Genomic DNA, 57671 nt, shown 5'->3' with positions numbered 1-57671 from the left:
AGGGAACGAGGAACAAGGAGCAAGGAGCAAAGAAAAGCAACATCTTAAAACCAGTGCTATTTGTATTGGCATTGGTAGTGGTGAATGTATTGGCACAGTTTGCTTATACCCGTATCGATTTCACCAGGGAAAAACGTTTTACGCTCACGCCAAAAACCAAAGAAATTCTTCAGCAGAACAAGCACGAGGTTGTGGTCACCATTTATTTGGATGGAGACATGCCTGCGGCATTTAAGCGCCTGCGCAATGCCACCAAAGATTTGCTGGCCGATTATAAAGCATATGCCAAAGGGGATTTCAAAGTGGTGTTTGTTGACCCGCTTTCGGGGCTTTCTGCGGCAGAGCAGGATACGGTTATCCAGCAACTGTTTGAGGTGGGGATTAAACCTACCAACATCAATATTAAAACAGATGCCGGTTTCGCTGAAAAGCTGGTTTACCCAATGGCCATGATCGAGAGCAATGGCAAGCGCATGCCCGTAAAGCTATTGCAGAATTTGGGTGGCGAGGCTTCTAATTATGATCAGAGCATTAACAATTCCATTAAAAACCTGGAGTACGTATTTACGTCTTCGTTGAAAAAGGTCATCACCGGCTATAACCCACGAGTGGGCTTTACCGAAGGAAATGGCGAGCCTGATAGCCGGTATTTGTACGATGCCATTAGCACGCTTGCCGACAGCTATGTGGTTGGCCGCGTAAACTTAGACTCGATTACCAAAGAGGGTTTGGATAGCTTGAAAATGTTGGTTGTTGCCAAGCCTTTGAATACCTTTACCGAAGCTCAAAAATATAAAATCAACTATTTTGTAATGAAAGGCGGCCACGTACTGTGGTCGATAGACCAAGTGCGGATGAGCTTGGACAGTTTGCGCAGTGGCAGGTCTTTTATGGCCGGCAATAACATGCTTAACCTAGATGACATGCTGTTTGAGTACGGTGCCAGGGTAAACTACAATATCATTGCAGACGTAAATTGTGCCGAAATTCCGGTGGCCATGTCCGGTGGCCCACGCGGCGACATCCAACTGGCTCCTTGGCTATACTATCCAATTTTACTGCCAGATACCAGCAATAGCGTGGTAAAAAACCTGGATAACGTTAAAGCCGAATTTGCCAGCACGATAGATACCATTGGCAGTAAAAATGTAAGCAAGCACATCATTTTGTCTACCTCGCCCTATAACAAGGTTTATACTTCGCCCAAATTGTTTAACCTGCAAATGGTTGAAGAGGAACCCACCCAAAAGGAGTTTAACAGTACGCCAAAAAGTGTGGGCGTGTTGCTTGAGGGAAGCTTTAAATCGGTTTTTTTAAATCGCCCGGTGCCAAACGGCATCACCGAGCGTTATGACGTACCCGCCCAAAGCAAGCCCACAAAAATGATTGTAATAGGCGATGGGGATATTTTTATGAACCAGGTTTCGGCAGATGGCTCGCCGTTTCCGCTGGGCTTTGACCGATATACGCAACAAAATTTTGGCAACAAGGCACTGCTACTGAATATTGTAGATTATTTTACCAGTGCGGATAACCTTATCGCCCTGCGCAATAAGGAAATTACCGTACGACCTTTGGATAAAACACTGTTACGTACCGAAAAAACTAAATGGCAATTGGTAAATACCGTAGTGCCAATTTTAGTGTTGATATGTTTTGCAATTTTTCAACATTATTATCGTAAACACAAGTATGCAAGGTAAAATTTCATACTTTTGAATCTATATATAACAAACTATGAGATTTATAGTATCTACGTCGACATTATTAAAACATTTACAAACGGTTAATGGTGCTTCGAGCAGCAGCACAGTATTGCCTATCCTAGAAAATTTCCTGTTTGAGATTAAAGAAGGAAATTTGACCATTTCTGCTACCGACTTGCAAACCAGTATGACTACGGCCTTGCCAGTTGAGTCAAAAGAAGAAGGAAAGGTTGCCGTACCCTCAAGAATTTTGCTCGATACTTTGAAGACTTTGCCTGACCAGCCAATTACCTTCCATGTAGATGATAATACTTTTGCCATCGAAATTAGTGCTGGTGACGGAAAATATAAATTAAGTGGTGAAAACGGAGATGATTTTCCTAAAATCCCGGTAGTAGACAATGCCTCTTCGGTAAACTTGCCTGCGTCGGTACTGAGCGAAGCCATCACCAAAACAATTTTTGCGGTAAGTAATGACGAGCTTCGTCCGGCAATGACTGGCGTGTTTTGTCAACTATCCCCTCAAAACATCACTTTTGTAGCTACTGATGCCCATAAATTGGTCCGCTACAGAAGAAACGATACCAAGGCTGATAAAGCATCGTCTTTTATCTTGCCCAAAAAAGCTTTAACCTTGTTGAAAGCTGCTTTGCCAAATAGCGATGTCAATGTTTCGGTAGATTATAACGCTACCAGTGCTTTCTTCAAGTTCGAAAATATTAATTTAATTTGTCGCTTAATTGACGAGCGTTACCCTGATTACGAGGCGGTAATTCCTGCAAACAATCCTAACAAATTGGTAATTGATAGGGCTTTGTTCTTGAATACTTTGCGTAGGGTAGTAATTTTTGCCAACAAAACCACACACCAGGTGCGTTTAAAAATCAACGGAAGTGAATTGAACATTTCTTCGGAAGATTTGGACTTTGCTAACGAAGCCCACGAACGTTTGAGCTGCCAATATGATGGCGAAGACCTGGAAATTGGTTTCAATGCTCGTTTCCTGATCGAGATGCTGAACAACCTAAGCGGTGAGGAAGTCACTTTAGAGCTTTCTACCCCAAATAGGGCAGGCTTGTTGATCCCTCAAACTAATGATGAGAGCGAAGATGTTTTGATGTTGGTAATGCCGGTAATGTTAAACAGCAGCTACTAAAAATATATCGCTTGCTTGCTAGGCAAAAGCCCCGCACTTGCGGGGCTTTTGTGGTATTGATACACCCACTCCTTTCTTTACTAAATCAAATGTCATAATCGTAAATAGGTGTTTTTTTGCAAGGCATATTGTTTATTTTAGCGGAAAAATTTAACTACATTGGAAATACTAGATTTATTAATTAAGCTACTTACCGATACTAAAGATACTTTAGTGACCATTATCCAGAATTACAGAACCTGGACCTACCTTATTTTGTTCATCATTATTTTTGCAGAGACAGGATTTGTAGTTACGCCTTTTTTGCCTGGCGACTCAATGCTGTTTGCCGTTGGAGCACTTATTGCCGGTGGCGATACAGGACTGAACATTTGGTTTATGTGCTTTATTTTAACTGGGGCGGCAATTTTGGGAAATTCCCTTAACTATCGGTTGGGGAGGTTTTTTGGCGTAAAAGTATTTAAGGAAGAGAATAAGATTTTAAAGCTCAAGTATTACCACCAATCGCACGAGTATTTCGAAAAACATGGCGCTAAGGCGATTGTATTTAGCAGGTTCCTGCCAATTTTTAGGACTGTGGCGCCGTTTGTAGCTGGTGCGGCACGAATGTCTTTCGGCAAATTTACCGCTTATAACATTATTGGCGGAGTAGCATGGATTTTCAGTTTATCATTTGCAGGTTATCTGTTGGGCAAAATTCCTTTTGTAGAGAAAAATTTCGAGGTGATTATTGTGATTATTGCCGTAGGTACCTTTGCACCGGTAATTATAGCCGGACTAAAATCGCTCTTTAAAAAGAAAGAAAAAATAGAGGATAGCGAAACAACGATCTAGCATAAAGCCCCGCAAGTGCGGGGCTTTTTTTACCTTAAACAGTGCTGGTTTGATTTTTTAAAAAACGACAAGTGTGTTTGATATACTGCTGATGGCCGATAGATTTTAATACCTATGGGGTTGGTAAGCTGAAATTATAAATGCGGAGTTTAGTATTGGGTAACTTCCAGTTTAGAATTTAATCACATACACATTTAAACTGGCCGCTATCAATTTTGATGGCAATTGTACAATGGCATAAGTTTTTTGGAGGCTTAAGGCGCTTGGAAGCACTAAACAGAAAATTGCGGATAAACGCTCAAAAGCATGGGCGTAGAATGGTTGCAGCAATTACTTTTGACATTAGCCCCGACAGCAATGGAAAGCCCGCAAGCGAACGTAGTGAGTGCGGACTTGGAATGGAAGGCGGGAATATCGGAATTGTTTTGCAGGGATTTTGCGCTTCAAACCATGAGCAATAGGGTTGTGGTAAGATGGGGGAAATCGTAATTAAAACTCCCTTCCAATAATCTTTCCTTCCTGATATTTTTTGTCTACCTTTTCGGCCTGCTGCTTATCTTCAATAGTCGCTTCAATTTTGATCATATTCCTTAAGTCGGGCTGGCCGGCATCAACCCAGGCCGAAAACCAAAAGCAACCCACTTTAATAATCGATGAACGCATTTGGCGCTCTACCATGCCTTTCATCATATCCTGATAGGCTTTAGTATAGGCTACGGAGTACTGCTTCATCACGTTTTTGCCCCTCATCGAGAAGTCATATTTTTGGTCGGCAGGAAATGAGGCATTAAGCTTTGCTTCGAAAGTGAGTACAGTATCCACCATGGTATGCGCTTTTTTGACGATTTTCCAGGCTTCCTTTAGCGGGTTTTCGATGTAACTGGCCTTGCCCACCAAAAGGTTGTAATCTTTGGCAAACAGCTCGGGAATACGGCTCTCCCAAAAGCCATGTATGCCCGTTTGGTTGGTAAGTTGTCCGTTGTGGTTTTTGGTGGTGTGCAAAGGTACATGGGCATCGGCCACATAGTGGCCCAAATCTGCCGAGTATCTTAATATTTTTAATGAATCACGCTCTTTAAAAGCCCTTACCAAATTGTTGTAGGTACGCTGTATTTGCCAAGGAACCATGCCATCGCTGGCAATTTTTTTTGCGCCATATTTGTTTACCGCATCGTTCCATTTTTCGGGGATGCTATCAATATGGTCTTCATAGTTCTCTACGTCCAAATAATGCCTGGGTGCTTCGGCAGTATCGGCATATCTTCTTTTATCGGGGTCAATGGCATGTTCGGTAATGTACTTGTGGTTATTTTTGTAAAAGCCAATCATGCCCTCGGGAAGTGTAAAAATTGCTAGCTGATTGATTCGTTTGTGCGCAAAAAAGCCCCAGGAAGAGCATAGTACAACGGTACCGAGTAACAGCAAAAAAACAGGCAGCTTTTTCATGGGGCCAACATCAAGGGGGTTATAAAATTTTTTTCCATAAAAATAGCAAAAACACTTGCTTATCGCTAAAATCTGACAAATTTTTGTCGGCTTTTAAAGTCTTTTGCTCTTGTCAAAATAGCTATATTTGTCCCAAAATATAAATCTTATGCAAGAAATAAAGAAATATGTAGAAGATAATAAGCAGCGTTTTTTAGACGAGCTTTTCGAGTTATTGCGTTTTCCTTCGGTAAGTGCTGATCCAAAATATAAAGGGGATGTGTTGAGAACCGCTGATTTCGTTGCGCAAAAATTAAAAGACGCCGGTGCTGATCAGGTAGAGATTTGTGAAACTGCTGGATATCCAATTGTATATGGAGAAAAAATAGTTGATGCCAGTTTGCCAACAGTTTTGATATATGGCCACTATGATGTGCAGCCGCCAGATCCGCTGGAGCTTTGGGAAACTCCCCCTTTTGAGCCTACCGTACGCGATGGTAAAATTTATGCCCGTGGTGCCTGCGATGATAAAGGCCAGTTTTACATGCACGTTAAGGCATTTGAACTTATGATGCAAACCAACACTTTAGCTTGTAACGTAAAGTTTATGATTGAAGGTGAGGAAGAAGTTGGTTCTGCCAATTTGGGTATCTTTGTAAATGCCAATAAGGAGCGCTTGAAAGCCGATGTGGTATTGATTTCGGATACTTCGATGATCAGTATGGAAAACCCTTCTATTGAAACGGGTTTAAGAGGTTTAGCCTACATGGAGGTAGAAGTTATAGGGCCCAACAGAGATTTACATTCAGGTGTTTATGGTGGTGCGGTAGCAAATCCAGCAACTATTCTTTGCAAAATGATTGCTTCATTGCATGATGAAAATAACCATATTACTATTCCTGAGTTTTATGACAAAGTGGTGGAGTTAACCGATGCTGAGAAGCAAGCGTTAAATTCGGCGCCATTTGATTTGGAAGAATATAAGAAGGATTTAGATATTGATGCCGAGTGGGGTGAAAAAGGCTATTCTACTTTGGAACGTACCGGTACCAGGCCAACGTTAGAAGTAAATGGTATTTGGAGTGGTTACATTGGCGAAGGTGCTAAAACGGTATTGCCAAGCAAAGCAAATGCAAAGATTTCGATGCGTTTGGTACCTAACCAAAATTCGGACGAAATTAGCGAGATTTTTGCTAAGCACTTTGAGAAGATTGCACCAAAAGGAGTAAAGGTAAAGGTTACACCGCATCATGGCGGCGAGCCTGTGGTTACGCCAACCGACAGTGTGGCTTATCGTGCTGCCGAAAAAGCCATTGAGGAAAGTTTCGGTAAAAAGCCAATTCCTACGCGTGGTGGTGGCAGTATTCCAATTGTAGCCTTGTTTGAAAACGTACTTGGCATCAAATCAGTGCTGTTTGGCTTTGGATTAGATAGTGATGCCTTACACTCGCCAAATGAAAAGTACGATATCTTCAATTATTATAAAGGAATTGAAACATTGCCTTTATTCCATAAATATTACGCAGAGCTGAATAAGTAAACTTATTTTGAACTGCAAAAATAGCGAAGCCTTTCTGCCTAAGTGCAGAAAGGCTTTTTTGTTTGTGTTTGATTTTTTTGTTTTAAATAAATTACATTTTGTTTTAATTTGTTTATTTTGGTTTTTATTAAAAACCTGAACAAGCATTCGCTAAAATTATATCATGTAACGTATGAGCACAAAATCCCTTTTCAGAAAGCAGCTTTTGATACTGGCCTTGTGGCCCTTTGCTACCTTTGCCCAAAAGAACGAAATCAACGTGTTGAAGTTTAGGGACGTTCGGGAGCTGAAGGCCTTTTTTAAGCATGGGGAAAAGAACTTTCCAATCATTAGCGGCCATCGTGGTGGAATGACCAAGGGATTTCCGGAGAACTCGATGGAAACCTTTGCCAATACCTTAAAGTATATGCCATCTTTTTTTGAAATAGATCCGCGATTGACCAAAGACAGTGTGGCCGTTTTAATGCACGATGCCACTTTGGAACGAACCACCAACGGTACAGGGAAACTGTCGGATTATACCTATGCCGAAATACAAAAGTTGAGGTTAAAAGATCCAGCGGGAAACTTGACCGATTGTAAGATACCCACGTTGAAAGAGGCTATTTTATGGAGCAAGGGCAAAACGGTAATGAATTTGGACAAAAAGGATGTGCCTCTGGAGATGACTGCCCGTATTTTAAAAGAGTGCAATAATGAGGCGGTAATGCTTACCGTTCATAATGCCAAACAGGCCAAGTTTTATTTAAATCAAAATCCAAATTGGATGCTTTCGGTGCATATCAAAACCAAAAAGGCTTTTGATGAATATGAAAAAGCAGGGATCCCCTGGGGAAGCGTTATTGCTTACATAGGTTCAGCATACACCCCTGAGAACAAGGAGCTGATGAGGCTTTTGCAGCAAAAGGGCGTAATGGTGATGATTTCGTCGGCGCCAAGCTACGATAAATTGGCTACGGCGCAAGAAAGAGCGCAGGCTTACCTCGATATCTTTAAGGGCGGTGCCGATATCTTAGAGTCGGATTTACCGGTTGAGGTAGCACAGGCCATTAAAAATATGGTGCCTGAAAATACGCCCCAGCATAAATATTTAGGTAAGGCTAAGCTGTAGTGCGGGCTACCAGGAAAATGGGTTAGGCAATAATGACCTTAACTCCTTTTTCTTCGAGCTGTTGAACCGCCAATTCGGGTACTTTATCGTCGGTAATGATATAGGATACCTGTTCAAAGGTACAAACTTTGCCCAAGCCTCTTTTGTCGAATTTGGTGCTATCGGCTAAAATGACCACGGTTTGTGCCGTTTCGATCATTTTCTGGTCTAACGAAGCTTCGGCTAAATTGGTAATGGAAAAGCCAAAGTCCAGATCAATGCCATCAACACCTAAAAAAACAAAGCCACAAGAAATTTCTTCCAGTATTTTCTCGGCAAAATTACCTGCAACCGAAGAAGAGTTTGACCTGATCATGCCACCAAGCTGAAGTACTTCAACATTATTCCTGTTGCATAATTCCAGGCCAACTTTCAGGGCGGGGGTAATTACGGTAATGTGTTCCGTTGGATTTAGGAATCTGGCCATTTCAAACACGGTTGATCCAGATCCTATCGTGATCGAGTCGGTATTTTTGATAAGTTTTAATGCTGCTTTTGCGATGCGTTGTTTTTCATCAGCGTTAATGAGTTCTTTTTCGTAAATGCTCCTTTCGCTAGCATAGGGGTTTTTAATGGAACCACCGCCCCTTGTTCTGAAAAGGAGGTTTTTATCTTCCAGCATTTTTAGGTCTTTTCTGATGGTTACACCAGAAACTTTCATCAGGTCAATGAGTTCAATAATACTCACCTTACCGTCTTCCTTTAATTTTTTGAGGATATATTCGTGCCTGTCAGTGATGTTTTTCATGCTGAAAAGAGTTTGTTGCTAATATAAATATTTTGTGGCATAAAAAAAGCGCTGCACCGGTAGGGGCGCAACGCTCGTGCTTAATCAATTGCTGAAATTATTTGCTTTTGGCATAGTCAGCGCCGTTTCTTTTTTCAATTTCGGTTTTAGCTGCTTTGAAATTATTGGTGTTCAACGTAGCAAGCTCATTGGTAGAGATGGCGTGAAACTGGGTGCTTCCATTTAATTTTAAGGAACTTTCGTTGCTCAGTTTGGTATAGATACTTTCCGTTTTCGAACTGATGTCGGCTTTGGCATCATCCTGTAGGATCACCTGTAAATGCTGTACATTAAGTGTGTTTTTGGTTTTCACTACAGCGTTGCCAGAAACATCAATTCTGGAGATATCGCCTACATAAAGGGTAATTTTTACTGGCTCCGAATTTTTCTTGGTAGATACGTGGATAGCATCGTCTGTGCTGTAAACTCTGGCTTTTGCAGTACCGTCGTTGGTATATAATTTTTTGCTTTCGTGGTCTTGTACAAGGGTAACTTCTACATTTCCGGAAATGATCAATTTCTTAGGTGTTTGTTGTTCTTCGTATTTGTAGGTAGTTGAATTTGCATTTACTGCTTCTTTGGCGTTAACAGTTGAGGTGCCGATGGCTAAAGCTAAAATCCCGATAGCAAATAGCGAAGTTGTACTTTGTTTCATAATTGATTTGTGTTTTTTTAGAATAAGACGCAAAGCATTACAAAACGTTGCAGGCAATTTAGCTACTTTCGACGAACTCCCGATTTTTTTCGACGAAACTCCGAAATCTTTCGTAGATTGTTAAGGCTTTGTTAAATTTAGTTTGTTTTTGGCGGCTTAGGAGCTTAACTTTAACCAAGCCTTACTCTTCGAGATCTAGATGGTCCAGCTTTCACATTCTTTGAGGAACAGTTCATCTGCCTCGGCACCAATCCCCGGCGTATCGGGAACATCCAGCATAAAGCCCTGATAACTTAAGCCGCCCACTACGGGGTCTACCAAATGCCCCAAAAGACAGGTATCCAAGTCAAAATATATAACATTAGGGCTGGCCAGGGCAAAGTGTAGGTTTGCCGTTAATGCCAACCTGCTCTCCAACATGCTTCCAATCATGCACTTTACACCGTTTTGTAGCGCAACTTCATGTATTTTCTGAGCTTCCAAAATACCGCCCGACTTTGCAAATTTGATGTTCAAAAAAGTAGTAGCCTGTGCGTTAATTAATTTTCTGGCATCATGGTGGTTGTAACAGCTTTCATCAGCCATGAGCGGGATAGGAGAGTTCACATTTAGTTCGGGCAAACGGTCATCGTACCAAGTACGCATGGGCTGTTCGCAAAACTCAATGTTGTATTGGGCCAGTTCAGTTAGGGCAAATAATGCATCGTCAAAGCTCCAGCCTTGGTTGGCATCCAAGCGCAAGGTTGTTCCATTACCTACCGCCTTTCTAATAGCGGCCACTCTTTCAATATCGTCATGTACTTTTTTGCCCAATTTGATTTTGATAATCCGACAGCCGTTTCTTTGATGCTCCACGGCTTTGGCAGCCATATTTTCAGCAGTATCAATTCCCAAGGTCATATCCGTTTCGATACTGCGTTTATGGCCGCCCAAAAACTGGTATAGAGGTTGTTTGGCATTTTTGGCGGCAATATCAAACAGTGCCATGTCAAATGCACTTTTAATGGTTGGATTATGTGCTGCATAGCCCAGTAAATCGTTCATTCGGGACGGAATATCCAGCGGATCTTTTCCTTTGAGGATCTGCGCAAAATCTTTGGCCATGGCCAGGCAGGTTTCTTGCGTTTCGCCAACAATCATCGGAAAGGCCGAGCACTCTCCACTGCCATATATGCCTGCATCAGTAAAAATTCTGACCAGTACATTTTGCGCAAAATGCATGGTGCCGGTAGCAATCACAAAGGGTTCCATTGGAATACTGAAACGATAGATTTCGGTGTGGGTAATTTTCATGTTTGGTTTTTGGGGTTCATTTAAGCAGCTAACTATGCTCCTTCAGTTAAGGTTTGGTGTTATGTTTTATCTATGACGAAAATCGTTATGAATAGGGTGATAAATTTACAGCAATTTTTCAAACAAGCCAATCAAAGCCCGTACCTTTATATCATGCAAGAACCTAATAGCTTAATCCATGCCTCATCTCCTTATTTGCTACAGCATGCGTACAATCCGGTTGAATGGTACCAGTGGAATGAAGCCTCCCTCAAAAAAGCCAAAGACGAAAACAAGTTGATCATTGTAAGTGTAGGGTACTCTGCCTGTCATTGGTGCCATGTAATGGAACGTGAAAGTTTTGAAAGCCATGAGGTGGCCGAGGTAATGAATAAACATTTTGTGTGCATTAAGGTTGACCGCGAGGAACGGCCAGATATTGACCAGATTTATATGTTGGCCGTACAGTTGATGAATGGCAATGGCGGTTGGCCACTAAATGCCATTTGTTTGCCCAACCAACGCCCTATTTACGGCGGCACTTATTTCCGCAAGGCGGATTGGATCAATATTTTGCTCAACTTGGCCAATTTGTGGCAAACAGAACCGGCAAAGGCTATCAAATATGCAGAGCGACTAACCGAAGGTTTGCAGCAAGCTGAGCTGATTGAAGATAGAAACGAAACGCTGAATTTTAAAGAGGAGCAATTGATAGAAATTGTGGAACCTTGGAAAAGGAATTTTGATATTTCGGAAGGTGGCTATAATAGAGCACCCAAATTTCCTTTGCCCAACAACTGGTTGTTTTTATTGCGATATGCTTTTTTGAGAGATGACCAGTCGGTGATGATGGCCGTGATGAGAACTTTGGATGCCATGGCGCTCGGCGGTATTTATGATCAGGTGGGGGGCGGTTTTGCCAGATATTCTGTAGATGGACAATGGCATGTGCCACATTTTGAGAAAATGCTTTATGACAATGCGCAATTGGTAAGTTTGTACGCCGAGGCTTACCAATGCTTAAAGTATGAGCCTTTTGCCGAAGTAGTTAAGCAAACCATTGAATGGATAGATCGGGAAATGACCGCCGAAAATGGACTGTTCTATGCGGCTTTGGATGCTGATAGTGAAGGGGTAGAAGGTAAATTTTATGTGTGGAGCAAAGCTGAATTTGATGAACTGGTAGGCGAACATCATCAATTTTTGGCCGAATACTTTAATGTAACCAACACTGGAAATTGGGAAGAAGAGCATACCAATATTTTGAGGAGAACCGTGCTGGACGAAGATTTGATGGCAAAGTATAGCCTAAGCAATGCCGATTTTGAAAAAATCATTGCCCAAGCAAAAGCTAAATTATTGAAGGTTAGAAATGCAAGGATAAAACCAGGCTTGGACGATAAATGCTTAACGGCATGGAATGCTCAAATGATTAAGGGCTTGGCCGATGCCGCACAAGCGTTCAACAATGATCAGTATTACGAGAAAGCCAAAAAAGCAGCTACTTTTATCTTAAATAATCTTATTACCGAAGATGGTGGCTTGTATCGCAATTATAAAAATGGTAAAGCAACAATACCGGCTTTCCTGGATGATTATGCCTTTTTGATCGACGCATTGATCACGCTTTACGAAACAGACTTTAACGAAGCCTGGTTAAATGAAGCCAAAGAGCTTACTGAATATGTATCGGCTAATTTTGCCGACCAAAGCAATGCGATGTTCTATTATACCTCTAACCAAGGGGAAAGTTTAATTGCCCGTAAGCACGAAGTAATGGATAACGTTATTCCTGCCTCTAACTCGGTAATGGCACAAAACCTCCAAAAATTAGGGCTTTTCTTTGATGAGGAAAGCTATTTGGAACGCGCATCTGCGATGTTAAAAGCAGTTTTGCCGCGTATTAAATCTTATGGCTCGGCCTATTCAAACTGGTGTATCCAATTGCTCAACGAGGTATACGGAGTTAATGAGATTGCTATTGCAGGACCCAATTTTAAATCCGTAAAAGCGGAGTTTAACCAGCAGTACATCCCCAATAAAATTACTTTGGCAGGAACAAAAAGTACATTGCCTTTGTTAAAACATAAGCAAAGCGAGCAAACAAAAATCTATATTTGCCGAAACAAAACCTGTCAACTGCCCGTAGGTACTGTTGATGAGGCGTTAAGCCATATTAAATAAAAAGATGAAACCGCAAGGCTTTGTCAAATCATAACACAATTAAATAGAAAGAATGAAAATCACTTCTAACACGGTAGTTTCTCTTACTTACGAGCTACATACCACTACTCCAGAGGGTAACCAAGTTTTTGTAGAAAAAGCTACTGAAGAAAATCCACTTGTATTTTTATACGGTGTGGGAATGATGTTGCCTAAATTTGAAGAACACTTAACAGGCTTATCTGTTGGTGATGAATATAGTTTTGAGCTAGAACCAACTGATGGCTACGGTGAGATTGATCCGGGAGCCCATGTTGATTTACCTGTAGGCATGTTTAAAGAAGGCGGTGCCGAATTGCCAAATGTGGGCGACGTAATTCCTTTGCAAGATAACCAAGGCAACCAGTTCCGTGCTGGTGTAACTGCAGTGGGCGAAGAAGTTGTATCGGTAGATTTAAATCACCCAATGGCGGGTAAAAACCTGATTTTTGCAGGTAAGATTTTAACCGTAAGGGAAGCAACTGCTGATGAATTGTCTCACGGGCACGCTCATGGTGTTGATGGGCACTCAGGTCACTAATCGATATTTTGTTATTTAATGTAATGAAGAATCATTTGAATTAGAGATTCCTCATTCCTCGGATGACATAAAAAAATCCCTAGGCAAAACGCCTAGGGATTTTTTTATGTAGCTATTTCCGTCATTGCGAGTTACGAAGCAATCTTAAAGCGAAATGTAACCCAAAGGAGAGATTGCTTCGTGCCTCGCAATGACGGCAGATCTTAGGACTTGATTTTTATTTGGGAAAGTTAGCTATTTCGGTCATTGCGAGTTACGAAGCAATCGTAAAGCGAAATATGACCCAAAGGAGAGATTGCTTCGTACCTCGCAATGACGGCAGATCTTAGGGCTTGATTTTTATTTGGGGAAGTTAGCTATTTCCGTCATTGCGAGGCACGAAGCAATCTTAAAGCGAAATATGACCCAAAGGAGAGATTGCTTCGTGCCTCGCAATGACAAAAACAAAAAATCCCTCAACATTTTGCTTCGGGATTTTTTTTATTCTTGTTGTCATTTCTAACGTATGTAAGAAATCTCAAATTAGACGGTTGAAAGCTCGATTTCTCTCCCGAAAGTTTGGGATCGAAATACGGTAGTGGTTTATTTCACTACCTTTCCGTTAATCAGCGAAATGGGAGAGGCATCCAGTGCATTTGCAGTGCTCAACTTCAATATACCTCTAACTTTAATGGTTTGATAGGTGAACTTGGTAGGTTCGGTTAATTGCACCTCTACCATGATAGGCACACCGTTTTTACCACAATAAAAACACTGGTTAATGGGCAAGGTAGATAACATGAATTTGGTTTGCTTCATTCCATCTTTAATAGGAACAATGTAGCCTTCCAGCTCAAAAGGTTTGCCAGCTCTTTTTTTGATGTCGTTATTAAAAATGGCGTACATCTCGCTATCATCCTTGGCCATTTTAAATTCTACATCGCCAATAACGTCCCAATTGGCCGAAATAATCTGGTCACTGGGATCGTGTTGTGCCTTGGCGCTGAAGCCAAATCCAATAAATAGTAAAAAAATAAAACCTAATTTTTTCATGTTGTGTGTTTTGTTTAATGCGTTCCTCGCAATGACGATGTTGTTTATATATTAATTCTTTGCTAAAATTTTCGATATGTTCGAGCGGTAAGCCTGTATTGCTGGAATTACAGCGGCCACTATGCCGATGGCTAAGCCTGCCACCAATAAATAAATTTCTTCCTTAATAAAAATCAGACCGTTCATTTTTGCTTGACTACTTTCTTGGTAGTTACTAATCAACTGTAAAATGCCATGTCCTAATGCTATTCCAATTATTGTGCCTATGAGGGTCAAAATTAATCCTTCTAAAATGATTAACGAAAAAAGCTTGCCTTTTGAGGCCCCCAAGGTGCGCATAATAGCCAAATCGTAGCTTCTTTCCTTCAGGGAATTGTATAAATTCACAAAAACACTGATGGCGGCAATTAGCATAATCAATATGGCAAACCATTGTAAAGTATCTACCCCAACTCCAATTAGGGAGAATAATCGGGTGCTTTCCTGAGCGGGACTGGCAGCTTGCATATTGGTGGTTTGATTTACCATTTGTGGAAACATGGCCACCGCCATTGGCGAGCGATATTGAATTAACAAAGAGGTAAACTCTCGGTCTTCATCAGGGCTGTGGTCAGCTTCTGCGGCGTGGTCATGGCCTTCTTCATGTGCTTCCCCTTCATCGCCGTGCATTTTCCAGACACTGCCAATAGCCGTTAAAATTAAATTATCGGTGACGTTTTGCTGCGGTGCCAAAATACCCACCACTTTATAGGCGTGGTCCTTGTGTTCGTCTTTCATTTCGGTTAAGCCATGGCCACCAAAAAATGTATCACCTACTTTTAGGTTTTGCTCTTTGGCCACGTTAGCGCCAATGGTGGCTTCCAAATCGGCTTTCCAGAAAGTTCCGCTTTGTGTTTTTAAGCCATAAAGGCTGATGTAATTGCTATCGGTTCCTACTATGCGTACACCATTGTAATTGTCGCCCAGGGCCAAAGGAACTGCCCGTTTTACAAAAGGGCTGTGCATGAGCTTTTTTGCCTCTTTCATGGGAATGTTGCCCGTAGGAAAGTCAATGTAATAGATGCTGCTCAAAATCAGTTGTAGCGGACTGCCTTTTGCACCCACTACAAGGTCAATGTCTTTGGAATTTTTGGCTAGTTTATCCTCAATTTGGGTAGAAGCCAGTAACAGTACCGTTAAAATTCCCGTACCAAAAGCAATGAGCAAAATATTGAGTGCCGCATTTAATGGTTTCGACCAAATGTTTCTCCAACTAATTTTAAAAGGGCTCATGATAAAGTATAGGTAAGGGTAAACGCATCTTTAACTCTTTTATCGTGTGTGGCCACAACCAAGGTTGCCTGGTTCAATGCTGATTGCTCTTTCAGTAAGGTCAATACTGCTTCGGCATTTTGGTCGTCTAAACTAGAGGTTGGTTCATCTGCAATCAGTAGGGTAGGTTTGTTGATTACCGCACGAGCAATGGTAACCCGTTGTAATTGCCCCTGGCTTAACTCTTGCGGATAGGCATTTTTCTTGGCCAACATATTCAAGGAGTCCAACACTTCTTCTGCCCGTTTCTTATTGTTGGGCAAGCCTGCAAAACTTTGGGCCAACAGTAGGTTTTCGGTGATGTTTAAGCTTTTAATGAGGTGTGGTTTTTGAAACACAATGCCGATTTGCTGTCCTCTAAATGCGTCTAGCTTTTTGGAAGAAAGGGAATAGAGATCAGTTTCGCCAATTTTTACCTTGCCATTGGAGGGCTTAAGCAAGCCCGTTAAGATATGCAGTAAAGTGGTTTTGCCACTTCCGGATTGGCCTAAAAGAAGCCATTGCTCACCATTGTTCACTTGCCAGTCTGCAAATTGCAGCTCGTGGCCAGAGGTGTATTGATGAGAAACAGATTGAATAGAAATCATAAGCTTTGTTGTATGTTACAAAAATAAGATAAGTGGCCAAATCATTTATCTACTGGTATGTAAAGTAATTGCTACTGCAAAATAGTTGCGGCTTGCAATTTACATTTTTTTTAAGGCATTGATTTTTTCTGCATTGGTATTGCCGCCTAAACCCGATGGGAGCGGGAAATACTTTTTGTTTTTATAGCGGAGGCTTAAATAAAGCCCCGTAGGTTTCGAAAACCTACAAGGTTTGTGGGTAGCATGTCCTAAAAACAAAAAGATTGAAGCGCACAGCGGGACTTCCCATGGATAGTAGCAGGCAATTGCTTTTCAAAAAAATAAAAACCAATTGGTTTTCAACTTTTTCTTTTGTTTGGTGTTAGCTATGCGGTAATACATGGCGTTTTTGTGGTTACTTGGTGTAAACTTAACACAGTATTATTTGGCTTAAAGGGTAATTATTATATATTTACAATATCTATCAACACCCTCAATAGAGCAATTTTTTTTTAGAGCAATAGCAAGTGTTTGAAATGATAACAGGCACAACGAGCAAAACAATATGGAAGAAGATTTAAACAAAGACTTTGAAATTTCGGAAATTAACCGTGACGGACAGTTAGAAGAAGAAACCGTACAGCATTTAAACAATCCCGTAACCGATTTAAAACCTATCGTAAAACAGTACCTTACCTCGGTAAAGAGTGTTAAAAAGGAAGGTAACAAGTTTTATTTTTCTGACGGCGAGGCCACGGTTGAAGTGCGTGTGGTGAGTGATGAGATGATTAGGGTGCGTTTGGCGCCCCATGGTGTTTTTTTGGCCGATTTTTCTTACGCCGTAGTGCAAGTAGATCAAAAAGTGACCACTTTTAAGTTGCAAGATACACCAGATGCTTATTTGATTGAAACCAATACCATAACCTGTAGGGTAAGCAAAGCCGATTTCCTGATTTCGTTTATAGATAACATTACAGGTGTAATAACCAGTAGTGATGCCTCGCCCATGCACTGGGAAGAGAATGTTGAGTTTGGTGGCTACTACGTTTTTGCGACTAAACAATGCCATCCGGAGGAAAATTTCTTTGGCTTGGGCGATAAATCGGGCAATTTAAACCTGCGAGGACGTAAGTTTGTGAACTGGAATACGGATGCTTATTCTTATGGCTGGGACCAGGATCCTTTGTACCGTACCATTCCTTTTTATATGGGTATCAACCAGGGCGAAACCTATGGCGTTTTTTTCGACAATACGTTTAAATCGTATTTCGACTTTGGCATGGAAGATAATGGCAAAACCAGCTTTTGGGCCGATGGGGGCGAATTGCAATACTACTACATCCACGGGCCACACATGATGGACGTGGTGAAACGTTACCAATCCCTAACGGGAACGCATCAATTGCCGCCGCAATGGGCTATTGGCTACCATCAGTGCCGTTGGAGCTATTACCCAGAAAGCAAGGTGCGTGAAATTGTAGATGGTTTTAGGTCGCAGCAAATTCCATGCGATGCCATTTATCTGGATATTGATTACATGGATGGTTACCGCTGTTTTACCTGGAACAAAAAGTACTTTCCTGACCCCAAAAAAATGATCAAGGATTTGGCCAATGTGGGCATGAAAACCGTGGTAATGATTGATCCGGGTATTAAAGTGGACGATAATTATTGGGTATTTAAGGAAGGAAAGGAGAAGAATTATTTCTGCCGCCGAAGTGATGATTACTTTATGGAAGGCCACGTATGGCCGGGCCGTTGCCAATTCCCTGATTTTACCAATCCAGAAGTAAGGGAATGGTGGGGCGGTTTGTATAAAGAATTGGTAGATATGGGCGTAGCCGGATTTTGGAACGATATGAACGAGCCAGCGGTGTTTGGTTCGGGTACTTTCCCCAATGATGTAAGGCATAACTACGATGGCTACAGAGGTTCGCACCGCAAGGCACACAACATTTACGGCATGCAAATGGTACGGTCTACCTACGAAGGATTGAAAAAATTACAGCGCAATAAACGTCCTTTTACCATCACCAGAGCAGGTTACTCGGGCATGCAGCGTTATGCATCGGTGTGGACGGGAGATAACGTGGCTACTTGGGAGCATCTTAAGATTGCCAATATCCAATGCCAACGTATGTCTATTTCCGGGGTGCCGTTTTGCGGTACAGATATTGGCGGTTTTAGTGGCGAACCTGATGGTGAACTGTTTACCCGTTGGATACAATTAGGTGTGTTTTCGCCGTTTATGCGTGCCCACTCGGCAGGCGATACCCGCGAGCGTGAGCCTTGGAGCTTTGGGGAGCCTTTTACCACCGTGAACCGTAAGTTTATCGAGCTACGCTATAAATTGATGCCATATATCTATTCGGTATTCTGGGAACATCACCGTTATGGTTTTCCAATATTGAGGCCACTGGCCATGTTGGAGCAGGAAATTGTATCCAACCATTTCCGCCAGGATGAGTTTACCTTTGGCGATAAAATCTTGGTTTGTCCGGTATTGGAGCAAGGGGCTACTTCACGCCGCATTTATTTGCCAAAGGGCAAATGGTTTAACTATTGGACTTTAGAACTATTAGAAGGTGGTAGCGAGTATGTGGTAGATACCCCGTTGGATACCATGCCATTGTTTGTAAGGGCAGGAACGGTAATGCCAGAGTACCCAGTAATGCAGTACGTAGGCGAAAAAACGATAGATGAGGTTTGGTTGAACGTTTATTATTCAGATTATGAGGTGAACTCGTTCATGTACGAAGACCATGGCGATACTTTTGCTTACGAGCAGGATATTTATTTGGAGAAGAAGTTTAGCGCTAAAGGAAACGATAATAGCTTTACCATTGAACAAACTATTGATGGGTTATACACACCAAATTATGAACTCTATGATTTTCGTGTGATAGCTTTGCCATTTAACGTAGGTAAGGTTTGGGTTGATGATAGGGAAGTAACCGATTTTGTAGTTAATGATCGTGGAATATTGAGGTTTAAATCGAATAAAAACTTCTCAAAAATTAAAATCATTAAAGGATAGTTTAAAATTGAAACCTGTGAGGTTTTTAAAACTTCACAGGTTTTGCTTCATCAAAGTTTAAATGGTTTGAGATGTACCAAAAGTTGAAGATTCTGTATTTGCATCATTTCAAATTGGTATTTGTATTAAACTTTTGCCTAAGTCTATTTTTCCTTAATTTATTTTATTTAAAAGTTTTTGATAAGGTCAATTTATACAACCTTGCTATCGCCTTTAAATTGCTGGGATATGCCACTACCGTGGTCATAGAGAAGCTCTTCTTCGGCTATCGGATTTTACATGGTTATTTGCCTGTTAGTTTCATTTAAATCTCACCTTAAATTGATAGCTTTATTATATGCCAAAAAAGAAACAAACCAACCCAGAAACAAAAAGCAAAGCGGTTCAATCTGTGGAAAATGCTTTTGAAAAATATCAATCGCCAGTATGGCAGCATAGCCTTTTAACCGATTTTGATGTTTCATTATTTCTTTTGGGCAAGCATTTTAAGTTGTACGAAAAAATGGGGGCACACCTTTGCAACGTTAACGGGGTTGATGGGGTGTATTTCGCCGTTTGGGCGCCAAATGCGCAAAAGGTGCACGTAATGGCCAATTTTAACGGCTGGAACCGTGAAAGCCATTTGCTTTTTAATCGTTGGGACGAATCGGGGATTTGGGAAGGATTTATTCCTCACCTAAAGAAAGGCGAAGTCTATAAATATTTGGTGAAGGGATTTGATGGCGCTGAAGTAGAAAAAAGCGATCCTTATGCTTTACATGCCGAACATCCACCACGTAAGGCCTCTATTGTTTGGGATACTGATTATACTTGGAAAGACAAGGCGTGGATGAACAAGCGGGAAAAAAAGAATGCCCTTGACCAGCCTATTTCGGTTTACGAAGTACATTTAGGTTCATGGCAACGTGATCCATCTAATCCGGAAAGGGTATTGAGTTATGGGGAAATTGCGGCGGCCTTAGTGCCTTATGTGTTGCAAATGGGATTTACGCATGTGGAGTTTCTGCCCGTGATGGAATATCCCTACTATCCTTCGTGGGGTTACCAGGTAACGGGTTATTACGCCGCAAGTTCCCGCCACGGATCGCCACAGGATTTGATGTTCCTGATTGAGGAACTGCACAAAAATAATATTGCCGTTATTTTGGATTGGGTACCGTCTCATTTTCCTGGAGATAGCAATGGCCTATACCATTTTGACGGTACGCATTTGTACGAGCACTCAGATATGCGCAAAGGTTTTCATCCCGACTGGAAATCGTACATCTTCAATTACGATAGAAACGAGGTTCGATCTTTTCTGATCAGTAATGCCATGTTTTGGCTGGATAAATACCACTTGGACGGTTTACGGGTTGATGCCGTAGCCTCGATGTTGTATTTTGATTTTAGTAGGGAAGAAGGAGAATACGGAACCAATGAATACGGTGGTACAGAAAACTTGGGAGCGGTAAAATTCCTTAAAGATATGAACGAAGCGGTTTATGGTAATTTTAAAGGGATACAAACCATTGCCGAAGAAAGCAGTACCTACGATGGGGTAACCCGCCCAGTATTTGCCGGAGGTTTGGGCTTTGGCATGAAATGGATGATGGGCTGGATGAACGATACCTTGAAATATTTCAAACTGAATCCGCTCAGTAGAAAACATCACCATCACCAGCTTACCTTTAGCATGACCTATGCCTTTACCGAAAATTTTATGCTGCCGCTTTCGCATGACGAAGTGGTACACGGTAAATCGCCGATGATTTATAAAATGCCAGGTGATGAATGGCAGAAGTTTGCCAATTTAAGGGCCTTGTATGCTTATATGTTTACCCATCCTGGCTCAAAATTGCTGTTTATGGGCGACGAGTTTGCCCAAACTTCGGAATGGAACTGCTTCGAGTCGTTAAATTGGGATTTGCTCCAATATGCACCGCATAAAGGGATGCAGCAATTAGTCAAAAGGTTGAATGATCTGTACCGCTCGGAAGCTGCTTTGCATCACTTTAATTTTTCTCACGAGGGCTTCGAGTGGCAGGAAGCTGATGATATTGACCAGTCTGTTTATGTTTACCAGCGAAGATCGAATAAAGCCAAAGATACTTTGGTAGTGGTGCTTAACCTTACCCCAGTTTTTAGACAGCACTACCGTATTGGTATTCCTGTGAAAGGAAAGTGGAAGGAGATCTTTAATTCTGATTTGGCGGATTTTTTTGGCAGTGGTAAATTGAATGCTGAAGTGAGAACCACCGAAAATATTGCTCACCAACACCAAAAGCAATCTATTGTTGTTGATTTGCCGCCATTGGCTGTAAGTATTTTTAAGCGTACGGTGAAGTAGGTTAGATACTTAATTGAAAATCCGAAGGATTTCAATATTATAGAAAAAAAATGGGTAAAAGTATGCGACTCCGTAGGAGTCGTACCAAAGGCGATAGGCTATTTTATAAATGTTTGACCTCTTGGAGGTCATTAAAGCGTTAAAAAAATCAAATTCATAGTGAAACGAAATTTAAGGTTTTATAAAACAGACAAAGCCGAATGGTTTGTGGAATTGCCAGAATGGGTTGGTGATGCCGAAGACCTGCAAATGATTCAAGGGGCTGATGAGTGGCTTGATCTGCTGAGTAATAGTGCAAACGAAATTAAATTAAACATAGCCAATGAACCTTTTGAACAAGCATCGTTTTTAACCCTGATCCGTTTGGGTGAAGAAAACTTAGGTGGAGGGGCCAATTATTTTTTAGCGGCGTACCAAAATGAGAAAGTAGATTTAAAGATTTGGCTTTGTGAAGTAGTTCATTTTACTTTTGGCGAATATCCTCAGCGTATTTATTTTGCAGTGGCTTAGGCGGATACTTTTGTTTTACGGGCCAAAATCCTGACGGTAAAAATGCAGGTTAGGATAACTGCTAATCCGCTAAAGGCCCACAACATCCATACGCTGAAAAATGGTTTTTCCAACTCAAATGTTTGATTTTTCCCGATATACACCAAGCTATCCCAATAATAGGGGAGCATCAATGCGCTTGAGGTTTGGGGATCGTTGATCCATGCTAATTTGGCTGTTCTAAGGGCTTCGGTTCCACTATTTCCCTTTAAAAGTGATTGGTAGAAATGCGTAGTGATATAAGCTACCGCACGATCATTAACATTCCATAAGCCTGCAATGGTAGCAGAAGTGCCAATGGCGTTAAAGCCACGCGAAAGGCTAATGATCCCTTCACCATCTGCCAAAACACCATCGGCAGTTCGGCATGCGCTTAAAACTACCAATGACGGTACTTGTTGTTTTGCCGAAAGCTCAAAGAGGTACATTTTTTCCTGTTCAAAATCGAGGGTGGGTTCTTGGTTCGGCCCCGAAAGATAGGCATGTGTTCCAATGTGAAGAATGTTGCGCTGCACAAATTGTTGCTCAAAACTTTTGGCGTTTACTTCATCGTTGTATAGGAAAACGCCTTTGATGTTTTTTTTGATTTCGGCAGCTTCTTGTTCAACGGCCAAAAGCGGGGCATTTTTACCAGCGGCATGCGTAATAAATAGCCCAGCAAAACCATGGTTATCTTTTTTAGGTTTTTTAAGCAGCAAGGTTTTTAAGGAAAAAGCATAGCTGCTCAGGTGTACTTTAATTAAGAGGGGCCATGCGGCAATGTTCTCCACATAATTTGTTCGGGTTATAAGCCCATCGAAAGACAGGTAGCCCAAAATGCCATCGGGAATAATGGTTAGGGTTTCTTGTGGTTTAACCCCTAAAGGAGCAAATATTAATTGATAAATTTTATTGGATGCCTTATAAAATGATTGTGGGGCATTGGCCATTTCGGTAGGACCCTGCTGGAAATAAGTTTGTACAAATGCTTTAACGGTTTCCCTGATTTGCGGGGCATGGTTTAGCTTCAAAACGCCCTCAATTTTTTGTTGGTTGATGTTGATGATATAAACATGCTCATCGCCAAAAAAATACTCGATAAAACGGTGCTTGGGCAACAGCGCTAAATTAATTTCTTTGGTAAAAAGCGGCTCTTCTTGTGGGTGTTTTTGAGCGATTTTCTTGTTCACTAATGCCAGTTGAAATTTCAATCCAGCAATAATTTCCTGCAATTTGGCGGTTTTTAATTCAATGAACTGTTTTTCCTGATAAATAATGGCCCGTTCCAAAGATTGTTTTTTGAGCAGTAAAGGATCTGCTTTTACATTTTTGGCCGCAGCACTTTGGCTTCGTTCCATCTGCTCCAATAAGGTGCGGCTTTTGCTTTGCTCGGCCAGTAAAAGAATTTGGTACAGGTATTTCCGGTCGTTGCTTTTTTGGAACAGGAGATAGTTGATGGCAATGCCCTGTTCGGCAATTTGTTTCAAGCTCTTTTGCAAGCGTTCCTTGGTAATGTCAGCGCCAAATTCATCCCTGATTTTATCAGCAGCCGTTAAACTCAGGTTAATACTGCGAATGGCCTGTTCCGGTTGGCCAAGCAAAAGTTGGGCCTTTGCAATCTGCATAAAAGCATCCACCACTTTATAATCGCCAAATATTTTTTGCTCGTTAATGGTATTATTTTGCATAATGCCAAGCGTAACCAACGATTTTTGACTGTAGGCAATGGCTTCTTTAGGCTGTTTGGTAGCAATAAAGGTTTTGGCGAGTTGCGTAAAGATGTTTGCTTTTTCACGCAGGCGGCCGTAAGGAAAATATTGGTTAAGAAGGGCTAAGGCTTTCAGGTAAAACTGCCTGCCTTTTGCATACTGCTTAAGCTCCAATTGTACATTTCCGGCAGTAGTATAAGTTCCCATCAACCAGTAGGCGCTTTCATCATCTATGCTGGCTTGTGCTTTAATGTTTTGTTGAACTACCAAGGCGGCTTTGGCGTAATTGCCTTCTTCATACAAAATATCGGCCAGTACATTATAGAGCATAACACGTGTTTTGGCATCGGGCTTTAAATCAAATGCACTTTGAATAGCCTGGTGTGCGTCGGCCAAACGCGACATAGAACGGTAGGAAATAGCCATATTTCCATAGATGTTAGCCATTTTGCTGGGATTTTCGTTGTAAGCCCGCTGAAAATCAATGCTCTGTTTTTGGATGTATAGGGCACGCTCATAGTCGCCCAAACGCGTATAGTTATTGCTTAGGGGCTTTAAGTTATATTCTACGATATCGTAGCTTAATATTTGGTGCTTTTGGAAGAAACTGAGTGCATTTTCGTAGGTATTGATAGAGCCCAGAATATTTCCATCGAGCAGTTCATAATAACCTAAGGTGCTAAGTAGGTTTAGCCAAGCAAAATGCTCGTCGGGAGTTTTGGTGTTTCGCCAACGTTCTTTTTGTGCCTTTAAAAGGCGGTTAACAGCGCTTTCGGGCTTTGCATTTGCTTCATCAAGTTGTTCGTAAATCCAATTGCTTAGGTCATTTTGCTGTTTAAATTGGCCTAGCTTTTTGTCCAAATCATCGCTTTGCGCAAAAAGTGTACTTGTTTGCAATAGCAAGCATACTAGGCACAAATGTTTGATGAATTGGCGCATGTAGCTAAAATAGCAAAATGCTCCTAAAAAGCGTCATTTCAATTTTTTATGTCGTGTAACTTCTTATTTTAACCATAGGCGTGCTTGGTTAACGCTGTGTGTATGTGGTTCATTTTAAGAAATCTTTGTTGGTAATTTCTGTGAAGCGCCAACGACTAAAACTTCCAGGTCACATACGTACTCATTCTGTTGTTATTGGTTTTAGGATCAAAGATGTATCTAAAACCCAAAGCAGGCCCCACTCTGACCAATCCCAATTGGATATCCGCAAAAAATGAGACTCTCAGATCAGCAAAATTTTTATTTATCTGGCCCATATCACGGTTGTAATCCAGCTCAATGGGAACGCCCTGGGCATTTTGAGTACGTAGGCGGTAACGTAGTTCGCTCGAAGTACGATGATAAAGATCAAGCGCAACTAGAGTGCCGGCGCCTGCGCCAATATACTTGCTGATGTTATATCTCATTTGCAGCGGTACCGCATTAATGGTATTTACCTTAGTGGTTTGGTAAAGTTGTTTGTTCAAAATTATGTGGTCAATGCGGTTTATTACCGTATCTTTCGTGGCTGTAGCAACGGGTACCTGATACGTACTTTCCCTAAAGGCGTTAAAATAAAGTTCAACCTGCCAATAATAACGATGGGAGGCATAGGGCGATAAGCTGGCGCCCAATACAAAGTTTTTACCGTTTAAGTAATTGCCATTGTCTGTTTCAAAGGGGAAGCCATAGCCTACAATAATTCCGGGCGAAAGCCCCATTTTAAAGCGGCCAACCGCTCTGTTGGTATAAATAGGTTCATTTTTGTCAAATACAATGGCTGCTCCGCTTTTGATGGGCAGTTTAGGTGGTTTTTCCTTGAATTTGATCTTGTATTCCACAAAGCCCTGAGTGGAGTCGGCATCTTTTACTCCTTTCTGTTTCATGCCGGGGAGGTAAATGTTGGTGAAAACAAAATGTACGCTATCTGCGCTAAAAAAGGTTTTCAGGCAACTTTGGTTGGCATAGGCCGAGTCGCATTGAATTACTTGGGGCTTGGTTTTTACTACTTTTAGGGTTGCGGGGTCAAATACTTCCGAAATGTTTACACCCACGTCAATTTTTTTGGCGGGGCCTTTACCCGTGTTCTGGAAGCGGACCTTATAGGTAAGCTCCCGGTTTTTACCCGTAAAGCGGTAATTCATTCTACTTTTGCGCAGCACCATTTTATTGGGGTCATGAGAAGCCACAATTTGGAGTTCCAAAGTAAAAAATTCAGTTTCAACTAAAGGATTATCAGGAATGAATGCGCCGGCAATACGTACCACTGCATTGGTGTCTTTGAGCATTTCGGGAGTGGTTTTAAAATGCAAGAACACAAAACGTTCTTCATTTTGCTGTAAGTTCTCAAATTTCCAGCTTTGCTGGTTTTTAAATGCTTTGGCCTGATCTTTCAGCAGTACTTTTTCGGCGGGTGATAAATTGAAATGTTTTTCAGAAGAAGCATAATACACAGGTTCCTGATTTTTATTTTTCAGAAATGCTGTATTCAAAAGCGATTTAAGGTCTGATTTCTTCTCGTTATGGTATGTTCGTGATTCGGCCAGGTCAAAGTTGTTTTGGCTAAATTCTGCGTCGTTATATAAAATGGCTAATGTACCGTTCAGGTTGTTTTGCCCGTTTTCAAGTTTGTTCCTGTAGCCCAGCACCAACATCATGTCGTCTCCAGGTTTGGGCATGCAGTTGGTTTTCATCTCGATATTTCCACCCATTTTAAACAGATTATATCCATCATTGGCGGCTAGCATTGGCTTGGCTACGGGAGGTTTGGGGCCTGGCGGCCTAATGATAGGTTTGGGGCGGGTAGGCGGGCGTTTGCCATCATCGTAATTGTTGGTAGCAAACAGGCGCACCATAATCGAGTCGTAACGTATGATATGCGACGGGTTTTCCTCGAAACTAAAACCGCCATCGCCAAATTCCCAAAAGTAGGTGTAAAATGGTGCTGGTGCACCGGCAATGGCACGCAAAGGCCTTAGCTCGCTGGTAAATTTTGTTATGCCGTTTTCGGTTTTGTAGTGGATAATTGCCGGCACGGTATCGGTGGGCATTACCTGTGCATTGATTACCGTACAACAGGAGTAGAGCAGGAAAAACGTCAATAATTTCTTCATGGATGATTAAATATAGGGAATAATTTTGATGGATGAATGCCTGTTGACCGAAGATTAAACGAAAGCCGTAAACTGTAATTGCTCCGCTATCAGCAGTGAGGTGGGGTGCCATCACTGCCAATTTGCGAAGCATGTTTAAAGTCAATTTATTTGGGTAATTTACTTTCAATAAGTGTTCAGTGCATCAATAGCCTGTTGTATGGCGGCCTCAGTGGTTTCGGCCAAGGTTAAGGTGATGTTCTGGTTGGGGGTAATGGTGGTGGTTAAATCAGCATAGTAATATTTGCCGTTTTTGATGGCAAAGGAGATGTATTTTCCTTCAACGCCTACAGGCATCATATTGGTATAACTTTTTACACCGTTAGGGCCGTCATAAGTATATAATTGTGCTACCACATTGCTTCCTTTGGCGCAAAAGAAAACAAAAGTTTCGCCCGTATATCCCATAAAGGTGGCAAAACTGCCTGGGTTGTTGGCAATAGTTACCCTGGTGGTGGTTTTTGGGTTGCTGTAGGCATAAAACACGTCGCAGTTGATCCAGCCTAGATTTCCCATTTGGAAGTTGTAAAAGCCGGCTGCGGGAAGCACTTCGCGAGGTGCGCCGCCGGCAGCTCCGTTAGGGTTTTGCGCAGGTGCTTGCCAAGCCATTTGGTTGGCATTATCTACTTTTTCAACGCCTTCCCAAATTTGTGTGGCACGGGTGTTATTGGTAGCAATGGCAATGTCTATGTTTGCACCAAGGGCTTTGTCTACATTGATGCCGTTCACGGAGGCATTGAGGTAAATAAAGCCATCGGATTCTAAAGGTGCCCCGCTAATGTGGTTGGTATTGGTGCCGCTAAAAACAACATCGCTTCGTTTCAAAAACTCTGCTGCGGTAATTACCACCGGGCCAGCTACGGTGTTTCCATTTAATTTAAAGGCATTGGCCGGGATGGTTATTTTTGTACCCCCCTTTAAGGTGAAGGTATTGGCAATGCTGGCGTTAATTTGCAAACGCTGCCCCTGTGGCCCAAATAGGGCGGTAAATTCTGCTGCGCTATAAGCCGAATTTCTTTGGGTTTTATCTTTTTTACAAGCTTGAAATAATGCCGTAACCAATAAAGCTAGGGCAATGGTAGAAAGCGTATTTTTTAAGTTTAAAGTTTTCATCGTTTCTAAAGTTTAGTGCTGCTTACTCTGTTATGGCTTTTCAGCAATCGCCGTTTGGTGGTATATCAAGCATGATGAAAAATTGTTACCCTGTGTTTTTTAAAAAAAATGAATGTTTTCATTTAACGCGAAGTAATAAAGGAAGTCGCAAAGATGGCAAAGGAATGTAGTTGGCCGTGTTGCACCTATCTGTTTAGGTGGTTGTAATTTCTCTTTATGAACCAGATAGACAGATAGAAAGTCCAACGAGTTGGTTTAATTGCACAGGTTGGAGTAAACTAAACCCAATTGAGCGGATTAGCCCGCAGGCCGAGCGTAGCGAAGTGCCGAGGACTATGAGCGAAAGTGGGACTGACGATGGTTTGGTGCAGTGGTATTGCTTTTCTGATCGGTTAAAATCCTTTTTACTTTCCCTAATAAATGATACTTTTAGCATAAATCAATGATCAATGGCCAAAAAAGTACACGATGACCAACGTTACCTTATTGCACTTTTAAATAATGAAGTGGCTTTGGTGAATGAAATTTATAAGAAGTGTGCGGGAAAGGTGAAGTCGTTCGTTTTATTTAATAACGGCAGTGCCGATGATGCCGCAGATATTTTTCAGGAGGCTTTGGTTGATATTTATAACCAGGCGAAGTACAAAGGCTTGCAGTTAACCTGCCCTTTTGAACCTTTTTTATTATTGGTGTGTAAACGTAAATGGCTTAACGAACTGAAAAAAAGAGCGATAAGCCCGGTAACAAAAAACGAAGACGATTTATTACATATTGGCGAGGATACATTTGAACAGGCCGAAGCCCTGGCCTTGCAAAAAGAACAGGCCAATTTGTTTTTAAGGGCCTTTGAGCAACTTGGCGAACGTTGTAAGGAAATTATCAGATGGAGCATGAAAGGCGAAGCACAGGAAAAGGTGGCCGAAACTTTAGGTGTTACTTATGGTTATTTGAGAAAGAAAAAATCTGAATGTATGGCAAGCTTGGTTAAATTAATCGATAGGAAAAATGACTGAGGACAAAATTTTATGGACAGCCCAATATGTGGAAGGCGATTTAAGCGATAGCGAACGCTTGGAGTTTGAAAGTCTTTTGGTGCATGACCAGGAACTTAAACAGTATCTGGCTGATTACTATGATATCCATAGTAGTTTGCAAATGGAACTGGCCAATGATGTTGGCAGAGCGGCACTGGTGGAAACTTTGAGGAGCTTAAATACGGAGCATTTTGAGGAAGCTGCATCGCCAAAGGTGCTCAAACTGAACCATCGGTTAAAATGGATTTCGGCGGTAGCCGCAGTGTTGGTGCTTGGCATGTTGGTGTGGGCGCCTTGGAATGACGATTTGTATCAACAATTTAATGGCGCTCCGCAAATGAGCGTTGCCGAGCGTGGTGCCGAGAAAACGGACCTAGATGAAGCGGCCGCCTTATTTAATGATAAAAAATATGCGGATGCCAAGGTTGTTTTGGCGAAATTGCATGTTGCCGACGCTCGAAACGCCATGATCAGTTATTACTATGCAGTTGCCCTGGTGGAAACGGGCGAAGTGGCCAGGGGCAGATTGTTATTGGAAGAATTGTTTAACGGTCAATCTGTGTATAAGTATGATGCTGTTTATGCCTTGGCCATGAGCTATCTTAAAGAAGAGAATAGGACAGCTTGTAAATTTTGGCTGGAGAAAATATCAAAAGATGCGGCGCCATATCAAAAAGCTCAGGAGCTGCTGGGGAAATTGTAGGTTTCTGTAATTTGATCTCAAGCATGAAATTACTTCGGTTTTTGAGTTATGTATGGATTATCGCTAGCTTTTGCCCCGGATACTTCGAAGATGAAAATTTTTGCTGACGTGATTTATTTTTATTTCCGTTAATCATTTCTTAATCTTATTTTGCATAAATGACCTCGGTCAGATTATTTTGCCTATAAAGATTTAAGTTTGTCCAACTAACCCAAAAATGGCTACCTAAATGACTGTTCGCTCCAAGCAGCCCGTAAAAACTAATTGGTTTGTTTTAAATCCCAAGCTTACGTCGGCGCTTTTTTTTATTTTGCTTATTGCTATCATTTCGCTGATAGCCCATCAACGTTATCTTATTGTAAAAGAAAACCGTGAAAAAGAAATCAGCGTGATGCTGGAAAGTGTTGAGCTTCGTTTGGAGCAGTTGCTGAAAAATAGCCAAAACATCACCCTGACTTTGGCGCTAGCGATCAACCAAAATGGTGATCCAAAGAACTTCGAGGAAATTGCTGCCGAAATCATTAAAGGTAATCCTTACTTGCAAGCCGTGCAATTGGTGCCCAATGGCGTAATTAAATATACTTATCCTTTAAAGGGGAATGAGCAGGCGCTAGATCTGGATTTGTTTAAGGCCAACAAGCAAAATGCGATGGCCGCTAGGAAAGCCATTGAACGTCGTAAAATGTATTACCAAGGCCCCATTAACTTGGTACAAGAAGGAAAGGGCGTAGTTGGGCGGCTACCGATATATATTGGCAAGAAATTTTGGGGCTTTTCGGCAATAGTAATCAAGCTCGAACAACTGCTCAAAGCGGCAGGTATTGATAACAGCAGCCATGAGTTTTATAAATTCCAGTTCTCGAAAATTAATCCCATTACCGGCCAAGAAGAGTTTTTTTTGCCCGGTAACAAAAACTTTAAGAACAGTACCTTTAAAACCAAAACCTTTGAAGAAGGGGATTGGAAAATTTATCTTACAGATAGCCGTGCGGTATATGCCGATTATCAATTGGGGTCTTTAATCCTGCTCGGGATCCTGTTATCTATCCTTTCTAGCTATCTTTTGCTGCGCTTGCTCAATAAACAGGGACAGCTATATGGCACGCTGGATAAACAAAATGATATGCTGATAGCTGCCGAAAACAAATATAAAACCATTTTCGACAAGGCGGCCATTGGTATTGGAAGAATAGATTCTATTACGGGCGAATTTTTGGAGGCCAACGCCTTTTTATGTGATTTGATGGGCTATACCAGTAAAGAACTTACCCACAAGAAAATAAAAACACTTATTCATGGCGATGATTTGGCCGCCGATGCGAAAGACTTTAAACGTTTGCTGAAAAACGAAATCCGGGAGTTTTCTTCGGTGCGCAGGTATGTAAATAAAAACGAAGAAGTGATTTGGGCAAATGCCATTGTTAGCCCGCTGTGGGACGAAGGGGAGCCGCCTAGCAACCATATCATTATTGTGGATGATATTACCAAGCAGGTGGCTTATGAGGAACAGCTCATCGCTTCGCAAAAGCACATCGAGGGGTTGATCAATTCCATAGAGGGGATTGTTTGGGAGGCCGCTATCCACGAAAACTTTGCCAATACCTTTGTAAGTAGCAAGGTGTATGAAATATTGGGCTATACGCAGGAAGAATGGTCTTCGGAACTGGGATTTTTCCTTAAGAAAATATACCACGAAGATATTGAGCGTGTAATGCGGTATTTGGAAAACGAATTGTTTTTGCGCAAGCATCATGAATATGAATACCGTATAGCGGCAAAAGATGGATCGATTATTTGGATACGGGATAGTTTTACCATTGTGCCCAGCTTAGAAAAGCCTGAAAAATTGCGAGGTATTATGATGGATATCACCGCCATTAAGGAGGCAGAAGAAACCCTTCATCAATCGTACGAATTGGTGAATGAGCAAAACAAGCGCCTGCTCAATTTCTCTTATATCGTATCCCATAACTTGCGCTCACATGCCAGCAATATCGACGGTATTACCGCTTTGATCAGCAATGCCGAAACCGATGAAGAACGAAATGAAATGATCAGCCTTTTGCGCAAGGTAGTAGTTAATTTGAACGATACGCTATACAACCTTAATAACATTGTAAATATCCATACCACCATTAACATGGTGAGAGAACCCCTTAACCTGTTAGAGTATGTAAATAATGCCATTCAAACGCAAGAGGCGCAAATTGTAAACAAACAGGCCGAAATTATTAACGAGGTACCGGCCGATGTGTTTGTTTATTTTAACAAAGCTTATTTGGAAAGCGTACTGCTTAATTTAATCTCCAATGCGTTGCGCTATAGTCATGCCTTGCGCCGGCCGGTCATCAAAATTACCTGTGTGCCAAATGGAAGTGGTTATATGTTTAGCATTAGTGATAACGGTGTAGGAATAGACCTTTCCAAGAACGGAGAGAAACTTTTTGGGTTGAACCAAACTTTCCATGGAAATAGCGATGCCCGTGGCTTTGGACTTTTCATTACCAAAAACCAGATAGAAGCGATGGGAGATAAGATAGAAGTGGAAAGTACTTTAGGTGAGGGCACCACCTTTAAGATTATGTTTGTTTAAAAAGAGCACCTGTAATTGAAATGCAGGTGCTCTTTAAAACGATAATGCGTTGAGATAATCTTGTGTTTGTTTTTCGATAGCCAAGGTGGCTACTTTAATGGCAGAGCCTATACGAGTAGTTTTTGGCTCTACGGCCATTTTACCAATGGTGGCTAAAGCGTCTACATACCATTTGCCCCAAACTTCTATAATGTGCTTTTCGTCTTTGGCTGATTTGCCACTGGCAATAGCTGCTTTGCTCAAATCAAATTCAGTTTTTAATCGGGCTAAAGCATCCTCCTTAATTTGGGTTACGGTAGCTGAGGCCGTATTTTCATCGGCACTAATTAAGGTGTAGGCTACCGTTAAGGCGCTAATTCCAACGTTTTTCATCGTCGTTGCCGAAACTTTGTCTATCCTGTCATTATCGGTATGGTAAAAAACATCGGTAAAGTGCCACATTAAAAGTCCGGGAATTTTATTTTGAAGAAACGGCGTATGGTCGCTACCTCCTTCAAAAGGATTAAAGTTTACGGTCCAGTTAGCGTATTTGCCTTGCTCTTTGCAGATGTCGAACACAAAGTCGTTAAAATAGTGCGGGAAAAGATCTTTTTCTTTCACATCGCCCGCGCCCCATTCAGAGTGTTTATCACTGCCGCGAGTCCAAATGGCTGATGGGTCTGGCATTTTTTCCAACAGGAAAGTTCCGCCTGTTTTTTCGGTATCTTCACCAACCATATCTAGGCTCATGCCCCACAAAATGCCTTTGGCACGGGTGCTATCTTCCACAATATATCTTCTGGTCGAAGTAATTTCATCGCCCCATAAAAAGGTTAAGCTGCGTTGAGGTTTTAACTTGCCGTTTTTAACTAATTGCGCCGTTAAGCGGGCCATTTCGGCCAAGGTTCCTACTCCCGAAGCGTTATCGTTAGCCCCCGGTTCCTGTACGTGCGCACTATAAACGAAACGTTCGTGAGGTTTTAAACTGCCTTTTACGTTAGCTACAATCGTTAATTCTTCTGCTGGGTAGGTTTTGGTAGTAATGTTAACCTTTAACTCAACTTTGCCTTTTGCACAAGCCTCTTTTAGCCTTTCTTTGGAAGCGTACGATAAAAACAACGCCCAAATGCCAGCATTAGGCTGCATACCGCTAAACTGGATAGAAGTGGTATGTTTGGTGGGCTGATTGTAGTTAGGCAATGAAAAACCAATAGCGCCCACAGCACCAGCTTTGGCTGCCAAACCAATCAGGCGTTGTGTGGAAATATCCCCAAATACAATCTTTCCTTTAAGGTCTTTATCTTGCAGATCTTCTTTGGTGGCCTTATTTACATATACCACTTCGGCGGTTACACCTCCCTCGGGAGTAGAAGGACAGTAGATAGGGATCATGTTCCTGTTGGTCTTGAAAGATTGCAGCGGAGTACTTTCTCCCACAATGCTGATATTGGCATCTACGGGTTCCCAAGCATCGCGTTTCATCGGTCTTTTTTCGATGCGGTAGGTGAGTGGTGCTTCAAATTCATTTTGATTTTGCTTCACATAGCCCGCTTTTTTAAGGATTTCCTCTACTTTGTAAATACTTTCGTCGAAACCTTTATTGCCGGGCAAGCGGAAAAATTGTTCTACAAAAGCGGTTGTGCTATAGGCATTTTTTTCATTAAAGCCAGCTCTGGTAAGTTTAAAATATTCGGCTTTTTGATTTTGGGCGCTGGCGTTGAGCGTTAGTGCCGCCAACAGTGTGATAAGTAGTTTTTGCATGCTGATTTTTATAAACGCCTAAAAGTAGTAAAAAAAATGCGAGGGATAAGGTGGCAAATCAGCTAATGAACAGGTTCTCTTAAAATGGTTCTCAATTTTTCAGGAGCCGTTTTATTAAAATCTGATAGATAGATTTCGTGGTGGTGGCCATTTTTGGAGAATCCTTTTTCGATCATAAATTTAGCCATAATGGCTAAGGTTTCGGGTTCTTTATCAAAGGGGCCGAGATGTAACATCTGTACAGATTTTCCTTCTGCCATTTGGAAAAGTTCCAATTCCTTAATGAGCGGCCACTTTTTTTTGCCGAAAGCTGCATCCTTAGCTCTGGATACTTCCTGATCGTTTACATAATCAGGCACCCTGATCAGCAGACGATATTCCCATTCACTTCGGTCAATTTTTTGTGGTGCTTCATCCATGGTTATTCCGGCGAATTTACTTTCATCAAACCACCACAGAGCTTCTAGTTTCGAAACCACGAAATCTTTATTGGCCGATTTATATCTGAATTTGAGGGTGTAGGCAGTAGCGTATAAGGCTTGTATTTTCTCAAGGAAAGCCTGTCCCGAAGGGTCGCCTTTTCCGCTTAAGGAAAGGAATTGTGCTGGCGCAATCTCTACAATTTGCGGGCTTTTTTGAGCAGTGAAATAGGTTTTGTACCTTTTGCTTAAATCTAGTTTCTCCATGTTGTAATTATTTTCCAGCAAAGTAAAGGGAGCAGACTGACAGCCTTATGGCAGTATGATTTATGAGCTGAAATTATTGAAGATTACCTGCAGCCCGTTCTTTCCTCAATAAGCTATCGATATCAACATTGGGTTGGCTTAGCAAGATAATTTGGGTGCCTTTTTCTCTAGCAAAGCGATTATTGACCTTATCCAGTATCTCCACGCTTCGGAAAAGGCGATGATCCCGCTCCAAATCTATATTTGAAGACGTTTTAATTCTGATGACGGTTTCAATATCCCTATCTAAATTTAGCCATTTGATGTAATCAGGAATGAAGGCATCTGCTTTTAGGGCTTTATGCTTGGTATAATAGTTGATGGCTCCAGCCTGTCCATAGTTATCGCATAAAATGAAAACGCTGTTTTTGTTGGGCAGTTTTTCATAAATAGAATCGACTTTTGAGGCCAGCTCCTTCCAGCCCAGCATATCTGCAAAGTCCTGCGAAATGGGATGCTTTTTGCCATCTTCCCAAGTATGTTCACTAAAGGGAAGTTTCTGCTCGGCCGCTTCCACATATTTCTCCGGGCTGAAAATAGGCAGCGAAATTTTCAGCATTGCATAAAAGAAAAATAGCATGATGGCAAACAACGCGTAGCGTAAGTAAAATTTCCACCCGCTTTGCAACAATTGCGATAAATAAATAGCGCCAAAAGCAAAAAAAATGGGATACAAGCCAATGGCATAATAGGCTTTTGCTTTTAAAGAGAGAAAAATAGCCAGCGTAAATACAAAAGCCCCAAAAAATAATCGGTAAGGTTTAAAAGCTGGAAAAGTAAAGAAGGAAATAAAAGCCGCAATTAAAACAGGGAACGAACCGATGAAATAGAAGAATTGTTCTTTCACAAAGCTCATCCGTTTTACGTGTACCAATTGCGTTTCGGCCAGTTCTTTCATGTGCGAAAAAACAGGGAAATCATTTTGATACTGCCAAATCAAATTGGGGGCAATGAGTATTAAAGCAAGTATACCCGCATAGTAAAAATGTGGGTTGGCAAACAAGCGTCGTTGACTGGTTAAAGGCAATGCCAGCAATACGCCTAATGCACAAAATGCAATGTTGTATTTATTCAAAAAGCCAAGCACAAAGCTCACCGCCATCCAATACAGCCATTTTTGATGGTTGGTTTGTATAAATCGGATAAGGGTAAAATAAATGAGTGTCCAGCTAAGGATATCCAAAGAATTTGGTTGGTATAGGATGTTGATACGAACCAATACCGACAACAAAAGGGCGGAGGCGGCCAAAATGCAAGCGAATAAACTACCTTTAAGACTTTCAACCGTTTTCCATACCACTACAATGGTTAAGGCTCCAAAAAGCGCAGGAAAAAACTTCACCCAAAATATACCATTGCCCAATTGAAGGATGACCCACGAAACGACAGAGGTAACAGGTGGAACGGAATGGAAACCCCAATCCAGATGATGCGCTTGGTCTAAATGAAGATACTCGTCTCTTTGAAGTTCGTAAATGGGGTTAACCACCACGTATTGCAGGACTATTTTAACCACTACGAATAGGAAAAGGATGAAGTTGCTCTTTTGCTTAGCCGTTGGTTGGTGCATGAGTGTTTGTTGAGGTGGTTATTTATTAGAAACGCAAAGTTTTGCGTTGTTACATATGGAATTTTTACTCCTTAGCAAGTAAGGCACAAAGAAATGAACCCTTGTGCCTTGCTTGCTTATTTTTTGATTGGTGCTCTTTTGTTGAGTTCTTCCACTGGCATATTCATCATGCGGCCAATTGGTTTTTTATCACGATAAGTAATTACTCGCAACATATTGGCATCAATAGGTACCACTAATGGCTCTGTGTATTTGGGGTAAAACTGATCGGGGAAAGAATTGTCGAAACTGTAGTAGATATCCAAACCTTCCACCTCAGTGTTTAACGTCACCAATAACTTGCCGTCGGCAGTGCGTTTTACGTTAAAAATGGGATCGTAAACACTAGGAGCATATTTGGTTTCGGCAATATCCAAGCGTTCAAAGTGCTGTTCGGTACGGCTAAAGAAATTTTTCCAGTTTTTCTTTTCTTTAGGACTCCATACGCTTTCTGCCAAAGCAAATCCACGTGGCCAGGTCATGTATTCCGCTTGGCGGATGTTATACACTTGTTCTGTCCATAAATTGCCCTGCCCGCCTTTAATGTACTTTGGATCAACACCTTCAGGAACAGGGTCAAACTCGTAAGTTCTACTTAATCTTAAGCCTTTGTAAACTTTAGGCTCGGTAATTTCATCGGCTTGCATGTAATCCAAATAGGCATATTGCGTAGGGCTCATTACCACCTCGTGCTTATTCTTGGCTGCTTCTACACCATATTTCATGTCTCTCCAGCTCATTACGGCGGTACTTTGCGAAACGCCACCTTCCAGCACCTCGTCCCAAGCCATAAAACGTTTGCCGTGTTTGGCTACTATTTTCTCTAGCCTGCGCTCAAAATACCCCTGTACCTGCGCCATGGTTTTCAGGTTTTCGCGTTTCATCAGCTCGGCAATCTGGGGGTTTTTCTCCCAGTAATTATGCGGCGCCTCATCACCACCCATGTGTATGTATTCGAAGGGGAAAATTTTGGCTACTTGAGCTACTACGGTGTCTAAAAATTCGTAAACCTTTTCATTAGCCGGGCAAAGGGTGTTGTCAACCATAGCCAAGGGCGGAGCACCACGGCTCCAGTCCATGATACGTTCACCACTGCGTACTTTGTAGTTTACCGCTTCGGGTGTACAGGAAAGTTCAGGATAGGAGGCAATGGCTGCTAAGCTGTGACCAGGGACATCTACCTCTGGTAAAATGTTTACAAATCTGTCTTTAGCGTAGGCTACCAGTTCTTTAAGATCTTCTTGGGTATAAAAACCACCGTAGTTGCGGGGCTCGTCAGGTTTTGGCGGAATGAAATTTCCGAAGGTACCTACACGTTTAACGTTCCAGGCACCTATTTCGGTAAGTTTTGGGTAGCCCTTAATTTCTATTCTCCAACCTTCATCATCGGTTAAATGAAGGTGCAAAATATTGTATTTGTAGCGAACCATGGCATCAATGTACTGCTTCACTTCTTCTTTGGTGAAAAAATGCCTGGCTACGTCGAACATTAATCCTCTCCAGCCCAAACGGGGGTAATCGGTAATGTTCACGCAGGGGATCTGCCATTTAACATCTTTTACTTCTTCCTTGCTTTCTATCTCTTTAGGCAATAGTTGAATTAACGTTTGTACGCCATAAAAAATACCAGCAGGTTTGTTGGCGGTGATGGTGATTTGCTGTGGGGTTACTTGCAAATGGTAGCCCTCGGTTCCAATGGATGCATCATTTTTATCGGTTAGCACTAATTTGATGTTGGCCGAGGATGCTGCGGCCGCTGTTGAGCTTACAAAATATCCAGTAGGAATGCTCAATCGCTCTTGCAAAAAATTGATGGCCTGTTTTAGCTCGGTAGGTTTGGTTGCTTGGATCAGAATGCTTTGCGGTAAAATAAAATGACCTTCTTGCTTAATAACCGTTACAGGCTCTGGAATAATGGCAATTTCGCTATGGGCATGGTTGGCGGTTTGGTTTAAGGCCATGCCATCGGTAGCTATCACCGTGCTTTGTGCAATGGCACTTAGCGAAACGGATAACAGCATTGACGATAGTAATAATTTCATTTTGGATTGGTTTGTGTGAAATGGCAATTTATTAAAAAAAATTAAAAACTATGGTAAAACCACCTTACACATTTTAGTTTTTGAACCATTAAGGCATTAAAAGACATTAAGTTTTTACGACTTAGGTTCTTCATATTTTAAATTAACCACCTTAGACACCTAAGAGGACCTTCGCTTACAATTCTAAAACTTAGATGCACTAAGGTGTCTAAGGTGGTTTCTAACTATTTTAATGCATCCAGCACCTGAAATAATTTTCTGCTAATTCCCGAACCACTATAGTTATTGATGTTGATGACCGCAATGTACCTGTTGCCATTTTTGGCAGTATAATACCCCGCATAGGCGGTCACATCGTTAATGTTCCCACTTTTAATGTTCATGCCGTTGTATTCTGGAAAAGAGGCAAGGTAATCGTTAAACCAATTTTCTTTTTGTGCTTGAAATAAGATAGAGGCCATGGTCATCGTGGTAATTCTATTGCCTGGAGAAAGTCCACTGCCATCAATCATATTCAGGGCATTTTTGTCGATTCCTCGACCTGCCCAAAAATCAATTACTGCTTTAGCACCATTTCTGGTACTGGCTTCCTTTCCTTGTTTAAAGGCAATGGTTTTTAGCAGCTGCTCGCCATATAGGTTGATACTTTTTTTCTGGAACCAATAAACAATCTGGCTCAAAGTAGGAGAGAAGATGCTTAACAAAGGTTTTTGTTCGCTAGTGATTGTTTTATTTTCTAATGCTAATAAACGGGTAGAACTTGCTTGACTACCGCAGGGAATATTTAAACGTTTTAAGGTGTCCTGTAGGCGATAGGCAGCATCAAAAGCGGCATCTGGTAAAGAAAGGGAAATGCCCGTTTTTTTAATGCCCATTCCCCAGGTACCACGTAAATAGCCAATATTGGTGTATGGCGCCAAAAATCCATAAGCATTATCGCCAGTGCCACTTGCGCCGGTTTTAAGTTCGTTTACCAATTGAATATATGGCGTTTGTGGAACTGTTTTTAGAATTTCTACGTTACTGCCTGAGCTTGCGCCAGGTTTTAAGTGGATGTCAAATTGGTTTTCACGCCAGCAGATGGCTGCCCCACCGGCACCGTAATAATTGCCGATATCCTGCCAAATCCAGCCTGTGGGGATGGTAGAGGTTCCAAAAGCACTGTCATCGCTAATCACACTGCCCTCAATTTTTTTGATGCCTGCAGCTTTGATGGCAGCCACCCATTGGTTAAGGATGTTGTTTTCTTTGGTCTGCTCATAACGCCATGAACCCAACGTTGGGTCACCGCTGCCGGTAATAATAATGTTTCCCTGCAAAGTGCCCTCAGCATTGATCGTACCAGTATAAGAAAGTTTGGTTTCGTAACGGAAATCCTTTCCCAAGGTGTAGAATGCCGTTGCCGAAGTAATGGTTTTTAAGGTAGATGCTGTGGCTAAACCCACATTTTCCTTATCTGCAAAAATAACTTTTCCTGTATTCGCATCTAACACGCAAAGCGATGTTGTGGCATATTTGGCCTGTTCATCATTTACAAAGGTTTGATAGGCTTTTTCTAGCTTTTGAGCTGTAGTTTGGGCCTGTATTAACTGTGGAATGATCAGTAATAAACTCAGAATAATTCTTTTCATTGCGTGGATTTTACTTAACAAAGATGTTTGGAAATATAACTTACAAAAGCGTGATTTATGATTTCGGGAATTGTGCTGCAGTTACTTCTGGGATCACCACTAATAAATCAAAGCCTTTAATGATACGCAGTAACCTCACATCAGTAACTTTAATTTTTCCACTGCTGATGGCTTCTCTTAATGGTAACATATCAAAGCATTGCCACTCGTTGTTTTGTACTAATTTTAAAAATGGCTTTAAGGACTTTAAAATACCAGAATTTTCGTCGATTTTCTCTGCCGGAAATCCTGGGAAGGGAGAAGCCTGTAGCCCCGATTTTCCAACGATGATGACGTGCATGGAATTGGTAAATTGACTATCGGCTACATTATTGACTAGGTTCCCAATATCAAATATCTGTAGCAAGCTTTCTCCTTTGGCAGCGTGGTTTGCACCGTATTTATAAAGGTTTTTCTTGTTTGCCCACTCGCTGTAGCTCTCCATCAATTGGTTTTTCATGAGCTGTATCCTTAAGTGATGGTCTTGCGATTTATAAATTTTAGCCGTTAGCTTTAACGCTGCTATTATTTTTTTCTCATTAGGGCTTAATGGCAGTGTAGCGAGTTCGGTAATCTTCTTTTCGAAATCATCGGTATACAAGTAGAATGGATTTTTCTGGTCCTTTAAAAAAGCAGCAAAATGATTTTTGGACTGATCTCTAATCGCCTCGTAAATTGCTTTTGCCCTTTTGTTTTTAGTGGTTTGCATCAGCTCATTGCAAATTAAGCGATCAGCAACCAATAAAATTTGATCGGTACCACGAATATTGGTGTTGTTTTTTATCAGCTGCTTAAGGAGGTCAAATTCCGACTCAAAAGCATAGAAAGAAAACGTGTTTCCATAATCGGCAGTATATTTTTTTAAGGCATCTGCCGAAAGTGTTTTAATCTTCTGCTCAAAAATATGTGCGGTAAACGGATCAATTTCGCAGAAAAAATTATCGAACTTGATTTGCTCTGCAAGTTTTGAAACAAAAAATGGAACTTCATTCGTGAAATGTTCTTCGCCAACCATCACATTACTGCTTTTTTTAGCTTGGTCTAGTATTTTATCCCAGCCTAAACCCTTAAAGTGGTTTGCTTCTTTAACGAAGCTTGTTTGGTTGTTTTGGGCCAATGCTGTAATTAAACTGTCTTGGGCAAAGGCAACACTAGCTAAGATTAGCGGAGTTGTAGTAAGTGCAATGATTTTTTTAAACATCTTATCACGGGGTTGGAAAAAGTTTATTCACAAAAAAAGTGATGTATTCACATCACTTTTCTGATTATTTTTTAGTTGAATTATACAATCTTGTTGTCAACCAAATACTCTGCAATTTGTACGGCATTGGTAGCAGCACCTTTGCGTAGGTTATCGGCAACAATCCACATGTTCAACGCTTTTGGATGTGATTCGTCTCTACGCAAACGGCCTACAAACACCTCATCTTTTTCATGTGCATCTTTTGGCATTGGATATTTCAAGTTAGCTACATCATCTACTACAATTAAGCCCGGTGCTTCTTCCAAAATACGACGTACATCAGCTAACTCATAGTCATTTTCAAATTCTACGTTTACTGATTCTGAGTGACCGCCCATTACTGGAATACGTACCGTAGTAGCCGTAACTTTGATGTTCTCATCACCCATAATTTTATTGGTTTCTTTCACCATTTTCATCTCTTCTTTGGTGTAACCATTATCGGTGAAAACATCAATATGCGGCAATACGTTTAAGTCAATTTCGTATGGATACGCTTTTGGTCCATCAATACCTTTACGCTCGTTCATCAATTGGTCAACCGCTTTAACACCCGTTCCAGTTACCGACTGGTAAGTAGAAACCACCACACGCCTGATATGGTATTTTTCGTGCAAAGGCTGTAAAGCTACCACCATTTGAATGGTAGAACAGTTAGGGTTGGCAATAATTTTGTCCTCCTTGGTTAACACATGGGCATTTACCTCAGGCACTACCAATTTTTTGCTAGGGTCCATTCTCCAAGCCGAAGAATTATCGATCACGGTAGTTCCCACTTCGGCAAAGCGAGGCGCATCAGCTAATGAAGTGCTTCCGCCAGCCGAAAACAAAGCAATATCAGGGCGTAAGCTAATGGCAGTGTCCATGCTAACAATCGGATATTCCTTACCCTTAAACTTAATTAACTTACCAACGCTCTTCTCAGAGGCTACTGGGATTAATTCGGTCAACGGGAAATTTCTTTCTTCCAATACTTTTAACATAACGGTACCTACCAATCCGGTGGCACCTACTACTGCAACTTTCATTTTTTTCTTGATTATTTGTATTATATTTAAAATTAAAAATGTTCAATTCCCAAATATGAGAAAAACTTTACTCTTTTTACTGTTATTATGCACTAAACTTACTTTTGCTCAGCTAAATGACAATTTTGCTGATGGAGATTTTACCAATAACCCTGCTTGGGGAGGCAACACCAATTACTTTGTCATCAATGCAAATGGGCAGTTACAATCTAACGGCCCCAATTCGGCAAACCAAAATATCTATCTGTCTACTCCCAACGCTCTCGCTAAAAACGCAGTTTGGGAATTTTTCTTTCAATTAAACTTTGATCCAACCACTGCAAATTTTCCAAGGGTTTATTTGGTTTCCAACCAAGCTGATTTGAGCGGAGCACTGCAAGGTTACTTTTTTCAAGCGGGCGAAACAGGCCAGACAGACGGATTTCATTTGTACAGACAGAATGGAACAACTACTACTCAGATTATTACAGGCGCTGCAAAAACGAGGGCGAATGCCAACATACTAACTGCCCGAATTAGAATTACCCGCGACAATAGCGGTAAATGGGAACTTTACGCTGATGTGAATGGCGGCACAAATTATACCTTGGAAGGTACCGTTACGGATAATACTTACACCACAACTACACACTTTGGCGTAAATTGCAGATACGGAACGGCATCTAGATATAACCTATTTATTTTTGATGATTTTAAAGTTTTTGAAGATATTAACCCTCCGACAATTACCTCTGTGAAATCTTTAGACGCCAAAACCTTAGAGGTTACTTTTGATGAACCATTGGGCACAACTTCGGCGCAAACCATTGCCAACTACTCGCTTTCCAATGGTGCAGGTAGCCCACTTACGGCGGTAATGGGCAGTACAAGTAACGTGGTAAACCTTACTTATGCAAATAATTTTGTATCTGGAAATTATACCTTAACGGTAAGCAACGTTGCAGATGCCAAGGGAAACGCCATGACCACACCAATGACCAAATCATTTCTGTATGTGGAGCCTTATACTGCTCAAAAAGGCGACGTGATCATTAACGAAATTATGGCTGCACCCATTTCTACAGCGGTAGCATTGAACAAAGAATATATTGAGCTTTACAATACCACCGATAAATATATCATCATCACAGGTTGGAGATATAAAGATGCTACGTCTTCAGGGGTTTCTATTCCTGCGGATACGCTAGCTCCAAAAGCCTACCGCATTCTTTGTGCGAATGCCGATGTGGATGCTTTTAAAGTTTATGGGAAAACATTAGGATTATCTTCATGGCCAACTTTAAATAATGATAAGGATGATTTGACTTTGATGTTGCCAGATAACAGTACCGTTATTGATGCGGTTTCTTATGTGGATACGTGGTATCAGGACAATAGCAAAAAAACGGGCTATGCTTTGGAATTGATTAATTACAAAAGTGGATGTCCTGGGGCTCCAAATTGGATTGCCAGTACGGCTGCTATTGGTGGTACCCCTGGTGCTCAAAACGCTGTTTATGCCGAATTAGATGCGGTAGCGCCTAAATTGATAGGTATAGAAATTACCAGTACTACTACCGTTAGGGTTGATTTTGATAAGGCCATTCAAGTAGGAACATTAAGTTTGGCCAGTAACTATACAATCAATAACGGAATTGGTGTGGCGCAATCAGCGGTGCCCGCATCAGCAGCTAATAAAAGTGTTGTTTTAACTTTTGCAACACCCATTGTAAGGGGAGTTGAAAGTTTATTGACCGTTAGTAATCTATTGAGCTGTGGAGGAGTGGCTATTAACCCAGCCAATAATACGGCAAAAATCTTCCTTGCCAAGGAAATTATGCCAAACGATATTTTGATTACCGAGATTTTATTCAACCCCAAAACTGGTGGATTTGATTTTGTAGAAATTTATAACAATACAGATCATTTGCTTGATTTGAAGGATCTAACGCTTTCAAATCCAACAGCATCAGGTACATCAAGCACAAAGAGGGCAATTAGTACAGCCCCCCTTTACATTCAGCCTAAAACTTATTGGGTGCTTACAGCCAATCCAGCAGTAGTACAGCAACAGTATCAGGTTAAATATCCTAATCAAATGGTACAAATGGCGGTGATGCCTCCTTATAACAATGACAAAGGAACCGTAGCCATTTGGAAAGAAAATGATGCGATTGATCAATTTGACTATACCGAAAAAATGCACCATGCGCTGCTTAAAGATGTTAAAGGTGTTTCGTTAGAAAGAGTTTCCTTTACAAAAAGCGGAAATGAACTTGGTAATTTACAATCGGCTGCTGCCTCAGCGGGTTTTGCTACGCCTACTGATAAAAACTCACAGGGTGAAGATGCCAGTGTGAAAAATACCGTGGTAGTTGCCAATAAGACCTTCTCTCCAGATAATGATGGTTTTGAAGATTTACTACAAATCGACTATCGTTTTAAGGAAAATGGCAATTTAGCAACGATTAACATTTACACAGACAAAGGCATTTTGGTTCGTCGTTTGGCTAGGAATATTACTTTTTCTACACAGGGTACCATTACTTGGGATGGGCTAAACGATAGTGGACAACTGTGTAAAGTTGGCTTGTATGTAATTAAAACAGATATTTTTACCATCAAAGGAAGTACAGATAGTTTTAAACAAACCTGTGTATTGGCATCAAAACTGAACTGATAAATGGCTTTCTTTTTATCTAAATTTTTGCTGTTTCTTATCCGTCCGTTGGTGTGGGTAATGGCCATTGCCTTATATGCTTTGTTCTCCAAAAATAAACGACATAAGCGCAAGGCGTTAATTTTTGCTGTTGCTCTGCTGTATTTTTTCTCCAATAAGTTTTTCCTGGGCCAGGTTGCCTATTGGTATGAAGCGAAGCAACCAGCATTAGCCCATTATGACGTTGGGCTGTTATTGGGAGGCTTTTCTAGCTATAATTTCGAAGCCAAAGCTTTAAAGGCACAGTTTGCTGGCGACCGTTTAACGCAAACGCTGCGGTTGTACCAAGAGGGAAAAATAGACCATATTTTAATGAGCGGAGGAAGTGGAAGTCTTTTAGAAGGCGGTCCGCCAGAGGCTTTGTATACGGGCGAATATTTAAAGGCATTAAAGATCCCTGATAGTGCCGTGATTATGGAAAAAGAAAGCAGGAACACGAAGGAAAACTTCAAATACGCCGCTGAAATACTGAAAGGTCTTCGCAAACCCGATGCAAAGATATTGGTGATTACCAGTGCCTGGCATATTCCCAGAACAAAGTTGCTGGCCGAAAAGCAAGGTTTTAAGCATATCGATTTTTATCCAACAAATTCACTAAGTGAAAAAAATTCTTTTGAAGATTATCTGGTGCCGCAGGGTAGCGCTATCCTTGGCTGGGAGTTATTGATTAAAGAGTGGGTAGGGTATGTGATGACTTGGATAGGGTTAACCTAGCGTTTTATGGTAAAAAGCCTCGTAGGTTTTTAAAACCTGCGAGGCTTGCAGTCACTTTAACCGTATATCATTTCGAACGTAGATAGACCTTGATCAGATTAGGAGATAAAAGCGAAGGTTATTTTTCTATTTGAATAAATGAACCATCAGAATAATCTATTTTATATTTGTTTTCATCGCTAGCTGAACCACTTGAGGTAATTAAAGCTCCTACTAAGCCAAACATTATGGCCGAATTTGTCATTGCAGAAGCAGAGGGTTGGAGCTTAATTTTTCCCGTAAAGAAATACTCGTTGTTCTCTTTTGTCAATGGATATTGACCATAATCTGTAAGGATATAAGGAGTTCCTTTATATACTATAGCGTAAGCATCTTTCAGTTTTAATTTTACTTCCTTACCATTTTGATCGGTAGCATAAAAGCCTTTGCTTAAATTGTCGTCTTTTAGATATACCTCACTAATATATGGAGTTAGACCTTTAAATTGATTGTAATCCTTGTAAGCGCCATCAATTAGTTTATCAGTGTTGTATAGCTTTAGTTTCTCTCGTTCATTGGTGTAATAATCTTTGATTTGAGCGGCTGAAAATTTTAAAGTGTCAATAGGTTTATTGTTGAGGTTATCTTTTATAAAGTTGGTAATGATTTCACTGCTATTTCTCATTAGTTTTTTAGTGACATCCATTCCCTTGGTGAAATGGTTGGTATCTATTTCCGCTATTTTATAATATACGTCTCCATCTTTTCGGTATAGATTAGCTTTGAAATCGAAAAAACCGTGCTCAGAAGTCACTTTAGTTATCTCTGCATGTACCAGTTTTCTAATTTGTAACAGCAATTCACCGTTCTCTCTAGTGTTGCTCATCCCAACTAAAATATTTTGTAACTGTTCAGATAGTGGGATTTTTGGAATTAACTTGGCTTTGGTATTAAAGGCCCCTGTTTGAATAATGCCTAAGGTTTCAGTATTGATTCTACTGTCTAATAGAGCTATCTTTTGATAAGGGCTAGTTTGTATTTTTTCCGCTGGAGCGATCAAATTGTAATCAACAACTTTATCCTGAGCATATGAAAGGCTGGAGATACCGCCAGTGAATAGGAAGATGGCAATTTTTAAAGGAGTAGCATTCATGAAACCTAATTTAGAAAATGTTTTTAAGTTCAATAAAAATAAAAACTCCACCATTATTTGGAGGAGTTTTTTATTAATTATAGCAAGCTTTTCTTGATAAAATCGATACTCGTTGTAATTGAGCCGATGTGGTCAGGTTTGTAATTGGTTTCCTGCTCCAAATAGATGTGTTTCACCCCAGAAAGTGAAGCTTTAGCAAATATTGGTTTAAAATCGATACTGCCTTTGCCAATTTCTGTGTTCCAGTTTTTCTTCTCTTTATCCATATCCTTTACGTGCCACATTTTAAACCTACGAGGATATTTTTTAAATAGCTCAACCGGATCGTGACCTGCAAAAACGGCCCAATACAAATCCAATTCAAAGTCAACCAAATTAGGGTCGGTACCGGTAATTAAAATATCTAAGCCAGTTTTATCACCAAACTTGTCAAATTCGAAGCCGTGGTTATGATAACCCATATTAAGGCCCGATTTGATGCAAAGTTCGCCAGCTACGTTTAAACGTTCGGCAATTTTTTTATAATCATCTGCGGTTTTGCGTAAATTTTCTCCAAGCCAAGGGGCCACTACGTATTTAGCCCCTAAAATATTTGAAGCTTCGATATAAGCTTTGATATCGTCTAAATTGCCTGTGGAGATATAGTTCTCAACGTTAAAATGCCCGCTTGGAGATTTAAGGCCATTAGCATCTAACAGCGCTTTAAATTCTTTAGGACTTAGCCCCCAAAAGCTTCCTTTAGGTGCATAGCCGTAGGTTTCAACTTCTTTAAAACCTGCTTTGGCCACTTTTTCAATCACCCCTTTAACGTCTTTGGCAATAATTTCTCGCAAGCTATATAGTTGAATACCTACAGGACGTTGGGCGGGAGCAAAAGCGTGGCTTAATGCAGGTGCTAAGGCAAAACTTGCCGCAAGTAATCCAGTTTCTTTGATAAAGTTTCTTCTCGTAGTCATGGTTAGTTAGATTCTGTTTTTGTCTTGTCGTTAAATAATAAACTGAATAGTAAGAATACTACAAAAGCTATGCCTGCAGGAATGCTCCAAATCATTTTCCAGTTTTCAACGCCGTTTATTTTGTACATTTCGGTAATTTGCCCGGCCACGATAAAGCCAATCAGCATGCCTACGCCATAGGTAGCTAACGTGATCAAGCCCTGGGCTGAGCTTTTAAACTTATCGCCAGCTTTGGAATTGGTGTAAATTTGTCCCGAAACAAAGAAGAAATCGTAACAAATGCCATGTAGGGCAATACCTAAAAGTAGCATAAAGCTCAATTCACCAGCATTTCCAAATGCAAAAAGCAAATAACGTACTGTCCAGGCCAGCATACCTACCAAGATGGTTTTTTTGAACCCGAATTTTTTAAAGAAAACCGGAATGGCCAACAAGAACAATACTTCCGATACCTGGCCAATGGTCATTTTCCCCGTTGGGTTATCCATTCCAATTTTGGAAAGGAATAAGTTGGCGTTCTGATAATAGAAAGCTAAAGGAATACAGATTAAAATAGACGAGATAAAGAAAATCAGGAAGTTCTTGTCTTTCAATAACTTTAAAGCATCTAGGCCTAATATTTCAGATACTTTTATCTTTTCTGTTGATTTGTTTTTAGGAGGGGTTTTAGGCAGTAAGAAACTGAAGATACCCAACGTTAACGAAGCCACAGCCGACATTAGGAAGGTGTTTTTAAGCGCACCGTTAGCGGTAGCTTCTTGAGAATCCCAGTGGAAGAAATAACTGATCAGTACGCCGGCCAAGATCCAGCCAATGGTGCCCCAAATCCTGATATTGGAAAACTCTTTTTCAGGGTCGCCCATTTGATTGAAGGATACGGAGTTAACCAAAGCTAAAGTTGGCATGTAAAGCACCATGTAAACAAAAACATAAGGATAAAATACGCCGATGTCGGTAGCATTATACATTTGGTACATTAAAACGGCACCTGCAATATGTAGAATACCTAATATTTTTTCTGCGTTAAAGTACCTGTCGGCAATTAACCCTATAATAAACGGAGCAATAATGGCTCCCCAAGATTGTGTAGAGAATACAGAACCAATTTCTGGTCCCGAAGCACTGAGGTTCTTGTCCAAGAAGGTTCCTAAGGTTACAAACCATCCACCCCAAATGAAAAATTCGAGGAACATCATAAAGGATAGCTTGAAGCGTGTTGTTGAGTTCATGTTTAGTTTTGTTAAGGTTTAAGGTATGGCATAAGGTGTAGGGTTTAAGTTTTAACCTAACGCCCTTTACCTTCAAGCTTTATAATTCTTTAATTTCAATGTTGCGGAACCAAACTTCATCGCCATGGTCCTGCAAAGCGATTTTGCCAGTTTTGTAGGTGCCAAAGCCTTCCCATTTGGCAAATTTGCTACCTGCAATCAGGTTTTTCCAGTTATCGTCCCACATGGTGGTTTCTACTACTTTTTTGCCATTTAGTTTAAGGGTTAGTTTGCCCTTATTGCTGATGATTTCGGCCAAATTCCATTCGCCAACCGCTTTAACAGGTTCGCTTTTGCTCTGGATCATGTCGTACAAATCGCCAGCACGGTGTTTGTTGATTTTGCCATCAGCATGGCCATCGTTGTCAATCACCTGCATTTCAGGCCCTGTTAAATAGGTTTGTTTGTATTTGGCAGGGTCTTCGTGTACAAAAAAGATAATGCCGCTATTGGCCTTTGGTGCTACTTTCCATTCTAGTTTTAAATGGAAGTTGCCATACTCTTTATCGGTTACCAAATCGCCACCGTCTTTATTTTTTAGCTTGGGGTCGAAATGTAAAACACCGTCTTCGGCATTCCAGGCTTTGCCTACGAAATCTTTTCCATAGGTATGCCATCCTTTGGTGGTTTTGCCGTCAAAAAGTGGGATGAAACCTTTGGTCTTTTGTGCTTTTGCGCTAATTGTAGCTACCATAAAGGCTGCTATTAGTATTTTTTTCATTGAGTAATATTTGAATTTAAACACCCGGTCTTCGACCACCCCTCAGAAAGAGGGGAATGGCGTGGTGAAATTCCCCTCTTTCTGAGGGGTGCCTGAAAGGCGGGGTGTTCAAGTTTATTGTTTATTTCTCTCCTAATTTCCAACCTTCACGGTAATCTCTCTTCACAAACTGGTTTACATCGTCGAAGTTGGTGACTTTCATCTGATCGTTATCCCATAATAATTTTCTGTACCTGCCCGGGAAGCTCACTTTGCCTTTATCGTTTATTCTCTGAATATCCGCAGCCCTGATTGCCAAGTTGGCCATCAATAAACACTCTGTTAACGGACCTGCAATTTCAAAAGGAGAACTCAGTTCTTTTTTTCCATAGCCAGCAATGCAAGCTTCTACCCATTGGCCATAATGACCATTTGCCTGATTAGGTACACGGGCAAATTTTTGTGCTACGTTAAGGTTTTCATTTTTAGAGAGAGGCAATAACCTGGCTTTGTCGCCATAAGTGTTGGCCATCATTTTGCCCTTGGTGCCAATAAACAGGGTACCATTGCCGCCATCGCCAAAAACTTCATCAGCACCTAATTCATCAGGTCGGGTAGGCTGTATGCCTCCATCCATCCAGTGTACGGTAACATCGCCCTGCGTTTTATCTGTTTTAGGGAATTTTAAAGTAACATGGCTTGATGGCGGACAGCTTTCCGGGAAATATCCACGTTTAAACTCGTCGACATATACAGAGCCTACGCTGGCTTCTACTTCTGTGGCGTATTTGAGGTTAAGGACGCTAAATGGCGCTTCAAGCAAATGGCAGCCCATATCGCCCAGTGCACCTGTTCCATAGTCCCACCAACCACGCCAGTTAAAAGGCACCAACTTCTCTACATAATCTTTGTTAGGGGCTGTTCCCAACCATAAATCCCAATCCAATTCTTTTGGAACTTCAGCTTTGTTTTTTGACCAAGGAATGCCCTGAGGCCAAACTGGCCTGTCGGTCCAGGCATAAATGGTATGTACATCACCAATTAAACCGGCATCGTACCATTCGCGTAACAAACGAGGGCCATCATTACTGGCACCTTGGTTGCCCATTTGCGTAACTACCTTGTATCTTTTTGCAGCGGCAGTTAATATACGGGCCTCGTAAATGTCGTGGGTCAGGGGCTTTTGTACATATACGTGTTTGCGCAATTGCATGGCCGCTAAGGTCTGTATCGCATGGTTATGATCAGGGGTTGATACGGTAACAGCATCAAAATTTTTGTGCTCCTTGTCATACATCTCACGCCAGTCTTTATAAAACTTAGCTTTTGGGAAACGCTTTACGCTGTTTGCCGCCCGGCGAGTGTCCACATCGCATAGGTAAGCAATTTCGGCTTTGCCACTTTCGTGTATCAAACGTAAATCGCTATCTCCTTTACCTCCAACGCCAACGCCAGCCACAATCAGTCTGTCGCTTGGTGCTAAAAAGCCTTTGCCGCCTAGTACATGACGAGGCACAATGGTAAATGCAGCAGTGGCTACAGCCCCCATTTTTAAGAAGTTACGCCTGCTCTGGTTATTGTCTTGGTTCATACTTTGGTTTTGGTTGGTTTATTTAGTTCATTGGTTCACTCATTCATGAGGATGTGCTAAATTATAGATCAAAAAGCGGCTAAAACTTGGAACATACGACCTTAAATCTTTATTTCTTTAAAGATAAGATATACTTTGCCATGAGTTTAGCATCATTTGCAGAAATTTTTGGGTGTGGGGTCATGGGAATTTTTCCCCAAACGCCTGAACCGCCTTTGATGATTTTATCTGCTAAATAAGCAATGTTTTTATCGTTGCTTGGATATTTTTTAGCAATATCTGTATAAGATGGCCCAATCAGTTTATTGATTTTGTGGTGGCAGCCTATACAGTCAGATTTATTGATCAACAGTTCGCCACCGCTCATTTGTGCCGTGGCAATTTTTGGAGCAAGATTGCCGTTGATGTTTACTGCTGGCTCGTTCTCTTTAGGTGCGCTGGTAAATGAAGCCATGAAAATTAGGGTAGCTCCAAGAATTAAAAAAGTTCGTTTCATGTTGTGTTTTGTATTAGGGGGTGTTAAGTTAAAAGTCAAAAATTAAAAGCTTAAATGCCGAGTATTTTTTTGTTAAATGCGGTGTCGCTTCCAGAAGCGGCAAAATCGTCAAACGCTTTTTGGGTAACGTTAATGATGTTTTTTTGAATGAATGCAGCACCTTCACGCGCTCCATCTTCTTGGTTTTTAATGCAACATTCCCATTCCATAACGGCCCAGCCCTTGAAATCGTACTGTGCCAATTTGCTGAAAATGGTTTTGAAATCTACCTGGCCATCGCCTGGTGAGCGATAGCGGCCTGCCCGGTTGGCCCAGCTTTGGTAGCCGCCAAAGGTTCCTTGCCTTCCCGTTGGATTAAACTCGGCATCTTTGACGTGAAAGGCCTTGATTCTTTCGTGGTAAAGATCGATATACTGAATATAGTCCAGTTGCTGTAGCACAAAGTGCGATGGATCATATAGCAAGCAAGCCCTTGGATGTTGGTTCACTTTGTCCAGGAACATCTCATAAGTAATGCCATCAAACAGGTCTTCTCCCGGATGGATTTCATAGCAAACATCAACACCGGCCTCATCAAACGCATTTAAGATAGGGAGCCAACGTTTAGCTAGTTCGGTAAAAGCTTCATCAACGAGGCCCTCCGGACGTTGTGGCCAAGGGTGAAAAAATTGCCATAATAATGAGCCGCTAAAGGTAGCATGTGCATTTAATCCCAAGTTTTGGGAAGCCTTTGCAGCATATTTAAGCTGCTGTACAGCCCACTCCGTACGTGCCTTGGGATTGTTTTTAACTTCAGGGGCCGCAAAGGCATCAAATAATTCGTTGTACGCGGGGTGAACTGCTACCAGCTGACCCTGCAAATGCGTGGAAAGCTCGGTAATTTTTAGGCCATGTGCAGCCACCTTGCCGCTCAGTTCATCGGCGTAGGTTTTGCTTTCTGCGGCCAGTTTCAAGTCAATAAACCTAGGGTCCAAGGTAGGCATTTGGATGCCTTTGAAACCTAAATCAGCGGCCCATTTACAAATCGAATCAAGCGAATTGAATGGGGTTTGGTCACTGATAAACTGTGCTAAAAATACTGCAGGTCCTTGTATTGTTGTCATTGTATTAACTAAACTATAAAATCATGCCATTTTTGCGTCGACTCGCTCGATGCTACGGCATTTTCAATGAGTGCCATGCCTCTTACACCATCGTAAACGTTAGGGAAATCCAACATTTGTGGGGTAGGTTGTTCGTTGTTGAGCTTGGCGTTTAAAGTAAGGGCAAAATTTCTGTAGATATTGGCAAAAGCCTCCAACAAACCCTCCGGATGCCCTCCCGGGGTACGGGTATTGTGCTTGGCAAAATCGCCCAAATAGCCACTCCCGGCCCTATAAATTTCGGTAGGTTTATTTAACCATTTTACCAGCAGGGTATTAGGCTCGTGCTGGAACCACTCCAAGCCACCTTTTTCGCCATAAATTCTGATATTAAGGGCATTTTCTTCGCCCGCCGCTATTTGCGAGGCAATTAGCACGCCATTTGCACCATTGTCAAATTTCAGCAGGATGTTGCCATCATCGTCAATGGTTCTTCCTTCTACCACAATATTTAAGTCGGCACAAATTTGAGTAATTTTTAGTCCCGAAATATATTCTGCTAAATGTGCCGCATGAGTACCAATGTCGCCAATGCAACCACTTTTTCCCGATTTTTTAGGGTCGGTTCGCCAAGCGGCCTGGGCATTTCCCTCTCTTTCGCTCAAGGTGCTTAACCAACCTTGAGGATATTCTACAATGATTTTTCTGATCTTACCTAAAGCACCTTCTTTAACCATTTCTTTGGCCTGTTTTACCATTGGATAGCCTGAATAGGTGTGGGTAAGGCATAGGGTAAGTCCAGTTTCTTCCACTTTTTGTTGCAGCTGTTTGGCTTCTTCCAAAGTTAAAGTCATAGGTTTTTCGATTACTACGTTAAAGCCGTGCTCTAGGGCCATCATTGCCGGGGCAAAGTGGGCAAAGTTGGGCGTTACAATAGTCACAAAGTGAATCCTTTCATTTTCAGGGAGTGCACTTTCTTTTTTGATCATTTCTTCATAGCTCAGGTAAGTTCTGTTTTCTGGGAGGAATAACATCTTTCCCGATTCAATGGCAGTTTCTGGATGGATACTTAGTGCGCCGCAGCAAAGCTCAATCAATCCGTCCATATTGGCGGCAATGCGGTGTACAGCGCCGATGAACGCATCTTTGCCACCACCTATCATGCCCATTCTTATTTTTTGTCTCATAATTCGAAGGTTGTAGGTGATAAGTAATAAGTTTTACGTTGCATTTGGCAGATTCAACTTAAAACTTATAACCTACTACTTAAAACTTATTAAAGGTTTCCTTTTTTCAATTCGTTAACCGCGTGATCAGCAGCGCGGGCGGTTAGGGCCATAAAAGTGAGTGATGGATTTTGGCAGCCAATGGATGGCATTGAAGCACCATCGGTAACAAAAACATTTTTCACTTCGTGTACTTGGTTCCATTCATTTAGCACCGATGTTTTTGGATCCTTGCCCATTCTGGCGGTGCCCATTTCGTGGATAGCCATACCCGGATAACAATCATTGTCGTAGGTTTTGATGTTTTTGGCCCCTGCAGCTTCCAGCATTTCGGCGGCATCATTCATCATATCAATACGCATTTTCTTTTCATTCTCCTTGTATTCGCAATCAATGGCCAGTACAGATTGTCCCCATTTGTCTTTTTTCGAATGATCGATATACACACGGTTTTCATAGTACGGCAACATTTCGCCGAAACCGCCAAATCCCATTCTCCATTTGCCTGGCCTGGTCATTTTTTCCTTAAAATCGGCACCAAATGATAGCTCGGCAATATCGTTTTGCCAGTTTTGTCTGGATGCACTGCCTTGGTAGCCAAAGCCACGTAGGTAATCGCGTTTATCTTTTCCAACGTTTCTGAAACGAGGCACGTAGAAACCATTGGCGCGTCGGCCATAGGTGTAAAACTTATCAAAGCCATCGAAATCGCCATTGGCACCACAACGGAAGTGGTGGTCCATTAAGTTATGGCCCAATTGTCCGCTGGCATTTCCTAAACCGTTGGGATGGGCATCGGAAGTGGAGTTTAATAAAATAAAGGTAGTGCCTAAAGTTGAGCCGTTAACAAAGATGATTTTCGAGTAAAACTCCATCGTTTTGTTGGTTAACGCATCAATTACCATTACACCTTTTGCCTTTTTGGTGTCTTTGTCGTAAATAATATGGTTTACAATGGAGTAAGGCCTTAGGGTAAGGTTGCCCGTATCCATTGCGGCTGGTAGGGTAGAGGATTGCGTGCTAAAATAAGCGCCAAATGGGCAGCCGCGACTACACAAGTTGCGGTATTGACAACTGCCGCGGCCATTGTGAGGCACCGTTAGGTTTGCGGTACGGCCAATGGTCAATAGGCGTTCGTTGCCCCATTTTTGCTTGATGCTCTCTTTTACGGATTTCTCCACAATGTTGAGGTCCATTGGAGGTAGGAAATGCCCATCGGGCAATACTTCGTGCAGGCCTTCGTTTTGGCCGCTGATGCCCGCAAATTTCTCTACGTAATCGTACCAAGGGGATAAATCCTTATATCGGATTGGCCAGTCGTTCCCGAAACCGTCTTTAGCATTTTCAGAAAAGTTAAGATCGCCTAAACGATAGCTTTGGCGGCCCCACATGAGGGATTTTCCGCCTACGTGGAAGCCCCTGTACCAGTCAAATCTTTTTACTTCGGTGTATGGACATTCCAGATCGTTTACCCACCATTTCTCTGTAGCTTCGTTGTAGGGGTAATCTCTTTTTTGCACCGGATGGGTTCTCTTCATTTCTTCGGTCAGCCTTCCTGCGTGTTTAATGTCCCAAGGGTTTTTCATCGCAGAGTCGTAGTCTTTGATGTGTTCAATATTCATTCCTCTTTCGAGCAACAATACTTTCAAGCCCTTTTCGGTAAGTTCCTTAGCGGCCCAACCACCACTGATACCTGAACCCACTACGATGGCATCATAAGTGTTTTCGGCTTTTAAATTTATATTTAAGTTCATTGTTTTTGTGTTTTGTTTAGGGAAAAAAGAGGTTTTTAGGTTGCCCAAGATTTTTGGCCTGGTTTAAGTGGGTAGGCACCATCGTAACTGCCTGGGATGAGCACATACTCGCGGGCTTTGGTGCAGCCAATTTCTGAAGAAAAATATCCCAAAGAAGTAAGGTCTCTTACGGTAGTAAAGAAATAAGCAAGGTCAACTTTTTCAGGGATTTTGTTGGTTTTTTGATCCAAGGTTTCCTGTCTCAGGGTAGTTAGCATTTTCCTGCGCTCTGCCAGTGGAATTAGGGCGAAACTTTTGCCATAAGTTTTTTTGGTACGTGCCTCAAAAGCAGCCAGTCCGTTGTAGAAAGATTGCTGTTGTTTTGCCGGATAGCAATCGGTGATCATCATTGGTATAAATTTACCAACTCCCGCAGCTTTGGCTCCTCCAGATGACTTGGTGGTAGGGATAATGACGTCGGCTATTTCGGTGAGCGTTTTGAGCTGCTCTGCGCTAAAATTGACCGCATTTTTTTCACTTTCTGGTAGGGTGTAGCTACTGAACAAGATGTCTGTTGTTCCAGCGGAAATAGCCGTTCCTAACAATATAGCTACATTTCTGAGTGCTTCTCTTCTGTCCATATTACTGGTATATATTGGTTCTAAGTGTGTTTTTTACACTATATAAAATTAGGTAATTATAGTGATTTAAAATTAGTAAGTCAATATCTGTTATGAATTTGGTACAATGTTGGTAACAAATCGTACTATTTTAGCACTTATTTGATTAGGTATTGAGCAAGGATGTTGGTGATTTTCGGTGCCAGTTGCTCCGTCATTCTATAAAAACCAAGATCGCTGGGATGGGTCCCGTCGGTAGTGGCATCATGGTCGTCACCCAATAGTTTTTCGGAGGTAATGAGGTAAATATCTTTCATTCCGGCATTTTTTAAACGGTTAAATGCCGCCGTAATTTCTTCGTTCTGTTTTTTAACATGACTTTGTACGGTTAAGTCAAAATAGCTATGCTCCCTAATAATGGTTTGGATTATGATGATAGGTGCTTTGGGGTGTTTTTCCCTAATGGTTTTAACAAAATATTCGGCTCTTTCCTTAATTTGTTCTGGCGATGGATTTGGAATACAATCTAAAATGAAGGCATCGGCTTTTATATCGCTTACCATTCTGGCGGCCGCTTTTTCCATTTTTGCATTGCCGCTAATGCCCAGGTTCATAAAGTATAGGCCTGTTTTTCGGGAAAGCATGGTAGGATAGGCCATGCCGGGCCTGCTTGCGGCTGCGCCATGCACTATGCTGGAGCCATAAATCACAATCTTTTTTCTGAACGGGTTTTCAATGCCCACGATTTTACTGCCTTCGGCAGTACCAATTTCCAGGCTTTTCAGTTCATCATATAGCGGTAAAAAGAGCATACATTCCTTTTCGCTGTTGTCCATGTTTTTGGCAATGGTAAATTCATTGCAGGTAGCGCTGGGCCTACCAACTCCGGCAAATTGCCATTTTCCGTCTTTTTTAATGTAAAGATCTAAGCCTTTTTGGGCAATATGTGTCATGTTGTTCCCTGGTTTCTTGTCTGTTACGCACCATTTGGCCCCAATAGCTGTGCTGTTGGTTTTGAAGCAAATGGCCAGCCCCGCCGAATTG

General features: G+C 41.5%; 44 protein-coding genes (2 of these 44 only partly in view). 16 read left to right on the top strand and 28 right to left on the bottom strand.

Going from position 1 to position 57671, the window contains the following annotated elements; all coding sequences use genetic code 11:
• The 4 genes from gldG to DUT71_RS12560 form a co-directional block, all read left to right on the top strand.
• On the top strand, positions 1-1703 hold the 3' portion of the coding sequence (gene gldG / locus DUT71_RS12575) for a gliding motility-associated ABC transporter substrate-binding protein GldG (protein WP_113662883.1). The gene continues 10 nt to the left of window position 1, outside the view; only the last 1703 of its 1713 coding nucleotides appear in the window; its start codon lies off the left edge, out of view; its stop codon occupies positions 1701-1703.
• A 34-nt stretch (positions 1704-1737) separates the two neighbouring features.
• Positions 1738-2862 carry a DNA polymerase III subunit beta gene (gene dnaN, locus DUT71_RS12570; RefSeq protein WP_113662882.1) on the top strand — a complete coding sequence of 375 codons (1125 nt, stop codon included), beginning with the start codon at positions 1738-1740 and terminating at the stop codon, positions 2860-2862.
• A 159-nt stretch (positions 2863-3021) separates the two neighbouring features.
• Positions 3022-3696 carry a VTT domain-containing protein gene (locus tag DUT71_RS12565; protein ID WP_394341146.1) on the top strand — a complete coding sequence of 225 codons (675 nt, stop codon included), beginning with the start codon at positions 3022-3024 and terminating at the stop codon, positions 3694-3696.
• Positions 3697-3914: 218 nt separating this feature from the next.
• A complete protein-coding gene (locus tag DUT71_RS12560) occupies positions 3915-4157 on the top strand; it encodes a hypothetical protein (protein WP_113662881.1) in 243 nt (80 codons plus the stop codon).
• Positions 4158-4185: 28 nt separating this feature from the next.
• On the opposite strand, the gene DUT71_RS12555 is transcribed toward DUT71_RS12560, so the two are convergent.
• Positions 4186-5142: a zinc dependent phospholipase C family protein gene (locus tag DUT71_RS12555; RefSeq protein ID WP_113662880.1), complete on the bottom strand. Its 957-nt coding sequence runs from the start codon at positions 5140-5142 to the stop codon at positions 4186-4188.
• A gap of 148 nt (positions 5143-5290) precedes the next feature.
• Here DUT71_RS12555 and DUT71_RS12550 point away from each other — a divergent pair, with 148 nt between their 5' ends.
• Complete coding sequence (locus DUT71_RS12550; protein WP_113662879.1) at positions 5291-6661, top strand: dipeptidase; 1371 nt, start codon at positions 5291-5293, stop codon at positions 6659-6661.
• 172 nt (positions 6662-6833) lie between these two features.
• Complete coding sequence (locus DUT71_RS12540) at positions 6834-7772, top strand: glycerophosphodiester phosphodiesterase family protein (protein ID WP_113662877.1); 939 nt, start codon at positions 6834-6836, stop codon at positions 7770-7772.
• Positions 7773-7794: 22 nt separating this feature from the next.
• Here DUT71_RS12540 and DUT71_RS12535 read toward each other — a convergent pair whose 3' ends face one another.
• From DUT71_RS12535 to DUT71_RS12525, 3 genes are all read right to left on the bottom strand, one after another.
• Positions 7795-8559 (bottom strand): DeoR/GlpR family DNA-binding transcription regulator, encoded by a 765-nt coding sequence (locus DUT71_RS12535; protein WP_113662876.1) that lies wholly within the window; start codon positions 8557-8559, stop codon positions 7795-7797.
• Between the two features lie 97 nt (positions 8560-8656).
• A complete protein-coding gene (locus DUT71_RS12530) occupies positions 8657-9253 on the bottom strand; it encodes a GIN domain-containing protein (protein WP_113662875.1) in 597 nt (198 codons plus the stop codon).
• A gap of 195 nt (positions 9254-9448) precedes the next feature.
• Positions 9449-10546 (bottom strand): mandelate racemase/muconate lactonizing enzyme family protein, encoded by a 1098-nt coding sequence (locus DUT71_RS12525; RefSeq protein WP_113662874.1) that lies wholly within the window; start codon positions 10544-10546, stop codon positions 9449-9451.
• 153 nt (positions 10547-10699) lie between these two features.
• Between DUT71_RS12525 and DUT71_RS12520 the strand changes: the two genes are divergently transcribed.
• Together DUT71_RS12520 and DUT71_RS12515 are read left to right on the top strand one after the other, a co-directional pair.
• A complete protein-coding gene (locus DUT71_RS12520; RefSeq protein WP_113662910.1) occupies positions 10700-12709 on the top strand; it encodes a thioredoxin domain-containing protein in 2010 nt (669 codons plus the stop codon).
• A 52-nt stretch (positions 12710-12761) separates the two neighbouring features.
• Positions 12762-13268 (top strand): FKBP-type peptidyl-prolyl cis-trans isomerase, encoded by a 507-nt coding sequence (locus DUT71_RS12515; RefSeq protein ID WP_113662873.1) that lies wholly within the window; start codon positions 12762-12764, stop codon positions 13266-13268.
• A gap of 582 nt (positions 13269-13850) precedes the next feature.
• Here the strand turns inward: DUT71_RS12515 and DUT71_RS12510 are convergent.
• The 3 genes from DUT71_RS12510 to DUT71_RS12500 are packed head-to-tail and all read right to left on the bottom strand — an operon-like array spanning position 13851 to position 16198.
• The gene (locus tag DUT71_RS12510) at positions 13851-14300 is read right to left on the bottom strand and encodes a hypothetical protein (RefSeq protein ID WP_113662872.1); all 450 of its coding nucleotides are present in this window, start codon (positions 14298-14300) and stop codon (positions 13851-13853) included.
• A gap of 51 nt (positions 14301-14351) precedes the next feature.
• Positions 14352-15572 carry an ABC transporter permease gene (locus tag DUT71_RS12505; protein WP_113662871.1) on the bottom strand — a complete coding sequence of 407 codons (1221 nt, stop codon included), beginning with the start codon at positions 15570-15572 and terminating at the stop codon, positions 14352-14354.
• Entirely contained in the window at positions 15569-16198 is a 630-nt protein-coding gene (locus DUT71_RS12500; RefSeq protein WP_113662870.1) for an ABC transporter ATP-binding protein, read from the bottom strand. The genes DUT71_RS12505 and DUT71_RS12500 overlap by 4 nt, the downstream gene beginning before the upstream one ends.
• Before the next feature lie 544 nt (positions 16199-16742).
• Between DUT71_RS12500 and DUT71_RS12495 the strand changes: the two genes are divergently transcribed.
• The 3 genes from DUT71_RS12495 to DUT71_RS12480 all read left to right on the top strand — a co-directional run bounded on the left by DUT71_RS12495 (position 16743) and on the right by DUT71_RS12480 (position 22053).
• On the top strand, positions 16743-19214 hold the full coding sequence (locus DUT71_RS12495) for a glycoside hydrolase family 31 protein (RefSeq protein ID WP_113662869.1): 2472 nt from the start codon (positions 16743-16745) through the stop codon (positions 19212-19214).
• A 337-nt stretch (positions 19215-19551) separates the two neighbouring features.
• Entirely contained in the window at positions 19552-21543 is a 1992-nt protein-coding gene (glgB, locus tag DUT71_RS12485; RefSeq protein WP_113662867.1) for a 1,4-alpha-glucan branching protein GlgB, read from the top strand.
• A 159-nt stretch (positions 21544-21702) separates the two neighbouring features.
• Positions 21703-22053: a DUF6717 family protein gene (locus DUT71_RS12480; RefSeq protein ID WP_113662866.1), complete on the top strand. Its 351-nt coding sequence runs from the start codon at positions 21703-21705 to the stop codon at positions 22051-22053.
• Here the strand turns inward: DUT71_RS12480 and DUT71_RS12475 are convergent.
• The 3 genes from DUT71_RS12475 to DUT71_RS12465 form a co-directional block, all read right to left on the bottom strand.
• Positions 22050-24677 (bottom strand): CHAT domain-containing protein, encoded by a 2628-nt coding sequence (locus DUT71_RS12475; RefSeq protein ID WP_162796036.1) that lies wholly within the window; start codon positions 24675-24677, stop codon positions 22050-22052. The genes DUT71_RS12480 and DUT71_RS12475 overlap by 4 nt on opposite strands.
• Before the next feature lie 197 nt (positions 24678-24874).
• Positions 24875-26872 carry a DUF7849 domain-containing protein gene (locus DUT71_RS12470; RefSeq protein ID WP_113662864.1) on the bottom strand — a complete coding sequence of 666 codons (1998 nt, stop codon included), beginning with the start codon at positions 26870-26872 and terminating at the stop codon, positions 24875-24877.
• 165 nt (positions 26873-27037) lie between these two features.
• Positions 27038-28024, bottom strand: coding sequence for a hypothetical protein (locus DUT71_RS12465; RefSeq protein ID WP_113662863.1), 987 nt, complete (start codon positions 28022-28024; stop codon positions 27038-27040).
• A gap of 449 nt (positions 28025-28473) precedes the next feature.
• On the opposite strand from DUT71_RS12465, the gene DUT71_RS12460 reads away from it, so the two are divergent.
• The 3 genes from DUT71_RS12460 (at position 28474) to DUT71_RS12450 (ending at position 32354) form a co-directional block, all read left to right on the top strand.
• Positions 28474-29037 carry an RNA polymerase sigma factor gene (locus DUT71_RS12460; RefSeq protein WP_113662862.1) on the top strand — a complete coding sequence of 188 codons (564 nt, stop codon included), beginning with the start codon at positions 28474-28476 and terminating at the stop codon, positions 29035-29037.
• The gene (locus tag DUT71_RS12455; protein WP_113662861.1) at positions 29030-29761 is read left to right on the top strand and encodes a hypothetical protein; all 732 of its coding nucleotides are present in this window, start codon (positions 29030-29032) and stop codon (positions 29759-29761) included. Before DUT71_RS12460 ends, DUT71_RS12455 begins: the two co-directional genes overlap by 8 nt.
• A gap of 229 nt (positions 29762-29990) precedes the next feature.
• Positions 29991-32354 carry a PAS domain S-box protein gene (locus DUT71_RS12450; RefSeq protein WP_113662860.1) on the top strand — a complete coding sequence of 788 codons (2364 nt, stop codon included), beginning with the start codon at positions 29991-29993 and terminating at the stop codon, positions 32352-32354.
• Between the two features lie 33 nt (positions 32355-32387).
• On the opposite strand, the gene DUT71_RS12445 is transcribed toward DUT71_RS12450, so the two are convergent.
• The 7 genes from DUT71_RS12445 to DUT71_RS12415 all read right to left on the bottom strand — a co-directional run bounded on the left by DUT71_RS12445 (position 32388) and on the right by DUT71_RS12415 (position 42411).
• Positions 32388-34094 (bottom strand): M28 family peptidase, encoded by a 1707-nt coding sequence (locus tag DUT71_RS12445; RefSeq protein ID WP_113662859.1) that lies wholly within the window; start codon positions 34092-34094, stop codon positions 32388-32390.
• Positions 34095-34156: 62 nt separating this feature from the next.
• Positions 34157-34780 (bottom strand): GyrI-like domain-containing protein, encoded by a 624-nt coding sequence (locus DUT71_RS12440; protein ID WP_113662858.1) that lies wholly within the window; start codon positions 34778-34780, stop codon positions 34157-34159.
• A gap of 73 nt (positions 34781-34853) precedes the next feature.
• Entirely contained in the window at positions 34854-36389 is a 1536-nt protein-coding gene (locus tag DUT71_RS12435; protein WP_113662857.1) for a glycosyltransferase family 39 protein, read from the bottom strand.
• A 116-nt stretch (positions 36390-36505) separates the two neighbouring features.
• Entirely contained in the window at positions 36506-38470 is a 1965-nt protein-coding gene (locus tag DUT71_RS12430; RefSeq protein WP_113662856.1) for a beta-N-acetylhexosaminidase, read from the bottom strand.
• 224 nt (positions 38471-38694) lie between these two features.
• The gene (gene dacB / locus DUT71_RS12425; protein ID WP_113662855.1) at positions 38695-40101 is read right to left on the bottom strand and encodes a D-alanyl-D-alanine carboxypeptidase/D-alanyl-D-alanine endopeptidase; all 1407 of its coding nucleotides are present in this window, start codon (positions 40099-40101) and stop codon (positions 38695-38697) included.
• Positions 40102-40156: 55 nt separating this feature from the next.
• On the bottom strand, positions 40157-41341 hold the full coding sequence (locus DUT71_RS12420) for a hypothetical protein (protein WP_113662854.1): 1185 nt from the start codon (positions 41339-41341) through the stop codon (positions 40157-40159).
• Positions 41342-41421: 80 nt separating this feature from the next.
• Positions 41422-42411, bottom strand: coding sequence for an aspartate-semialdehyde dehydrogenase (locus DUT71_RS12415; protein ID WP_113662853.1), 990 nt, complete (start codon positions 42409-42411; stop codon positions 41422-41424).
• 55 nt (positions 42412-42466) lie between these two features.
• Between DUT71_RS12415 and DUT71_RS12410 the strand changes: the two genes are divergently transcribed.
• Together DUT71_RS12410 and DUT71_RS12405 are read left to right on the top strand one after the other, a co-directional pair.
• Positions 42467-45070, top strand: coding sequence for a lamin tail domain-containing protein (locus DUT71_RS12410; RefSeq protein WP_113662852.1), 2604 nt, complete (start codon positions 42467-42469; stop codon positions 45068-45070).
• Positions 45071-45073: 3 nt separating this feature from the next.
• Positions 45074-45823 (top strand): YdcF family protein, encoded by a 750-nt coding sequence (locus tag DUT71_RS12405; protein WP_113662851.1) that lies wholly within the window; start codon positions 45074-45076, stop codon positions 45821-45823.
• Positions 45824-45941: 118 nt separating this feature from the next.
• Here the strand turns inward: DUT71_RS12405 and DUT71_RS12400 are convergent, their stop codons facing one another.
• From DUT71_RS12400 to DUT71_RS12350, 11 genes are all read right to left on the bottom strand, one after another.
• Positions 45942-47009: a hypothetical protein gene (locus DUT71_RS12400; RefSeq protein ID WP_113662850.1), complete on the bottom strand. Its 1068-nt coding sequence runs from the start codon at positions 47007-47009 to the stop codon at positions 45942-45944.
• Positions 47010-47032: 23 nt separating this feature from the next.
• Complete coding sequence (locus tag DUT71_RS12395) at positions 47033-47911, bottom strand: sugar phosphate isomerase/epimerase family protein (RefSeq protein ID WP_113662849.1); 879 nt, start codon at positions 47909-47911, stop codon at positions 47033-47035.
• Positions 47912-47913: 2 nt separating this feature from the next.
• A complete protein-coding gene (locus DUT71_RS12390) occupies positions 47914-49140 on the bottom strand; it encodes a nucleoside permease (RefSeq protein WP_113662848.1) in 1227 nt (408 codons plus the stop codon).
• A 79-nt stretch (positions 49141-49219) separates the two neighbouring features.
• Entirely contained in the window at positions 49220-49900 is a 681-nt protein-coding gene (locus DUT71_RS12385) for a 3-keto-disaccharide hydrolase (protein ID WP_113662847.1), read from the bottom strand.
• Between the two features lie 121 nt (positions 49901-50021).
• The gene (locus DUT71_RS12380) at positions 50022-51470 is read right to left on the bottom strand and encodes a Gfo/Idh/MocA family oxidoreductase (RefSeq protein WP_113662846.1); all 1449 of its coding nucleotides are present in this window, start codon (positions 51468-51470) and stop codon (positions 50022-50024) included.
• Positions 51471-51579: 109 nt separating this feature from the next.
• Complete coding sequence (locus DUT71_RS12375) at positions 51580-51966, bottom strand: c-type cytochrome (protein ID WP_113662845.1); 387 nt, start codon at positions 51964-51966, stop codon at positions 51580-51582.
• Between the two features lie 50 nt (positions 51967-52016).
• A complete protein-coding gene (locus DUT71_RS12370; protein WP_113662844.1) occupies positions 52017-53069 on the bottom strand; it encodes a sugar phosphate isomerase/epimerase family protein in 1053 nt (350 codons plus the stop codon).
• A gap of 8 nt (positions 53070-53077) precedes the next feature.
• Positions 53078-54235 (bottom strand): Gfo/Idh/MocA family protein, encoded by a 1158-nt coding sequence (locus DUT71_RS12365; protein WP_113662843.1) that lies wholly within the window; start codon positions 54233-54235, stop codon positions 53078-53080.
• A gap of 89 nt (positions 54236-54324) precedes the next feature.
• Positions 54325-56028 (bottom strand): GMC oxidoreductase, encoded by a 1704-nt coding sequence (locus DUT71_RS12360; RefSeq protein ID WP_113662909.1) that lies wholly within the window; start codon positions 56026-56028, stop codon positions 54325-54327.
• A 35-nt stretch (positions 56029-56063) separates the two neighbouring features.
• On the bottom strand, positions 56064-56648 hold the full coding sequence (locus DUT71_RS12355; RefSeq protein WP_113662842.1) for a gluconate 2-dehydrogenase subunit 3 family protein: 585 nt from the start codon (positions 56646-56648) through the stop codon (positions 56064-56066).
• Between the two features lie 137 nt (positions 56649-56785).
• Positions 56786-57671, bottom strand: the 3' portion of a protein-coding gene (locus tag DUT71_RS12350) for an SGNH/GDSL hydrolase family protein (RefSeq protein ID WP_113662841.1). 209 nt of this gene lie beyond the right edge of the window; only the last 886 of its 1095 coding nucleotides appear in the window; the start codon falls outside the window, past its right edge; the stop codon is at positions 56786-56788.

This window comes from Pedobacter nanyangensis (assembly GCF_003313505.1).
Lineage (GTDB): Bacteria > Bacteroidota > Bacteroidia > Sphingobacteriales > Sphingobacteriaceae > Pedobacter > Pedobacter nanyangensis.
This window is presented reverse-complemented; position numbering and strand designations above follow the sequence as displayed.

What these genes read in the sequence shown, in the direction of transcription:
- DUT71_RS12525 (WP_113662874.1), bottom strand. Translation starts at nt 10,546, where the DNA reads ATGAAAATTACCCACACCGAAATCTATCGTTTCAGTATTCCAATGGAA.
- DUT71_RS12505 (WP_113662871.1), bottom strand. Translation starts at nt 15,572, where the DNA reads ATGAGCCCTTTTAAAATTAGTTGGAGAAACATTTGGTCGAAACCATTA.
- DUT71_RS12365 (WP_113662843.1), bottom strand. Translation starts at nt 54,235, where the DNA reads ATGAGACAAAAAATAAGAATGGGCATGATAGGTGGTGGCAAAGATGCG.
- DUT71_RS12560 (WP_113662881.1), top strand. Translation starts at nt 3,915, where the DNA reads ATGGCAATTGTACAATGGCATAAGTTTTTTGGAGGCTTAAGGCGCTTG.
- DUT71_RS12445 (WP_113662859.1), bottom strand. Translation starts at nt 34,094, where the DNA reads ATGCAAAAACTACTTATCACACTGTTGGCGGCACTAACGCTCAACGCC.
- DUT71_RS12375 (WP_113662845.1), bottom strand. Translation starts at nt 51,966, where the DNA reads ATGAAACGAACTTTTTTAATTCTTGGAGCTACCCTAATTTTCATGGCT.
- DUT71_RS12460 (WP_113662862.1), top strand. Translation starts at nt 28,474, where the DNA reads ATGGCCAAAAAAGTACACGATGACCAACGTTACCTTATTGCACTTTTA.
- DUT71_RS12470 (WP_113662864.1), bottom strand. Translation starts at nt 26,872, where the DNA reads ATGAAGAAATTATTGACGTTTTTCCTGCTCTACTCCTGTTGTACGGTA.
- DUT71_RS12405 (WP_113662851.1), top strand. Translation starts at nt 45,074, where the DNA reads ATGGCTTTCTTTTTATCTAAATTTTTGCTGTTTCTTATCCGTCCGTTG.
- glgB (WP_113662867.1), top strand. Translation starts at nt 19,552, where the DNA reads ATGCCAAAAAAGAAACAAACCAACCCAGAAACAAAAAGCAAAGCGGTT.
- DUT71_RS12535 (WP_113662876.1), bottom strand. Translation starts at nt 8,559, where the DNA reads ATGAAAAACATCACTGACAGGCACGAATATATCCTCAAAAAATTAAAG.
- DUT71_RS12550 (WP_113662879.1), top strand. Translation starts at nt 5,291, where the DNA reads ATGCAAGAAATAAAGAAATATGTAGAAGATAATAAGCAGCGTTTTTTA.
- DUT71_RS12400 (WP_113662850.1), bottom strand. Translation starts at nt 47,009, where the DNA reads ATGGTGGAGTTTTTATTTTTATTGAACTTAAAAACATTTTCTAAATTA.
- DUT71_RS12465 (WP_113662863.1), bottom strand. Translation starts at nt 28,024, where the DNA reads ATGAAAACTTTAAACTTAAAAAATACGCTTTCTACCATTGCCCTAGCT.
- dacB (WP_113662855.1), bottom strand. Translation starts at nt 40,101, where the DNA reads ATGAAAAGAATTATTCTGAGTTTATTACTGATCATTCCACAGTTAATA.
- DUT71_RS12440 (WP_113662858.1), bottom strand. Translation starts at nt 34,780, where the DNA reads ATGGAGAAACTAGATTTAAGCAAAAGGTACAAAACCTATTTCACTGCT.
- DUT71_RS12500 (WP_113662870.1), bottom strand. Translation starts at nt 16,198, where the DNA reads ATGATTTCTATTCAATCTGTTTCTCATCAATACACCTCTGGCCACGAG.
- DUT71_RS12520 (WP_113662910.1), top strand. Translation starts at nt 10,700, where the DNA reads ATGCAAGAACCTAATAGCTTAATCCATGCCTCATCTCCTTATTTGCTA.
- DUT71_RS12380 (WP_113662846.1), bottom strand. Translation starts at nt 51,470, where the DNA reads ATGAACCAAGACAATAACCAGAGCAGGCGTAACTTCTTAAAAATGGGG.
- dnaN (WP_113662882.1), top strand. Translation starts at nt 1,738, where the DNA reads ATGAGATTTATAGTATCTACGTCGACATTATTAAAACATTTACAAACG.
- DUT71_RS12395 (WP_113662849.1), bottom strand. Translation starts at nt 47,911, where the DNA reads ATGACTACGAGAAGAAACTTTATCAAAGAAACTGGATTACTTGCGGCA.
- DUT71_RS12555 (WP_113662880.1), bottom strand. Translation starts at nt 5,142, where the DNA reads ATGAAAAAGCTGCCTGTTTTTTTGCTGTTACTCGGTACCGTTGTACTA.
- DUT71_RS12390 (WP_113662848.1), bottom strand. Translation starts at nt 49,140, where the DNA reads ATGAACTCAACAACACGCTTCAAGCTATCCTTTATGATGTTCCTCGAA.
- DUT71_RS12510 (WP_113662872.1), bottom strand. Translation starts at nt 14,300, where the DNA reads ATGAAAAAATTAGGTTTTATTTTTTTACTATTTATTGGATTTGGCTTC.
- DUT71_RS12530 (WP_113662875.1), bottom strand. Translation starts at nt 9,253, where the DNA reads ATGAAACAAAGTACAACTTCGCTATTTGCTATCGGGATTTTAGCTTTA.
- DUT71_RS12515 (WP_113662873.1), top strand. Translation starts at nt 12,762, where the DNA reads ATGAAAATCACTTCTAACACGGTAGTTTCTCTTACTTACGAGCTACAT.
- DUT71_RS12430 (WP_113662856.1), bottom strand. Translation starts at nt 38,470, where the DNA reads ATGAAATTATTACTATCGTCAATGCTGTTATCCGTTTCGCTAAGTGCC.
- DUT71_RS12450 (WP_113662860.1), top strand. Translation starts at nt 29,991, where the DNA reads ATGACTGTTCGCTCCAAGCAGCCCGTAAAAACTAATTGGTTTGTTTTA.
- DUT71_RS12370 (WP_113662844.1), bottom strand. Translation starts at nt 53,069, where the DNA reads ATGACAACAATACAAGGACCTGCAGTATTTTTAGCACAGTTTATCAGT.
- DUT71_RS12455 (WP_113662861.1), top strand. Translation starts at nt 29,030, where the DNA reads ATGACTGAGGACAAAATTTTATGGACAGCCCAATATGTGGAAGGCGAT.
- DUT71_RS12355 (WP_113662842.1), bottom strand. Translation starts at nt 56,648, where the DNA reads ATGGACAGAAGAGAAGCACTCAGAAATGTAGCTATATTGTTAGGAACG.
- DUT71_RS12435 (WP_113662857.1), bottom strand. Translation starts at nt 36,389, where the DNA reads ATGCACCAACCAACGGCTAAGCAAAAGAGCAACTTCATCCTTTTCCTA.
- DUT71_RS12420 (WP_113662854.1), bottom strand. Translation starts at nt 41,341, where the DNA reads ATGTTTAAAAAAATCATTGCACTTACTACAACTCCGCTAATCTTAGCT.
- DUT71_RS12415 (WP_113662853.1), bottom strand. Translation starts at nt 42,411, where the DNA reads ATGAAAGTTGCAGTAGTAGGTGCCACCGGATTGGTAGGTACCGTTATG.
- DUT71_RS12410 (WP_113662852.1), top strand. Translation starts at nt 42,467, where the DNA reads ATGAGAAAAACTTTACTCTTTTTACTGTTATTATGCACTAAACTTACT.
- DUT71_RS12360 (WP_113662909.1), bottom strand. Translation starts at nt 56,028, where the DNA reads ATGAACTTAAATATAAATTTAAAAGCCGAAAACACTTATGATGCCATC.
- DUT71_RS12540 (WP_113662877.1), top strand. Translation starts at nt 6,834, where the DNA reads ATGAGCACAAAATCCCTTTTCAGAAAGCAGCTTTTGATACTGGCCTTG.
- DUT71_RS12495 (WP_113662869.1), top strand. Translation starts at nt 16,743, where the DNA reads ATGGAAGAAGATTTAAACAAAGACTTTGAAATTTCGGAAATTAACCGT.
- DUT71_RS12385 (WP_113662847.1), bottom strand. Translation starts at nt 49,900, where the DNA reads ATGAAAAAAATACTAATAGCAGCCTTTATGGTAGCTACAATTAGCGCA.